51 protein-coding genes (1 of these 51 cut by a window edge) are annotated in these 57,139 nt (G+C 61.3%); 33 read left to right on the top strand and 18 right to left on the bottom strand.

Going from position 1 to position 57,139, the window contains the following annotated elements; genetic code table 11:
* Both ACILSE_RS14050 and tnpA read left to right on the top strand, forming a co-directional pair.
* Positions 1–940, top strand: the 3' portion of a protein-coding gene (locus tag ACILSE_RS14050) for a glycine--tRNA ligase (RefSeq protein WP_395718036.1). Its footprint begins 842 nt before the window's first position; 940 of the gene's 1,782 nt are visible here — the last part of the coding sequence; its start codon lies off the left edge, out of view; its stop codon occupies positions 938–940.
* 314 nt (positions 941–1,254) lie between these two features.
* On the top strand, positions 1,255–1,707 hold the full coding sequence (tnpA, locus tag ACILSE_RS14045; protein ID WP_395718035.1) for an IS200/IS605 family transposase: 453 nt from the start codon (positions 1,255–1,257) through the stop codon (positions 1,705–1,707).
* A gap of 1,410 nt (positions 1,708–3,117) precedes the next feature.
* On the opposite strand, the gene ACILSE_RS14040 is transcribed toward tnpA, so the two are convergent.
* The 3 genes from ACILSE_RS14040 to ACILSE_RS14030 form a co-directional block, all read right to left on the bottom strand.
* Complete coding sequence (locus ACILSE_RS14040) at positions 3,118–3,462, bottom strand: ArsR/SmtB family transcription factor (RefSeq protein WP_395718034.1); 345 nt, start codon at positions 3,460–3,462, stop codon at positions 3,118–3,120.
* Between the two features lie 401 nt (positions 3,463–3,863).
* Entirely contained in the window at positions 3,864–4,424 is a 561-nt protein-coding gene (locus ACILSE_RS14035; RefSeq protein WP_395718033.1) for a hypothetical protein, read from the bottom strand.
* Positions 4,425–4,435: 11 nt separating this feature from the next.
* The gene (locus ACILSE_RS14030; protein WP_395718032.1) at positions 4,436–4,804 is read right to left on the bottom strand and encodes a HesB/IscA family protein; all 369 of its coding nucleotides are present in this window, start codon (positions 4,802–4,804) and stop codon (positions 4,436–4,438) included.
* 142 nt (positions 4,805–4,946) lie between these two features.
* On the opposite strand from ACILSE_RS14030, the gene ACILSE_RS14025 reads away from it, so the two are divergent.
* The 3 genes from ACILSE_RS14025 to ACILSE_RS14015 all read left to right on the top strand — a co-directional run bounded on the left by ACILSE_RS14025 (position 4,947) and on the right by ACILSE_RS14015 (position 7,245).
* Positions 4,947–5,267 (top strand): hypothetical protein, encoded by a 321-nt coding sequence (locus ACILSE_RS14025; RefSeq protein ID WP_395718031.1) that lies wholly within the window; start codon positions 4,947–4,949, stop codon positions 5,265–5,267.
* Between the two features lie 4 nt (positions 5,268–5,271).
* On the top strand, positions 5,272–5,757 hold the full coding sequence (locus ACILSE_RS14020; RefSeq protein WP_395718030.1) for a hypothetical protein: 486 nt from the start codon (positions 5,272–5,274) through the stop codon (positions 5,755–5,757).
* Between the two features lie 87 nt (positions 5,758–5,844).
* The gene (locus ACILSE_RS14015; RefSeq protein ID WP_395718029.1) at positions 5,845–7,245 is read left to right on the top strand and encodes a Gfo/Idh/MocA family protein; all 1,401 of its coding nucleotides are present in this window, start codon (positions 5,845–5,847) and stop codon (positions 7,243–7,245) included.
* 1 nt (position 7,246) lies between these two features.
* Here ACILSE_RS14015 and ACILSE_RS14010 read toward each other — a convergent pair whose 3' ends face one another.
* Complete coding sequence (locus ACILSE_RS14010) at positions 7,247–9,883, bottom strand: cation-translocating P-type ATPase (RefSeq protein ID WP_395718028.1); 2,637 nt, start codon at positions 9,881–9,883, stop codon at positions 7,247–7,249.
* A gap of 188 nt (positions 9,884–10,071) precedes the next feature.
* Here ACILSE_RS14010 and ACILSE_RS14005 point away from each other — a divergent pair, with 188 nt between their 5' ends.
* From ACILSE_RS14005 to ACILSE_RS13950, 12 genes are all read left to right on the top strand, one after another.
* Complete coding sequence (locus ACILSE_RS14005; RefSeq protein ID WP_395718027.1) at positions 10,072–11,199, top strand: MlaE family ABC transporter permease; 1,128 nt, start codon at positions 10,072–10,074, stop codon at positions 11,197–11,199.
* A gap of 2 nt (positions 11,200–11,201) precedes the next feature.
* On the top strand, positions 11,202–11,963 hold the full coding sequence (locus ACILSE_RS14000; protein ID WP_395718026.1) for an ABC transporter ATP-binding protein: 762 nt from the start codon (positions 11,202–11,204) through the stop codon (positions 11,961–11,963).
* Positions 11,960–12,970, top strand: coding sequence for an MlaD family protein (locus tag ACILSE_RS13995; RefSeq protein ID WP_395718025.1), 1,011 nt, complete (start codon positions 11,960–11,962; stop codon positions 12,968–12,970). Before ACILSE_RS14000 ends, ACILSE_RS13995 begins: the two co-directional genes overlap by 4 nt.
* Positions 12,967–13,536, top strand: coding sequence for a membrane integrity-associated transporter subunit PqiC (locus ACILSE_RS13990; RefSeq protein WP_395718024.1), 570 nt, complete (start codon positions 12,967–12,969; stop codon positions 13,534–13,536). The genes ACILSE_RS13995 and ACILSE_RS13990 overlap by 4 nt, the downstream gene beginning before the upstream one ends.
* A gap of 100 nt (positions 13,537–13,636) precedes the next feature.
* Positions 13,637–15,388 carry an acetate--CoA ligase gene (acsA, locus tag ACILSE_RS13985; RefSeq protein ID WP_395718023.1) on the top strand — a complete coding sequence of 584 codons (1,752 nt, stop codon included), beginning with the start codon at positions 13,637–13,639 and terminating at the stop codon, positions 15,386–15,388.
* 1 nt (position 15,389) lies between these two features.
* Positions 15,390–16,370, top strand: coding sequence for a pyruvate dehydrogenase (acetyl-transferring) E1 component subunit alpha (pdhA, locus tag ACILSE_RS13980; RefSeq protein ID WP_395718022.1), 981 nt, complete (start codon positions 15,390–15,392; stop codon positions 16,368–16,370).
* Positions 16,367–17,368, top strand: coding sequence for an alpha-ketoacid dehydrogenase subunit beta (locus ACILSE_RS13975; protein WP_395718021.1), 1,002 nt, complete (start codon positions 16,367–16,369; stop codon positions 17,366–17,368). Before pdhA ends, ACILSE_RS13975 begins: the two co-directional genes overlap by 4 nt.
* Entirely contained in the window at positions 17,361–18,617 is a 1,257-nt protein-coding gene (locus ACILSE_RS13970) for a dihydrolipoamide acetyltransferase family protein (RefSeq protein ID WP_395718020.1), read from the top strand. Before ACILSE_RS13975 ends, ACILSE_RS13970 begins: the two co-directional genes overlap by 8 nt.
* Positions 18,614–18,856, top strand: coding sequence for an acyl carrier protein (locus ACILSE_RS13965; protein ID WP_395718019.1), 243 nt, complete (start codon positions 18,614–18,616; stop codon positions 18,854–18,856). The genes ACILSE_RS13970 and ACILSE_RS13965 overlap by 4 nt, the downstream gene beginning before the upstream one ends.
* A gap of 15 nt (positions 18,857–18,871) precedes the next feature.
* Complete coding sequence (locus ACILSE_RS13960; protein ID WP_395718018.1) at positions 18,872–19,594, top strand: hypothetical protein; 723 nt, start codon at positions 18,872–18,874, stop codon at positions 19,592–19,594.
* A 34-nt stretch (positions 19,595–19,628) separates the two neighbouring features.
* Positions 19,629–19,883: a hypothetical protein gene (locus ACILSE_RS13955; RefSeq protein WP_395718017.1), complete on the top strand. Its 255-nt coding sequence runs from the start codon at positions 19,629–19,631 to the stop codon at positions 19,881–19,883.
* A 14-nt stretch (positions 19,884–19,897) separates the two neighbouring features.
* Positions 19,898–20,644 (top strand): protein-L-isoaspartate(D-aspartate) O-methyltransferase, encoded by a 747-nt coding sequence (locus ACILSE_RS13950; RefSeq protein WP_395718016.1) that lies wholly within the window; start codon positions 19,898–19,900, stop codon positions 20,642–20,644.
* Between the two features lie 3 nt (positions 20,645–20,647).
* Here ACILSE_RS13950 and ACILSE_RS13945 read toward each other — a convergent pair whose 3' ends face one another.
* From ACILSE_RS13945 to ACILSE_RS13925, 5 genes are all read right to left on the bottom strand, one after another.
* On the bottom strand, positions 20,648–21,583 hold the full coding sequence (locus ACILSE_RS13945; RefSeq protein WP_395718015.1) for a manganese-dependent inorganic pyrophosphatase: 936 nt from the start codon (positions 21,581–21,583) through the stop codon (positions 20,648–20,650).
* Positions 21,584–21,627: 44 nt separating this feature from the next.
* Entirely contained in the window at positions 21,628–21,870 is a 243-nt protein-coding gene (locus tag ACILSE_RS13940) for a chaperone modulator CbpM (protein WP_395718014.1), read from the bottom strand.
* A gap of 3 nt (positions 21,871–21,873) precedes the next feature.
* Positions 21,874–22,812, bottom strand: coding sequence for a DnaJ C-terminal domain-containing protein (locus ACILSE_RS13935; protein WP_395718013.1), 939 nt, complete (start codon positions 22,810–22,812; stop codon positions 21,874–21,876).
* Between the two features lie 116 nt (positions 22,813–22,928).
* Entirely contained in the window at positions 22,929–24,194 is a 1,266-nt protein-coding gene (locus tag ACILSE_RS13930) for an MgtC/SapB family protein (protein WP_395718012.1), read from the bottom strand.
* A complete protein-coding gene (locus ACILSE_RS13925; protein ID WP_395718096.1) occupies positions 24,191–24,889 on the bottom strand; it encodes a DUF2238 domain-containing protein in 699 nt (232 codons plus the stop codon). The genes ACILSE_RS13930 and ACILSE_RS13925 overlap by 4 nt, the downstream gene beginning before the upstream one ends.
* An 88-nt stretch (positions 24,890–24,977) precedes the next feature.
* Between ACILSE_RS13925 and hisC the strand changes: the two genes are divergently transcribed.
* The gene (gene hisC, locus ACILSE_RS13920) at positions 24,978–26,072 is read left to right on the top strand and encodes a histidinol-phosphate transaminase (RefSeq protein ID WP_395718011.1); all 1,095 of its coding nucleotides are present in this window, start codon (positions 24,978–24,980) and stop codon (positions 26,070–26,072) included.
* 6 nt (positions 26,073–26,078) lie between these two features.
* On the opposite strand, the gene ACILSE_RS13915 is transcribed toward hisC, so the two are convergent.
* Positions 26,079–26,822 (bottom strand): glycosyltransferase, encoded by a 744-nt coding sequence (locus tag ACILSE_RS13915; protein WP_395718010.1) that lies wholly within the window; start codon positions 26,820–26,822, stop codon positions 26,079–26,081.
* 80 nt (positions 26,823–26,902) lie between these two features.
* On the opposite strand from ACILSE_RS13915, the gene ACILSE_RS13910 reads away from it, so the two are divergent.
* The 3 genes from ACILSE_RS13910 to ACILSE_RS13900 all read left to right on the top strand — a co-directional run bounded on the left by ACILSE_RS13910 (position 26,903) and on the right by ACILSE_RS13900 (position 30,596).
* On the top strand, positions 26,903–27,664 hold the full coding sequence (locus ACILSE_RS13910; RefSeq protein ID WP_395718009.1) for a DUF3313 family protein: 762 nt from the start codon (positions 26,903–26,905) through the stop codon (positions 27,662–27,664).
* Positions 27,665–27,724: 60 nt separating this feature from the next.
* Positions 27,725–28,330 (top strand): L,D-transpeptidase, encoded by a 606-nt coding sequence (locus ACILSE_RS13905; protein ID WP_395718008.1) that lies wholly within the window; start codon positions 27,725–27,727, stop codon positions 28,328–28,330.
* A gap of 67 nt (positions 28,331–28,397) precedes the next feature.
* Positions 28,398–30,596: a sulfatase-like hydrolase/transferase gene (locus ACILSE_RS13900; RefSeq protein ID WP_395718007.1), complete on the top strand. Its 2,199-nt coding sequence runs from the start codon at positions 28,398–28,400 to the stop codon at positions 30,594–30,596.
* A gap of 46 nt (positions 30,597–30,642) precedes the next feature.
* On the opposite strand, the gene ACILSE_RS13895 is transcribed toward ACILSE_RS13900, so the two are convergent.
* The 3 genes from ACILSE_RS13895 to ACILSE_RS13885 form a co-directional block, all read right to left on the bottom strand.
* Positions 30,643–30,864 carry a zinc ribbon domain-containing protein gene (locus ACILSE_RS13895; protein ID WP_395718006.1) on the bottom strand — a complete coding sequence of 74 codons (222 nt, stop codon included), beginning with the start codon at positions 30,862–30,864 and terminating at the stop codon, positions 30,643–30,645.
* A gap of 190 nt (positions 30,865–31,054) precedes the next feature.
* On the bottom strand, positions 31,055–32,599 hold the full coding sequence (locus ACILSE_RS13890; protein WP_395718005.1) for an MFS transporter: 1,545 nt from the start codon (positions 32,597–32,599) through the stop codon (positions 31,055–31,057).
* A gap of 113 nt (positions 32,600–32,712) precedes the next feature.
* Positions 32,713–34,239: an MFS transporter gene (locus ACILSE_RS13885; protein WP_395718004.1), complete on the bottom strand. Its 1,527-nt coding sequence runs from the start codon at positions 34,237–34,239 to the stop codon at positions 32,713–32,715.
* Positions 34,240–34,435: 196 nt separating this feature from the next.
* Here ACILSE_RS13885 and ACILSE_RS13880 point away from each other — a divergent pair, with 196 nt between their 5' ends.
* Genes ACILSE_RS13880 through ACILSE_RS13870 form a run of 3 tightly spaced genes read left to right on the top strand, consistent with a single transcriptional unit; the run spans position 34,436 to position 37,449 of the window.
* Positions 34,436–36,490, top strand: coding sequence for a penicillin-binding transpeptidase domain-containing protein (locus tag ACILSE_RS13880; RefSeq protein WP_395718003.1), 2,055 nt, complete (start codon positions 34,436–34,438; stop codon positions 36,488–36,490).
* Between the two features lie 44 nt (positions 36,491–36,534).
* Positions 36,535–36,963: a DUF6941 family protein gene (locus ACILSE_RS13875; protein ID WP_395718002.1), complete on the top strand. Its 429-nt coding sequence runs from the start codon at positions 36,535–36,537 to the stop codon at positions 36,961–36,963.
* Between the two features lie 6 nt (positions 36,964–36,969).
* On the top strand, positions 36,970–37,449 hold the full coding sequence (locus ACILSE_RS13870) for a hypothetical protein (protein ID WP_395718001.1): 480 nt from the start codon (positions 36,970–36,972) through the stop codon (positions 37,447–37,449).
* Here the strand turns inward: ACILSE_RS13870 and ACILSE_RS13865 are convergent.
* Positions 37,415–39,202 (bottom strand): exosortase/archaeosortase family protein, encoded by a 1,788-nt coding sequence (locus ACILSE_RS13865; protein WP_395718000.1) that lies wholly within the window; start codon positions 39,200–39,202, stop codon positions 37,415–37,417. The two genes, ACILSE_RS13870 and ACILSE_RS13865, sit on opposite strands and share 35 nt — an antisense overlap.
* 82 nt (positions 39,203–39,284) lie before the next feature.
* Between ACILSE_RS13865 and ACILSE_RS13860 the strand changes: the two genes are divergently transcribed.
* On the top strand, positions 39,285–40,337 hold the full coding sequence (locus ACILSE_RS13860; RefSeq protein ID WP_395717999.1) for a hypothetical protein: 1,053 nt from the start codon (positions 39,285–39,287) through the stop codon (positions 40,335–40,337).
* Between the two features lie 36 nt (positions 40,338–40,373).
* On the top strand, positions 40,374–41,576 hold the full coding sequence (gene glgA, locus ACILSE_RS13855) for a glycogen synthase (protein ID WP_395717998.1): 1,203 nt from the start codon (positions 40,374–40,376) through the stop codon (positions 41,574–41,576).
* A gap of 4 nt (positions 41,577–41,580) precedes the next feature.
* Here glgA and ACILSE_RS13850 read toward each other — a convergent pair whose 3' ends face one another.
* Positions 41,581–43,029, bottom strand: coding sequence for a Gfo/Idh/MocA family protein (locus tag ACILSE_RS13850; RefSeq protein ID WP_395717997.1), 1,449 nt, complete (start codon positions 43,027–43,029; stop codon positions 41,581–41,583).
* Between the two features lie 117 nt (positions 43,030–43,146).
* A complete protein-coding gene (locus ACILSE_RS13845) occupies positions 43,147–44,577 on the bottom strand; it encodes a sulfatase (RefSeq protein ID WP_395717996.1) in 1,431 nt (476 codons plus the stop codon).
* Positions 44,578–44,838: 261 nt separating this feature from the next.
* Between ACILSE_RS13845 and ACILSE_RS13840 the strand changes: the two genes are divergently transcribed.
* Positions 44,839–45,528, top strand: a complete 690-nt coding sequence (locus ACILSE_RS13840) for a hypothetical protein (RefSeq protein WP_395717995.1) — start codon at positions 44,839–44,841, stop codon at positions 45,526–45,528.
* A gap of 67 nt (positions 45,529–45,595) precedes the next feature.
* Positions 45,596–46,276: a response regulator transcription factor gene (locus ACILSE_RS13835; protein ID WP_395717994.1), complete on the top strand. Its 681-nt coding sequence runs from the start codon at positions 45,596–45,598 to the stop codon at positions 46,274–46,276.
* Here the strand turns inward: ACILSE_RS13835 and ACILSE_RS13830 are convergent.
* Together ACILSE_RS13830 and ACILSE_RS13825 are read right to left on the bottom strand one after the other, a co-directional pair.
* Positions 46,273–50,832: a PAS domain-containing protein gene (locus ACILSE_RS13830; RefSeq protein WP_395717993.1), complete on the bottom strand. Its 4,560-nt coding sequence runs from the start codon at positions 50,830–50,832 to the stop codon at positions 46,273–46,275. The genes ACILSE_RS13835 and ACILSE_RS13830 overlap by 4 nt on opposite strands.
* Entirely contained in the window at positions 50,829–51,377 is a 549-nt protein-coding gene (locus tag ACILSE_RS13825; RefSeq protein ID WP_395717992.1) for a heme NO-binding domain-containing protein, read from the bottom strand. The genes ACILSE_RS13830 and ACILSE_RS13825 overlap by 4 nt, the downstream gene beginning before the upstream one ends.
* A 1,154-nt stretch (positions 51,378–52,531) precedes the next feature.
* On the opposite strand from ACILSE_RS13825, the gene ACILSE_RS13820 reads away from it, so the two are divergent.
* The 5 genes from ACILSE_RS13820 (at position 52,532) to ACILSE_RS13800 (ending at position 57,048) form a co-directional block, all read left to right on the top strand.
* Complete coding sequence (locus ACILSE_RS13820) at positions 52,532–52,729, top strand: hypothetical protein (protein ID WP_395717991.1); 198 nt, start codon at positions 52,532–52,534, stop codon at positions 52,727–52,729.
* 294 nt (positions 52,730–53,023) lie between these two features.
* Positions 53,024–55,021 (top strand): cytochrome-c peroxidase, encoded by a 1,998-nt coding sequence (locus tag ACILSE_RS13815; RefSeq protein WP_395717990.1) that lies wholly within the window; start codon positions 53,024–53,026, stop codon positions 55,019–55,021.
* Positions 55,018–55,269: a hypothetical protein gene (locus ACILSE_RS13810; RefSeq protein ID WP_395717989.1), complete on the top strand. Its 252-nt coding sequence runs from the start codon at positions 55,018–55,020 to the stop codon at positions 55,267–55,269. The genes ACILSE_RS13815 and ACILSE_RS13810 overlap by 4 nt, the downstream gene beginning before the upstream one ends.
* A gap of 25 nt (positions 55,270–55,294) precedes the next feature.
* Positions 55,295–55,627 carry a hypothetical protein gene (locus ACILSE_RS13805; RefSeq protein ID WP_395717988.1) on the top strand — a complete coding sequence of 111 codons (333 nt, stop codon included), beginning with the start codon at positions 55,295–55,297 and terminating at the stop codon, positions 55,625–55,627.
* Entirely contained in the window at positions 55,624–57,048 is a 1,425-nt protein-coding gene (locus ACILSE_RS13800; RefSeq protein ID WP_395717987.1) for a hypothetical protein, read from the top strand. Before ACILSE_RS13805 ends, ACILSE_RS13800 begins: the two co-directional genes overlap by 4 nt.
* The last annotated feature ends 91 nt before the right edge of the window (positions 57,049–57,139 follow it).

The following is a 57,139-nucleotide window of genomic DNA, read 5'->3' as shown; positions in this document are numbered from 1 at the left end:
CGACGAAGCCGTCGAGATCATCAGCGGCGAGGTCGCGAAGTGGCATGAAGGCGCTGATTTGAGCGAACCGCAGCCGAATTGGGGCTGGGAGCTGTGGCACCGTTACTGGGTCGATCAGCGCACGAAGTTCTACCAAGGCATCGGCCTCGGCGACGTGCTCGAATATTACTGGCAGACGCCTGCCGACCTCGCCCACTACGCCCGCGCCTGCGTGGACATCCTGTGCGAATTCCCCTTCGGCACCGAGGAGCTGGAAGGCATCGCCGCGCGTGGCGACTTCGATTTGTCCGCGCACCAGACCGCCAGCACCAAGTCCCAGGAGATCTTCGACGAAGAACTCAAAACCGCCGCCGCCAAGCTCACCGACGAGCAGAAGGAAGCCCTCATCCAGAAACGCCTCGCCGCCGAAGCCGCGAAGACCAAGGGCGAGCCGATGTCCGAAGCCGCCGTGCGTGCGTGGTTCGAGCGCCTCTTCAAAGGCAGCTACGTCCCGCACGTCATCGAACCCTCCGCCGGTCTCGACCGCATGGCGCTGGCCGTCATCGCCAAGGCCTTCAGCGAGACCGAAAAAGTCGATGAGAAGGGCAAGAAGGAGGTCATCACCGTTCTGCGCCTGCATCCGCGTGTTGCCCCGATCAAAGTCGGCGTCTTCCCACTGCTCAAGAACAAGCCCGAGCTCGTCGCCAAGGCCCGCGAAGTCTATGCGCTGCTCAAGAAGCACCTGAATTGCTTCTACGACGAAACCGCGTCCATCGGCCGCCGCTACGCCCGCCAGGACGAAGTCGGCACGCCCTTCGGCGTCACCATCGACTTCGAAACCTGCGGCGAAAAAGGCCCCGAGCTCCAAGACACCGTCACCCTCCGCCACCGCGATAGCGGCGAGCAGGAACGCGTGAAGATCAGCGAGTTGCTCGGGAAGCTGCTGCCGTTGGTGAGTTGAGGGTTTCCCGTTTCAGCGCCATTGGGTTCATTCAGTCGAGTCTCTGGGTGCGATAGCTGTACGGTGAGCATGGGTCGGGCCTTCAGCCCTCAACTTAGGGGGCGTGCGGGCTCTCGATCCCTGGGCCGTTGGCCCAGGCTGGGATAAACCGCGCCGTTGGCGCTGAAGACATCCAGAGACCCTCATTCTTCACCGCGGCGATCTTATCTCTTCAGCGCCAAAGGCGCGCCCCATACCAGCCTGGGCCAACGGCCCAGGACATGCCGCAAAAAACAAGGTGAAGGGCTGAAAGCCCGCCCCATGCTCCGGCCGCCATGCCGCAGTCCCTCAGCCTCGTCATCGTCCATCTGGTGTTCAGCACCAAGGATCGTCTGCCGCGTTTCGACGCCCCGCTGCGACCTCACCTCCACGCCTATCTGGCTGAGGTCGCACGGAACGCCGGTTGTGAAGCCTACCGCGTCGGCGGCGTGGCCGATCATGTGCATCTCGCCATCCGACTCTCTCGCACCCTGACCATCGCGGATCTGGTCGAGACCTTAAAGACCTCGTCTTCCAAATGGCTCAAAACCCAATCCGCCGCCTTGAGCGACTTCTCCTGGCAACGCGGCTACGGCTGCTTCTCCGTGGCTCCGGCGGACCTGATGGCCGTCACCACCTACATCGACAACCAGGAGGAGCATCATCGCACCCGCACCTTTCAGGAGGAGTATCGGGCGTGCCTGAACAAATACGGCGTGACGTATGACGAGGCCTATGTGTGGGATTGAGGCGTGGCGAGCATGGGCCGGGCTTTCAGCGCCCGACAAACACAGGGGGATCGAACCACGACACGCATCATTAGGATCTTGAGCGCCAACGGCGCGGCCCATCCCAGCCTGGGCCATCGGCCCAGGGTGTCGGCAAGGCCGCCAAGATCAGGGGAAGGGCTGAAAGCCCGTGCGATGCGCGCAACCCGGCGAACATGGGTCGGGCTTTTAGCCCTCGACTGGGGGTGTTCGTGGTTTTTGCCACGCATTCCTGGGCCGTTGGCCCAGGCTGGGATGGAACGCGCCTTTGGCGCTCATGACACAGACAACCTCCGCCATCGCGACAGCGGCGAGCACGAACGCGTGCAGATCAGCGAGTTGCTCGGGAAACTGCTGCCGCTGGTGAGCTAAGCTTGGGAGCTAACGTCAAAGTCCTTCTACACCGGCCCGAGGGCGCGGCTTCGACTGTGGGTTGAAGGTTGAGCGATCATGACGGATTGAACTCAAGGTGGGGCAGGTGTTAGGAGCGACGACTTGTTATGCATTTCCTGTTTCGGATATGGCGAGGACAATGAGGCAACATGACTCCGTCTTCGGCAAGAATGCGATGCATGCGCCAGCGTATTGGCGTTGCTATGGCTACGATGAGCAAATAGGCCAGTACCAGGGCCAACAAGCTGATCCCGACTGACTTGTTGAACAGCGCTACGGGGGATAGTGCCAGAGCGAGAACCAGAAAATCGATGGAGAAACGCACTCTGTATCCAGCGTGGAGCCCAAGCACGGTTCGTCGAAACATCCGACGTATTCCCGGCCAGTTGAATCCGCATCCGATCTGCTCTCGGCAAAATTCAACCATTCCCAGGCGTTGCTCGTCTGTCACTTCATCGGTGAAGGTCTTAACCATGAGGTAGCTCCTGCCATCGAGAGGTAGTCGTCCAGTGGATGCTCGAACACGCCTCCCGTCGTGGCATCGACGATATTGCCGTCTGTGGTTACGGTCGCTGTGTGACTCCAAACAGATGAAGTATAGTACATTACGGTCCAACTGAGGAACGAATCCGCCGTATGGAGAAACACAATGTCTCCAGGCCGAAAACGCTCGGGGTGGGGATAATTCTCCTTGGTAGCCAGGCTTCCTCCCTCGGCTTGGATTCGCTCATCGGAGTATGCACCTCGTCTGAAGCGATAGCTGATGTAGTCGAGGACGGCGAAGATCATCCGCTTATTTGCATAACATTGAGGATCATTCACTGATCGTGAGGTTTGTCAGCAGCTTTATAGCCTACACCTTGACGGGAATATCACGGGCTGTGGTGCTCATGGGTGTCAATTTACACTTCTATGCCGTACTCGGGCAACAATATCGTCGGTTTACCCGCTGTGGGCGGATACTGGAAGCTGAAAAATATCACGGGAGGTCGCCTTCATTCACCCCCGCACCAAACAATACCCAAAGTCCATCTCCCAGCCGGTGGCGGTCTTCGTCGCGGGGATGGCGGGGGCGAGGTGGTAGAGGAAACGGCGGCCGTCCTGCGGGTTCTCGGCGGTAATGACGAGGCCCGCGCCGCGCAGGGCGACGAGGTGCTTCAGCGTGGCGTCGAGACGCTTGCCGACGTTTCCGGCCAAAACGGTCGCGGTGCGACCCTGGCCATCGGCGAGGATTTGAAGAAGGCGACGGCGGGTGGGATCGCCCAGCGCGGCATAGACGGTATCCGCCGGAATGACCTGCGGCGGCGGCGCGGGGATCGTGGGAGGCGCGGCGGGCGTGCTCATGCCTCATTTTGCCAAACTCGTCGTCTCCTGACAAGCGTGCAGACTCCGTGATCGAGGTTCGGGCGACTCCCAACCAGCGGGAAGACTCCGCAATCGGCGTGCCTGAGGCTCTCGACAAGCCGGACGGCTCCGGGATCGGCGTGTCGGAGGCTCCCAACAAGCGTGCGAACTCCGGGATCGGGGTGCGGCAGACTGCCGACAAGCAGGACGACTCCGCAACCGGCGTGCTGGAGACTCCCGACAAGCGGGATGACTCCGTGATCGGCGTGCCCGAGACTCCCAACAAGCAGGACGGCTCCGGAATCGGCTTGCCGGAGGCTCCTGACAAGCGGGACGGCTCCGCGATCAGCCTCCAGGAGGTTCTTCAGGTTCAATCTGGGAACCGCCGGTGGGCGTCGTGTTCACATCAGGCTCAGCAGCGCTTCGCGCATCTGGGCCTGCCATTTGCCGAGGTAGGCGAGGCGGGCTTGCAGGATTTGCAAATCGCCGGGGGCGGTGGCGTCGCCATCCGCGAGGCGGGTGTCGAGGGCCGGGAGGCTGGCGAGCAAAGCGGCGCGCTGATCCTCCAGCGTGGCCGCGATTTCCTCGAGTTGCTCCCGCAGGCGCATTTCCTCGGGGGCGAGGAGGGCTTTGGCGAGCGCGGAGGCGGCAGATTCGCGGCGTTTGAGGAAAGTGGTGACGTTTTGCAACGCGGAACCGAGCCGGCTGAAAAGGGACATCATCGCGTCGTCGATGGGCACGGCACGCCAGGGCACCTCGTGGAGCTCGAGGAGGTGCTTGAGGCGTTTTTCCGGCGCTTGCAGCGTTTCGTAGGCGGCGTTGATCTCGGCGGCGCGTGCGGCATCGCCGCCGGGCTGGTCGGGATGCGCGGCGCGGCTGGCGGCGAGCCAGGCCTGCTGCAAGGCGTCCGCGTCGAGGGCGGCGGCACGCGGCAGGCCGAGGAGGGCGAAGGCGTTCGACATCGGGCAAAAAATCAGGCGGAGAAGCTTTCGCCGCAGGAGCAGGTGACGACGGCGTTGGGATTTTTCACCTTGAAGCCACCGCTTTGCAGGTCGTCGCTGTAATCGAGCTCGGAGCCGGACACGAAGAGGGCGCTCTTCGGGTCGATGACGACGCGCACGTCGCTGGAGGTGACCATGATGTCGCGGTTCGCGGGGCCATCGACGAGGTCCATCTTGTATTGCAGGCCGGAGCAGCCGCCGCCGACGACGGCGACGCGCAGGGCGCCGTTTTCCGCGCGGCCCTGCTTTTTGAGGAGGCCGAGGAGCCGGTTCGCGGCGTTGGGCAGCACTTTGATGAGCTTTTCATTGCCGATCTTGAAACTGGGGGCGGTGGCGGTCATGGCGGGAGAAGTAGCACGAAGAAAGCGGTTTGGACAACGAACAGCGAGCAGGGAAGGGCGGGGCTTTTTTGCGCCGATGGTGCTTTGTGCTTGCCTCGATGGCTGATTTTTGAGACGAACAGGGCGCAATCCGATTTTTCCCATGAGCGAAACCGCGCCACCGCCGCTGCCTCTGCAACTATTCACGCTCAAAGACGGCCTCGTGGCCAGCGACAGCGGCCAGGAGGCGGTGAACAACTACGCGGCGGACTTCCAGGGGCTGCGTCACTTCGGCCTGAAGATCGGCGAGTGCCTGGAGCTCGGCGCGCCGTGGATGGGCACGCTGCAGGAGGATGACTTCACCCTGAACTTCGCCTACTTCGACTCCGGCACCGACCCGCAGGATCCCGGCGCTGGCGCGCACATCGGCGAGCGGATGCCGCTGTTTGAACTGCTCACCCGCGTGAACTCGATGGAGGCATAACACCATGGCTGCGTCGATCACTCCCTCCCTTCGTTCCGCCCTCGAGCGCCTGAAACACGCCGGCTCGGTGAACGGGCTGCTGCTGTGCTGGCGGCGGCAGATTCTCATCAACCTGCTGCCGTTCGAGGAATTCCGCGCCGAGCGCATCCTCCAGGCCGTGCATGATGCCCGCGCGCACTTTGCCAGCGGCGGTGACCGCGATGTGACGACCTTCTGGTTTGGCTACGAGGGTGTGTTTGTGCTGGCGCTGTTTCATGGCGAGTGTCTGCTCATCACGCTGCACACGCATGCCTCCGAGGTGGATTTCCTGCGCCGCGCCGGGCTGACTTTTCTGGATGACACCCAGCTGCTCGTCCAGGCGCTCCTGCAGCCCTCGCCGGATGACGAGATCAGCCGGGAGGAAACCCAGCCGCTGACCGAGCCCGGGGTGGACGGACTGCCTCCAGTGCAGACCGGACCGACCAATGTCATCCCGCGCAGCAAGGCCTGAACGCCTCGAATCCGCAGGTTGGTGAAAGGTTTGCCGCCGCCGCGGCGAAATCTTGGCCCGCAAGTTCTCCCCACCCCAATCGCTCTCATGTCCGACCAAGCTGTCTCCATTTTCTCCCGTCGTCGTTTCATCAATGCCAGCGGCGGAGCCATCTTCGCTCCCGCCATCCTGACCTCCGCAGGCTCCCTGCGCGCCCAGCAGAAGGCCGACTCGAATGAAACGCTGCGCATCGGCCTCATCGGCTGCGGCGGACGCGGCACGGGCGCGGCGGCACAGGCTCTCGGCGCGGACTACAATGCGAAGATCGTCGCCATGGCGGATGCCTTCGACACGCAGATCGAGAACAGCATCAAAAACCTGTCCACGCAGTTCCCGGACCGCGTTGATGTGAAGCCGGACAAGAAATTCACCGGACTCGACGCCTACCAGAAGCTCATTGATTGCGGCGTGGATGTCGTGCTGCTCGCTTCGCCCCCCGGATTCCGCCCTCAGCACCTCACCGCCGCCGTGGAGGCCGGGAAACACATCTTCTGCGAGAAACCGATGGCCGTGGATGCCGCCGGTTATCGCATGGCGCAGGCCGCGGTTGAAAAAGCGAAGCAGAAGAAGCTCAATCTCGTGGCCGGCTTCTGCTGGCGCTACTCCACCAGCCGCATCGAGTGCTACAAACGCCTCCACGACGGCCAGATCGGCGACATCACAGGCATCCTGGCCACTTACTACGCCGGTCCGGTCAAACCGATGCCGCCCGCCGCAGGCCGCCCCGCCGGTATGGGCGATGTCGAGTGGCAGGTGCGCAACTGGTACAATTTCTCCTGGCTCAGCGGCGACAGCATCGTCGAGCAGGCCGTGCACAGCCTCGACAAGATCTGCTGGGCCATGAAGGACACGCCGCCCGTCAGCGCGATCGCCACCGGCGGCCGCCAGAGACCGGCCGAGGACGGCAACATCTTCGACCACTTCCATGTCGCCTACGAATGGGAGGGCGGCATTCTTTGCCACCTCACGAACCGCCAGATCACCGGATGCCACAACGAGGTCTTTGACAACATCCAGGGCACCAAGGGCCGTCTCGTCATCGGCAAAGGTCCCGCTCCCTTCATCGACGGCGAGAAGCGCTGGCGCTGGCGTGGCGAGGAGAAAAACATGTACGACCTTGAGCACCAGGCGCTTTTCAACGCCATCCGCAAAGGCGAGGTCATCAACGACGGCGACCGCATGATGAGCAGCACGCTCATCGCCATCATGGGGCGCGAGGCCGCCTACACCGGCCAGAAAATCATCTGGAAGGACGACGCACCTCCCGCTCCGCCGCCCGCGGACAATGACAAAGGCAAGGACAAGGCCGCGAAGAAGGAGAAGGCCCCCGAGCGTGCCTCGCTGGCGATGATGTCCTCCAAACAAGACCTCGCGCCTGACAACCTCAAGTTCGGCGACAAGTTCGATCCCGGCCCTCTGCCGCGTCCCGGCGTGACGAAGTTCGTTTGAGTCAACGCTGCCTGCGCGCCAGCCACTTCCTCAACTCCTCCGCCCACAGCACGCTGCTGCCGATCAATCCGAGCAGGAAGAAGTCGTGCAGCGGAATCGGCACGGTGTGGAAGATGTGGTTCAGCGTGTCGGTGTAAATGACGAGGACGTGGAGCAAATTGCCGAGCACGAGGCCGCCGATGAGCCACGGGTTCTTCAGCACGTCGAGGCTGAGGCTGGATTTCGTGGCGCTGCGGCAGTTCAGCACGTTGAACCATTGGGTGACAGCCAGGAGAGTGAAGGTCTCCGTTTGCACGAGCTTGAAATCGATACCGCTTTGCAGCCGCCAAATGAAGAAACCGAGGATCACGGCCACGCTGGTGCCAACCATGAGTGCGATGCGCTGCCACATCGCGGAGGTGATGAGCGGCTCGCCCATGGGCGTGGGTTTGCGGCGCATTTCATCGCCCTCCAGACCTTCCATGATCAGATTCACCGTCACCGTTCCTTCAGACACGATGTTGATCCAAAGGATCTGCACGGCGGCGAGCGGCAGCGGATAGCCGCAGAGCAGCGCCAGCAGCAGCACCACGACCTCGTCAATGCTCGTGGCGAAGAGGTAGAGCACCACCTTCTTGAGGTTCTGATACACGAGGCGGCCTTCCTCCACGGCTTTGACGATGGTGGCGAAGTTGTCGTCGGTGATGACGATCTTCGCCGTGCCTTTCGCCACCTCGGTGCCGGTGATGCCCATGGCGACGCCGACATCCGCAGTGGCGAGCGCCGGGGCATCGTTCACGCCATCGCCGGTCATCGCGACGACGTGTTTTTGCGACTGGAAGGCCTCGACGATGCGTAGCTTCTGCGCCGGATGCACGCGGGCAAAGACAGAGATGCGGTCGAGATTCGCACGCAGGTCTTGTTCAGGCATCAATTCGAGTTCGTTGCCATCCACCGCGATGTCGCCGGGCTTTGCGATGCCCAAAGTGGTCGCGATGGCAAGTCCGGTCGCTTTGTGATCGCCCGTGACCATCACGGGGCGGATTCCAGCATCGAGGCACTCGGCGACGGCGCTCTTCACTTCATCGCGCGGCGGGTCCATTTGGCCTAACAGCCCTAAAAATCGCAGTCGGCCGCGAAATGGTTCAAAGCCGCTTTTTTCGTCGATTTGCCCATTTTCGACTTCGGCGACGGCGAGCACGCGAAGTGCCTGCGCGGCCATTTCATTCGCCAAATCGACGGGTTGAGCATCACAAAACCGCAGCAAGCACTCCGGAGCACCTTTGACGATGATGCGGCTGCCATGCTGCGTCGCCATCATCTTCGTGGCGGAGTCGAAAGGCAGCTCGGCATGGCGGGGATGCGCCTTGCGCAGCGTTTCCGGCTCCACGCAGCCTTTGAGCGCCACGGTGAGCAGCGCGGCCTCGGTGGGATCGCCGAGCGCACGCCAGCGGGTGTCCTCGGCATCGGGAGGCACGAGTTGTGCGTCATTGCAAAGCACGCAGGCCTCCAAAAGACGGCGCAGCGCGGGATCGTCGATCTCTTTGCCATGATGAAGCAGGCGTCCCTCCGGCGAGTAACCGGCTCCGGTGGCCTCGATGCGTCTGCCATCCGGCAGCACGAGCGTGGTGACGGTCATCTCGTTCTTCGTGAGCGTGCCCGTTTTGTCGCTGCATATGATGCTCGTCGATCCGAGCGTCTCCACCGCCGCGAGACGGCGCACGATGGCTCCGCGCCGCGCCATGCGCTGCATGCCGACCGCGAGCGCGATGGTCATCGCCACCGGCAGGCCCTCCGGCACCATGGAGACCATCTGGCTGATGGCGACCATGAAGATATTCACAAATTCGATGCCGCGCATGAGCCCGAAGGCCAGCACGAGCGCGAAAAGCACGATGCTGGCCGCCACCAGCCATTGTCCGAACTGCGCGAGACGCGTTTCGAGCGGCGTCTTCGGCTCCTCCGCCGTCGCGGTCATGCGGGCGATCTTCCCGACTTCCGTTTGCATGCCCGTGGCGACGACGACGGCCTTTCCGCGGCCTGCGGTGAGGTGCGTGCCGGAATAGATCATGTTCTTCCGATCCCCAAGCCCCGCCTCCTCCGGCAAAACCTCCGTATGCTTCAAAACAGGCAGCGATTCGCCCGTGAGCGCCGCCTCGGTGGCCTCCAGCGCCGCCGCTTCGAGCAGCCGGGCATCCGCGCCGACTTGATCGCCCGCCGCGAGCAGCAGGATGTCACCGGGCACGAGATCACGCGCTTCGATGCTGTTGTCTCGTCCATCGCGCACCACGCGCACTTTGAGTGAGGACAATTTCCTCAGCGCCGCCATGGAATGCTCCGCGCGGCCCTCCTGCACGGCGCCGATGACCGCATTGATCAACACGACAACGAGAATGACTATCGCGTCGCTCGCATGCCCCATCGAGAAGGAAATGATGGCCGCGACGAACAGGATGTAGATCAGCGGGCTGGCGAACTGAGCCACAAAGACCTTCCACATCGGCTTGTGCGCCTCCTCGGGCAGTTCGTTATGGCCGTGCAGCGCGAGACGTGATGCGGCCTCGGCCGAGCTCAGGCCGTTTGTGGCATCAGAGGCGAGATCTTTGAGGATTTCACCGGACGGCTGCGAATGCCAGCGAGCGATGGGATTTGCAGGCATGCTTTCACCCTAAGCCGGTTCGACGGGATTGCCACAGGCAGCCAATGCGGTGGAAATCACCATAAGCATCCGACCGGCGAGCACTCTGAAAACGTGGCCCGTGCTTCGTTGGCGTTTGAACGGCTTTTTTTGCGCTGCCGCCGCCTCAGCTTTCTTTTTGCGTGCGATGCTGCAAGCTTGATCAACCCATGACGATCACCACCGACGCACGACCACCCCGCGCCCGCTGGCGTGAGGAGGGCGGCGCGACGATTCTCGAACTGGCCGGGGACTGGCGCCGCGGCGGACCCGAGGTCGAGGTGAATGGCGCGATGCCGGAAAAGCCCGTGGATCGTTACGAGGCGGGTGAACTCGGGGCCTTCGATTCCACGCTGCCCGCGTTTTTGCTGGCGCACTTGCGCGCCTATCCACGTCCAGACGGTGGCGCGAACTCGTTTGAAGGACTGCCCCCGAACCTGCGCGGGCTGCTCGAACTGGCGCTGGCCGTGCCGGAGGAGATTGTGGACAATGGTGCCGCTAAATTGGCGCCTTTCACCGTCAGGTTGGGAAAGCTCTCGCTCAAGGCATGGCGGAGCACGGTCGATGTGGTGGAGTTCGTGGGGCAATGCTCGCTTTCGGTCGGCAGGTTTCTCAGAGGACGAGCGCGTTTTCGCACGGCCGACCTGTGGCTCTCGGTGCAGGAGTGCGGCATCGAGGCGCTGCCGATTGTCACGCTCATCAGCTTCCTCATCGGCATGATCCTGGCCTTTGTCGGCAACGCGCAGCTCACGAATTTCGGCGCGAACCTGCTCGTCGCGGACCTTGTTTCGATCGCGATGGTGCGGGAGATGGGCGTGGTGATGACCGCGATCATCATGAGCGGCCGCACCGGCGCGGCGTTTGCGGCGCACATCGGCAGCATGAAGTCGAACGAGGAGATCGACGCGCTGCGCACCTCCGGCTTCGACCCGTTCGACTTTCTCGTGCTGCCGCGGCTGCTGGCGCTGGTGATCATGATGCCGGTGCTCACGGTGTATTCAAACATCGTCGGCATCCTGGGCGGCATGATGGTGGGCTCGTTTGTGGGCATTCCTGCGGTGCTTTTTTGGAATGAGACACTGCTTTCCATCACCATCACGACCTCATCTCTCGGCATCATCAAAAGCGTCTTCTTTGGCGCGGCGATCGCCATCAGCGGCTGCATGCAGGGCATGCGGGCGGGCAGGTCCTCCGCCGCGGTGGGCGAGGCCACCACGCATGCGATCGTCGCCGCGATCACCTGGGTCGTGGTTCTCGACTCCGCCTTTGCCGCCGTGTTCACCCTTCTCAACATCTGACCATGCCCGCCAAAATCAGCGTTCACGACCTCACCATGGCCTACGGGCCCACGGTGATCATGCGTGGCCTTGAGTTCGAGGTGAAGGACAAGGAGATCTTCGTCATCATGGGTGGCAGCGGCTGCGGGAAGAGCACGTTGCTGCGGCATCTCGTCGGCCTCATGGAGCCCGCGCAGGGACGCATCCTCTATGACGGCGAGGACTTCACCGCGGCGCCCGCCGAGGAGCGGGGGAGGTTCATCCATCGCTTCGGCGTGATGTATCAGTGGGGCGCGCTGTGGTCGTCGCTCACCCTCGGGGAGAACATCGCGATGCTGATCGAGGAGGCGGGCAAGCTGCCGCCGAAGACCGTGCGCGACCTCGTCGCCTACAAGCTCGCGCTCGTCGGCCTCGCCGGTTACGAGGACTACTATCCCGCGCAGTTGAGCGGCGGCATGAAGAAGCGCGCGGGCATCGCCCGTGCGATGGCGCTCGATCCTGACATTCTCTTTCTCGACGAGCCCAGCGGCGGTCTCGACCCGCTAAGTTCGAAGCGGCTCGACGATCTCATCCTCCGCCTGCGGGAAACGCAGGGCTGCACCATCGTCATCGTCACGCACGAGCTGGCGAGCATCTTTGGCGTTGCGGACACGGCGTTGTTCCTTGATCCTGCCACGCACATGCAGGGTGCCCTTGGCAATCCGAAGCACCTGCGTGAGCATTCCGACAACCCGGCGGTGCGCCTCTTCCTAAACCGCGGCCTGTCCCCCAACCAACCGTCATGAGCAAAAAAGCCAGCCCAACCCTCATCGGCCTTTTCACGCTCGGCGGCCTGCTGATCGCCGGCACGGCGCTGGTGCTGCTCGGCGCGGGCAAGTTCTTTGAAAAGACTGCGCACATCATGCTCTACTTCGACAAAAGCGCCGACGGGCTCCTCGTCGGCTCTGAGGTGCGCTTCGGCGGCGTCCGCATCGGGCGTGTCAGTTCGATCAGCGTCCTGGTGGATCCAAAGGAGAACCGCAAGATCATTCCCATCGTCGTTGAGATCTCCTCACGCCAGCTCGCCGCTGCCGGGGCGACGACCGGGGGCGGCATCGATTTCACCACGGAGGCCGGCGTGCAGTCCGCCGTGGCCAGCGGCCTGCGGGCGCGCATGAAGCAGATCAGCTTCGTCACCGGCCAGATGAACATCGAGTTCGACATCGTGCCGGGTGATCCCGGCCTCGTCTTTGAGCCTCCGGTGAAGCCGCCCTATCCCGTGGTGCCCACCGTCGGCACGGAACTCGACGAGCTCATGCAGAGCATCAGCGACGGCTTGAAAAAGCTCAACAGCATCGACTTCACCGGCCTGATCAGCGATTTGCGCGGCACGCTGGCCAGCGCGAAGACACAGATCGAGGCCATGCGCATGAAGGAGATCAATGACAACCTCGCGACCATCACCGCCGATGTGAAAAAGCTCACGAGCGGCGAAAAACTCGGCAAGGCCATCGACAATCTCGACGTCGCGCTCGCGAATCTGAACGCCTTCACTGCCAAGGCCAGCAAAGGCATCGATCCCGTGCTCGCCGATCTCGAAAAGGCGGCGCAGCAGGCCTCCACGGCCTTCACCCAGCTTGAGACCGCCTCCGCCGACATCTCGAAGGCCGCGAATCCGCGCGCGCCGGTGCTCATGCGGCTGCAGCAGGTGCTTGAGGAGGCCGAGCACGCCGCCCGTGCCGTCAAGGAGCTGGCCAACGACCTCAAGCGCAACCCGAACTCCATCCTCAGCGGGAAGGAGAAGCGGCCATGAGATACGCTTCCAGCCTCCTCGCGCTGCTGCTCTGCGGCTGCGGCTTGGTTTTCCCTGTCAGGGACAAGGCTGTGCATCATCTGCTCGAGGCGGCGGCTCCGGAACGGCGCCTCACGGCCTCCACGCCTGCGATCGCCGTCAGCCGTGCCGCGCTGCCCGACTATCTCGACTGCGAACAACTCGTCACCCGCCGCGACGGTGTGCTTGTGACCAGCGATCTCGACCTGTGGGCCGAGCCCTTTGATGTCGCCATCTCGCGAGTGGTGGCGGGCAATCTGAGCCGCCTCACCGGCTCGACAAACATCCTGCCTGTCGAGCGCTTCACCACGCTCGAATACGCGCATCTGCTGGAGCTGCGCATCACCCAGTTTGAGCCTGACACCGACAGCACGATGGTGCTGCAAGGGACTTGGAAACTGCAGCCCGTGACGGGCGGGGATGCCGCCAGCCGCTACTTTCGCATCGCCATGCCGCTGCCGGCGAGTTCATCAACAGCCAGGGACCGCGTCAACGCCATGAACCAAGCCCTGCTGCGGCTGGCGCGTGAGATTGCGGCGGCAAAGTAGATTTTAGCACAACATCCGCCCCATGTGGCGCAAGGTCGGGCAAGCAGGGCGGGCCGATACCGGGTTTAATGAATAAAGGAGAACAGGAGGTCACCCAGCCATGTCTTTTGCTTCCATTCCCAAGAATCCCCACGCGTTGCGAGTCACGCCGCACCTCTTGGACTATGAGCAAGCGCGCGCCGGGCATTCGTGGGAGGCGCTGCGGGCGGACTTGCAGGGCCTTCCAGGCGGTGGGCTGAATCTCGCGCATGAGGCTGTGGACCGCCATGCAGGCGGTGCGCGGGCGAATCATCTGGCGCTGCGCTGGCTGGGCAAGGACGGCAGTGTGCGCGACCTGACCTACGCGGACATGGCACGCGCCTCGGCGCGTTTCGCGAATGTGCTGCGCAGCCTCGGCGTGGCGAAGGGCGAGCGAGTGTTTGCGCTCATGGGCCGCGTGCCTGAGTTGTATTTCGCAGCGCTGGGCACGCTGAAGAATGTGAGCGTGTTCTGCCCGTTGTTCTCGCAGTTCGGACCGGAGCCGGTGTGGCAGCGGCTGAGCCGTGGCGATGCGAAGGTGCTGGTGACCACGCAGGCGCTCTACGAGAAGAAAGTGGCCGCGTTGCGCGAGCGGCTGCCCGCGCTGCAATTCATTCTGCTGGCGGACGCGGCGGAGGATCTCGATGCCAGTGTGCTCTCGCTACCGAAGTTGATGGCTGCCGCCAGCGATGTGTTTGTCATTCCACCGACCAGTCCGGAGGAGATGGCGCTGCTGCATTTCACCAGCGGCACCACCGGGATGCCCAAAGGCGCGGTGCATGTGCATCAGGCGGCGCTGACTCATTTTGCCACGGGAAGGTACGTGCTCGATCTGCATCCCGAGGACATCTTTTGGTGCACCGCAGATCCCGGCTGGGTTACCGGCACGTCGTATGGGATCTTCGCGCCATTTTTGCATGGGGTGACGAATCTGGTCGATGAGGCGGACTTCGACGCGGAGCGATGGTATCGCATCCTGCAGGAGCAAAAGGTCACCGTGTGGTACACCGCGCCCACCGCTATCCGCCGCCTGATGCGGATTCCGGGCGAGCCGCGCGCACAGCATGATCTCGGCGCTCTGCGTCTCATTCACAGCGTGGGCGAGCCTTTGAATCCCGAGGCGGTGGTTTGGGGCCAGCGAGCGCTCGGTCTGCCGATTCATGACAACTGGTGGCAGACTGAGACTGGCGGGATCATGATCGCGAACTACGCCGCGATGGACATCCGTCCCGGCTCGATGGGAAAACCGCTGCCAGGCATCGACGCTGCCATCGTGAAGCGTGGGGAGCAGGGCATCCAAGTCATCACTGAAGCCGATCACGAAGGCGAGCTCGCGCTCCGGCCCGGCTGGCCTTCCATGTTCCGCGCCTACCTGCACGACGACGCACGCTACGCGAAGTGCTTTGTCGATGGCTGGTATCTCAGTGGCGATCTGGCGAAGCGGGATGCCGATGGCTACTTCTGGTTTGTGGGGCGCGCGGATGACATCATCAAAACTTCCGGACACATGGTGGGGCCGTTTGAAGTCGAAAGCGCGCTCATGGAGCATCCGTCCGTCGCGGAGGCGGGTGTGATCGGCAAACCGGACCCGCTGATCGGTGAACTGGTGAAGGCTTTCGTCGTGCTCAAACCCGGACACGCGGCGACCGATGAACTGAGGCTGGAGTTGACCGGCTTTGCCCGCAAACGCCTCGGTCCGGCCGTGGCACCAAAGGAGATCGCCTTTATCGAGAGTCTGCCGAAAACACGCAGCGGCAAAATCATGCGCCGCCTGCTCAAAGCCCGCGAGCTGGGCCTGCCGGAAGGTGATTTGTCCACCCTGGAGAACGACTGACATGAGCGCCCCACTGCCCAATCACGACGAAGCCCGCCGCCTGCTGTGGCAGATGGTGCGCATCCGGCGCTTCGAGGAAAAATGCGTCGAGATGTACAGCGCGCAAAAGATTCGCGGCTTCATGCACCTCTACATCGGCGAGGAGGCGGTGGCGACGGGCATCATCGGTCAGATGCGACCCGAGGATGCCATCGTGGCGACGTATCGCGAGCATGGCCAGGCGCTGGTGCGCGGCATGAGCGCGGGGGCGATCATGGCAGAGATGTTTGGCAAGCAGGAGGGTTGCGCGCGTGGTCGCGGCGGCTCGATGCACCTGTTTGACGCGAAGACACGCTTCTGCGGCGGCAATGCGATCGTTGGTGGCGGTCTGCCGCTGGCCGTCGGCCTGGCGCTGGCGGACAAGATGCAGAACCGCAAGGCGGTGACCGCCTGTTTTTTCGGCGAGGGGGCGGTGGCCGAGGGCGAGTTTCACGAGTCGCTGAACCTTGCCGCGCTGTGGAAGCTGCCGGTGCTGTTTGTGTGCGAGAACAACCTTTACGCCATGGGCACGGCGCTGCGCTTCACGGAGTCGAAAATGGACATCGCCAGCAAGGGGGACGCTTATGGCGTCGCGAACGCCTTCGTGGATGGCATGGATGTGCTCGCCGTTCGGGAGGCAGCGAGTTTGGCGCTCGAAACGGCGCGCGAGGGCCGGCCCTTCCTGCTCGAATGCCGCACCTACCGCTTCCGCGCGCATTCGATGTTTGACGCGGAGCTTTATCGAACGAAGGACGAGGTCGCAGAATGGAAAAAGCGTGATCCGATCCCGCTGTTCTTTGAGGCCATGCAGGCCGCGAAACTTCTCAGTGAGGCCGATTTGACGGCCGTGGAGGCCGAAGTGGCGAAGGAAGTCGATGACTCGGTCGCCTTTGCCGAGGCCGGAACCTGGGAGCCGGTGGAGGACCTCACACGCTTTGTTTACTCGGAGGTGAAAGCGTCATGAGCGCGGTCGAACCAGCAAGGAAGATGACGTTTCGCGACGCGGTGCGCGAGGGCATTCGCACCGCGATGCAAAGCGATCCACGCGTGTTTTTGATGGGCGAGGACGTGGGGCATTACGGCGGCTGTTTCGCCGTGAGCCGTGGTTTGCTGGCCGAGTTCGGCGAGGAACGCATTCGCGACACCCCGCTGGCGGAGTCGGCGTTTGTCGGCGCGGGCATTGGCGCGGCGCTGGGTGGCATGCGGCCGATTGTCGAAATCATGACCTGCAACTTCAGCCTGCTGGCGCTGGACCAGATCATGAACACGGCGGCCACGCTGCTGCACATGTCCGGCGGACAGTTCAACGTGCCGATCGTCATCCGCATGGCCACCGGCGGCGGCAAGCAGCTCGCCGCGCAACACTCGCATAGCCTCGAGGGCTGGTATGCGCACATTCCCGGGCTGAAAGTGCTCACGCCCGCCACACTGGAGGACGGGTTCGGCATGCTGGCCGCCGCTTTGGCGGATCCCGATCCGGTGCTCATCTTTGAAAACCAGACGCTCTACATCATGGAGGGCGAACTCCCCGCAAACGCCGGTCCTGTGGACATTGCCAGCGCCAAAGTGCGACACGAAGGTAAGGACGTCTCAATTCTCACCTATGGAGCGAGCTTGCCGAAGTCGCTCGAAGCCGCAGCGAAGCTATCAGAGCAGGGCGTGAGTGTCGAAGTTGTTGATCTGCGGGTGCTGCGCCCGCTGGATGACGCCACCATCCTGCGCAGCGTGGCGAAGACGCATCGCGTGCTCATTGTGGATGAAGGCTGGCGCAGCGGCGGCATCTCCGCCGAGATCGCCGCGCGCATTCAGGAGCAGGCGTTTTATGAACTCGACCGGCCGGTGGCACGTCTTTGTGCCGCAGAGGTGCCGATCCCCTATGCGAAACACCTGGAGCAGGCGGCGCTGCCTCAGGTGGACACCATCATTGCCGCCGTGCAAAACCTGGTCCGTTCCCATGGCTGATTTTGTCATGCCCAGCCTTGGCGCGGACATGGAGTCCGCCACGCTCGTGAAATGGCACGTCAAAGCGGGCGATGCGGTGAAACGCGGCCAGATCATCGCCGAGGTCGATACCGACAAGGGCATCATCGACGTCGAATGTTTCCAAACAGGTGTCATCGAGCGCCTTGTTATCGAACCCGGCGCGAAGATTCCCGTGGGAGCCCTGCTGGCGGTCATCGCGGGAGAGGAAGGAGCGGCGGCTCCATCTGCTCCCGCGGTTGCGCCAGTCGCGGTGCCGGGAGTGATGCCGGAAGCACCACATGTGCATGCCTCGCCGCTTGCAAAGAAGATCGCGGCCGAACTCGGTGTGGACCTGAACCAACTCGTCGGCCACGGCACCGGGCCGGGCGGCCTCATTGACCGCGAGGATGTCGAAAACGCCGCGCAACACCAAGCCACGCCTCCGGCAACGCGTCCGCGCATCTCGCCTTTGGCCCGTCGGCGCGCGGAGGAGTTGCAGGTCGATATCACCACCGTGCAAGGCAGCGGTCCTGGCGGTGCCATCGAGGCCTTGGACATCGAACGCGCAGCGACTCCCGCCAAACCCGGCGATGCCATGCGCCGTGCCATCGCCGCCGCCATGGCAAAGTCGAAACGCGAGATCCCGCATTACTACCTGCAAACCCACATCGACATGAGCGCCACGCTGGCGTGGTTGCAGGCCGAAAACGCAAAACGCGGCATCAAGGACCGCCTATTGCCTGTCGTTCCGATTCTGAAGGCCATCGCGAAGGCGCTGCGCGACGTGCCGCAGCTCAACGGCTTCTGGGTGGACGGCCAGCATCGGGAATCCGAGGCCGTTCATCTCGGCTTTGCCATTTCCATGAAGGGCGGCGGCCTGGTGGCGCCCGCGATTCACGATGTGGACAAGAAGTCCTGCGACGAATTGATGGCCGATCTCCGCGACCTCATCCCACGCGCCCGCAGCGGCCGTCTGCGCAGCTCCGAGATGACTGATGCCACGATCACCATCACCAGCCTCGGTGATCTTGGCGTGGAGAGTGTCTTTGGTGTCATTTATCCGCCGCAGGTCGCCATTGTCGGGCTGGGCAAGATCCTCGAAAAGCCTTGGGCCAAGGACGGCATGCTGGGTGTGCATCCGGTGATGAACGCCACGCTCGCCGCCGATCACCGGGCCACGGATGGACATCTCGGTGCGCAGTTTTTGGAAGCCCTCAACCACCACCTGCAAACGCCTGAATCGCCATGAGTGAAGCCGAACTCAAAGCCCTTCTCCTCGACGGCTTGCGCCAAATCGCCCCCGAGGCCGATCCGGCCACGCTGCGCGGTGATCAGAACATCCGCGAGACCCTCGACATCGATTCCTTCGACTTTCTCAGTTTCCTCATCGCGGTGCATGACAAGCTCGGCGTGGAGATCCCTGAGGCGGATTACGGCAAGCTGAACACCCTCGATGCCATGCTGCGTTATCTAGGTGCGAAAGTGTGAAGCCAACATGGTCCCATGAATGACCGCTCGTTCACATCGCGACTGATCGACGCGGGCATCGTCACCTGCCTGCTCGTCGCCCTCGGGGCGTTGATCTACGGCCACTGCGACGCGGGCGGGAGCGGACTGAGCCTCACGGACAGCTACATCACCGAATACATGAAAAAAGCGCCCCACTGGCCGTGGCTGATCGTTTCGAGCTTTGCCTTCGCGCTGCTGCTGTTTCTGCTGGCCGTCAAGATCATGGGGGCTTTTGGCGCGAGGCTGCCTGTGGTCGTCGGCTGCCTGCTGCTGGCGGCGACCGCGATGGGTAATTTCTTCGTGGCCTATGCTCCGATGCGCCGTGTGGAGCAACCGCCGCCTCCCGCGCATGAATGGTGGACCCCGACGTGGTGGTTCACCTCGCAAACGTCACACACACCTTACGAGAACGGCATGGCGGACGCCTACTCTGATGTGCATTACCGCGCCATACGGCTCGTGGTTGGCTTTGGCATCGCAGCGATGTGCGCGCTCGCGGCCGGCTGCGTGCTGGACGCGTCACGGCGTGCTTTGGGGTGGTGGACGCTCGGGGCGGCCGCCCTCATGTCGTGCCTGTTTCTGATGGGTGATCACTGGGACTTGCACCGCGGTTTATGGCAGCGGCTTGGGTTCGCGGTGATGTATGTCTGGTTGTGGAGTGCTTGGGCGGCCTGTCGGGGGCGCAAATCCAGCACCGCGGAGGACAACCAGTGGTGAGCAACGTGGGGTCTAATTGCGTTATTAATGGCTCATGAAATCCAAACCCAGCTCTGTCTCGACCGCTAAAAAGAAAAAGGGTTCCACCACCGGTGTGACCGCCATTTTGAAAACACCGAAGAAGCCCGTGACGGAGGCCATTCATACGACCGAGGAGCCCGGTGCCCGTGGCACGCACGGCAGTCCGGGTCGCGGAGAGATCCGCAAGACCACGCACCGCGTCATGGGCTCCCGTCAGTCACAGCGTCCGCTCGAGCGCTCCGGCCAGCCACGCAAGAAGCGCGGTTGAATGCGCCCGCCGCCATGCGCCCGCAGCATCGAGCCTTTGGTGCGATCCTGATACTCACGCTTATGTTTGTCAGTTGTGGGCCCGGAGTAGAAATGTCTCGATCCACCATGGATGAGCACATGCAGCAGCGCCGTGACCTTGTGGAATCCTTCTCACGTGCTGCTGATGTTCGCATCACTGACAATCGGGTCCTGAATGCCATGCTGGCGATACCGCGTCATCGTTTTGTGCCGGAGGATCTTCAGGAGCATGCGTATGACGACCGCCCGCTGCCCATCGGGCATGACCAGACGATCTCGCAACCTTCGCTGGTCGCCTTCATGACGCAGGAGCTGAAACCGCAGCCCACGGACCGCGTGTTGGAGATTGGCACAGGCTCCGGTTATCAGGCGGCAGTGTTGTCCCGTTTGGTGGCGGATGTTTATAGCATCGAAATCGTGCAACCCCTGGCGGAACGCGCCGCGAAAACCCTCGAAGAGCTGGGTTGTAAAAACGTCCATATCCGCGCAGGCAATGGCTGGCTTGGCTGGCCAGAGGCCGCGCCCTTTGACGCCATCATGGTTACTTGCGCGCCCGATGCCGTCCCACCTGCGCTTGCCGATCAATTGCGCGAAGGAGGGCGCATGGTCATCCCGGTCGGTCCTGAGAACCAGGTGCAGGAACTTTATCTTCTCGAAAAACGCGGCGGGAAAATTGAGCGCCGCTCCATCCTGCCGGTGCGCTTTGTGCCGATGACAGGAAAGAAAAAAGCGGGCCTCTGATTTTCATGCCATCGCGGCGAAGGCCGCCTCCAACACCGGGACGATCTGCTTCTTTCGTGACATGCAGCCTTCGAGAAAAGCGCCCTCAGCGCTGAGCTGGCATTGAAACGCATGCTCGACGACATCGCGCCGGTCGCCGACCGCCCAGAGGTGGCTGCCTTTGCGGGCGATGTCCGTGCCGAGCAGGATGACAAGGCGAAGATTTTGCGCGGCGCGGATCTGCTCCATGACCGCCAGCAGCTCCTCATGCCGCGCCACGAGGTGACGCGTGTCAGGCACCTCGACCTGGGCGATGCCGACGCGGTTCCCGGAGAAAGTGAAGGCTTTGAAGTCCGACTCGACCAAGTCTCGCGCCGAGCGGGACGCGATGTCGCCGCGCGCGGCCATCAACTCCGCGCCAAACTCGGCGACGTCCACGCTTGCGAACGCGGCGAGTCGCGGCGCCATGCGGCGGTCTTTGTTCGAAGTCGTGGGCGAGGCCAGCACGAGCGTGTCGGATAAAATGGCCGCAAGCAGCGCCCCGGCGATGGCCGGCGGCGGCTCGATGTCGTGCAGGAAGAACTGCTCGGCGATGAGTGTGGCTGTGGCGCCGACCGGCTCGCAATGGAAGGTGATCGGGCTCGGGATTTGCAGGTCGCCGATGCGGTGATGCTCCCACACCTCCAGCACGGTGCCGTGACGGATGTCGTCGAGTGCTTGCGCGATCTCGTTGTGGTCCACGAGGATCAGCCGCCGGTCCGTGGCGTTGGTGAGGAGGTCCGGTTCCGGCAGTGAAAAGCGCTCCAACACATGACGCGTCTCAGGGTTCAGGCTGCCGGCGCGGGCCGGGCGCACCTCGGTGTCTCCCAGCGCGTTGCGGAGGAATGCGTAGCCGATGGCCGAGCACACCGAGTCGGTGTCCGGGTTCTTGTGGCCGATGACGTGGATGGGTTCGTTCATGAGGTGTGTGTGGAGGAGCCCGATCCTGCGCAGAATCATGCGGCTCAGCGCCGCCGGCGAAGTTCGTCGCGGAGGAACTCCACCTCATCGAGCAGGCGGGCCATGAGGCGGAGGCCTTCGAGGTTCATTTCGCAGCTCTCGCGCAGGTGCTCGATGCGGCGCAGGCGGCGCACGGTATCGTCATCGAAATTTGACTCGATGATGCCGTGTTCCTGATAGCTCACAAGCGTCTGCGCGGAGAGGCCGGTCATCTGCGCGAGCAATTCGAGGGTGTAGGTTTCACTCATGGTTCAGGCACGCGGGTTGAAGGTGGAGGTGGCGCGGAGCTTTTCCCACAGCTCACGCTCGGCATCGCTGACACGGTCCGGCAGCACGACATTGATGGTGACAAAGAAATCGCCGCGCCCGCCGCTCTTGTCGGTCGGCAGGCCTTTGCCGCGCACGCGGAGCTGCTGGCCGTCGCCCGTGCCGGCGGGGATGCGCAGCTTGATGGAGCCATCGAGTGTCGGCACGATGACCTCCGCGCCGAGAATGGCCTCCCACGGGGCCACATCAAGCGTGTGATGGACCTCCGCACCGCGTGTGGTGAAGTCGGGATGCGAGGCGTGGCGCACACGCAGATACAAATCGCCTGCCTCGCCGCCATTCCGCCCCGGCTCGCCCTGTCCGGGCACGCGGATGCGGCGGCCATCGGTGGCGCCGGGCGGGATGCGCACCTGAAACTCGTGCGTCTCCACAGCGCCGGTCTGACGGTTGACCGTTTGCATTGAAATGGGCCGCATGGTGCCGTGCATCGCTTCGTCGAGCGTGACGAGGATGTCGCCCTCGATGTCGTGACCGCGGCTCGCACGGCCTTTGCGCGGTGTTTTCGGCACGAACTCCTCACCGAAGCCGTAGCGCGCTCCGCCACCGAAATACTGCTCGAAGAAGTCGCTGAAGCCCGTGCCGCCAAAATGGAACTCCTGATCGGAACCGGCTCCGGGCGGTGGCGCGGCTTCCTGCTGCCAGTTCGCGCCGAGACGGTCGTATTTGGCCCGCTTTTCAGGATCGCCGAGCACCTCGTTGGCCTCGTTGATCTCTTTAAACTTCTCCTCCGCGGTCTTTTTGTCCTTTGCCGTGTCCGGATGGTATTGGCGGGCGAGTTTGCGAAAGGCCTTCTTGATGTCGTCAGGAGTCGCGTCTCGTGCGACGCCGAGTGTGGTGTAGTAATCCTTGAAGCTGGCTGGCATGCCTCACCATGAACGCACCCAACGGCACGTCATTGTCAAAGACTCGGCATTCCTTGGGCGGGCACGGTTCGGAAAAGGCGGATCAACTGCCACGTCGTGAACGAGTTCCGAGGCTGTCATGGCCACAGCAACATGATCGCGCCGCCGCCTGCCAGGGCGGCCGCGAAGCCTGCGAGCATGGGCTTGATGAACGAACGCACGCCGAGGATGGTCACCAAGGCCGCCTTGAAGACGATGTTGGCCATCCCGCCGAGCAGGATCATGCGCCACGCCGTCGAGCTTTCCAGATGACCGGTGCTCACCAAATGCGACGTGGAAAGCGTGATGGCGTCCATGTCGGTGAGGCCGGAGATGGCGGCGGCGACATACATGCCGGAGGTGCCAAAGTGCTGCCGCGCGGCCGCGACCACCAGAAGTACGACGGCGTAGAGGAGACCGAAGAGCACGGCGCTCTTCAACTCGGAGGGAGGAGCCTCCTCCTCCATGCTGTGACTGCCTTTTTTCAACGAAAGCCGATGGGCGATGGCGGCGACGAGGCCAAACCAGATCATCAGGGACAGCAAGGGCGGCAGCATCTGGCGAAGGTGGGCGGGCGCTGCGATCACGACCTCGACGATCACGCGCACGAAGACAATGGCCGAGGCGATCAGCGCAATGGCGGCGAGGCAGGCGGCGGAGGCGCCGCGATCGTGACTGCGGCGGGCGATGCTGGCCGTGGTGGCCGTGCTGGAGATGAGCCCGCCGAAAATGCCGGCGAGCACCGAACCGCGGGCGCCGCCGAGAAACTTTTGCGCCAGATAGGCGGCCAGGCTGATGCCGATGATCAGCACGACCATGAGCCAGATGGAAAAAGGATTCAGCACGCCGAGATAACCCATGTCGCGATTCGGCAGCACCGGCAGGATGACGAGCCCCGCCAGCACCAAGCGTGCGATCTCGCGCAGATCATCCTCGCCGATGCGGCGGACCATATTGTGCAGCGGTTTTTTGCTTTGCAGCATCACCATGACCGTCCCGGCGATCACCACGGCTATGAGACGATGCCCCAGCACGGTGATGATGCCGGTGGCGAACATGACGAGCATCGCCATCTCGGTGGTGAGACCGGAATCCGGCTGCTTGCTCTTCAATTCGGCCAGGTTTCCGAGGATGACGATGCTCGCGAGAGCAATGAGCGCCGCCGCGATGATCCAGCCTCCGAACACGATGCCAAGCACGCCACAAAGAGCGCCGAACAGCGAAAGAAGTGCGAAGGTGCGGATGCCTGCGACGTGGCTTTGCACCCATTCACGCTGCAAACCGACGAGCAGGCCGAGTCCCAGCGCGGTGGCGAGAGATTGGAGCAATTCCGGGGCTTCGGGCAGGGCGGCGGGCATGGTCATGGTTCAGGTTCTTTAGTGAACGTATCGCCTGCGGCCTTCACACGCCAGCTTTCCGACCATTCACGCGCAAAATCACGCTGGCAGCGCCAGTTCACCAAGGCGGTCACGAGCATGGCAAGTGCCGCGCCGCAGGTGGCGAGCGCCATGTCCTTATGCGCATCCCAGATGTCGCCTTGTGTGCCGAGATAGGCCTGTCCGAGGTCGCTACCAAGCAACTCGGCGGCAAGCCACTCGATGAGTTCGTAGAGCAATGACGAGGACATCGTGATGTCCAGCGGCAGAAAGTAGCCCCAGAAACCGCGCGCATTGGCGATGCGCAGGAAGATTTCACGAAATGGATACGCCAGCATCAGACCGTAGAGGAAATGCACCGCCCGGTCGAAGTGATTGCGCCGCCAGCCGAAAGTTTCGTTGAAGGAACGGCCGGTCAGATGCCGCCACCAATCGTCATAGGGAACCTCCGAGTAGGTGTAGTGCGCGCCGATCTCGTGCAGGCACATGAATAAGAAAATCAGCAGCCACGACAGGCGTGAAAACAAACGGCACCGGTAGCTTGCGATGAAAATGGGCAGCGCTAGGAGCACGAGCACGTTTTCCAGCACCCAGTCCTGAAAATGCCAGGGCCGCAACGCCAGCGCCGCCCAAAACAGGGCGAACAACACCGCCAGGCGCTTGACCAGCCGTTCGTACGTCATGCGGCTAAAACGCCGGCAGTATTCGCTTTCACACGCGCTTGCCATCCGCGCCATCCCAGTCCAAGAAAAGAATCCCAAGCCTCCCATCATGTCCATCTGGAACTACGCCAACCCGCAGCTCAAAGACCTCGTCGCCTACGAACCCGGAAAACCCATCGAGGACGTCGCCCGCGAGCGCGGCTTGAGGCCGGAGGACATCATCAAACTGGCCTCGAACGAGAATCCGCTCGGCCCCTCTCCCAAGGCCGTCGAGGCCATGAAAAAGGCCGTGGAGGAGGTTCACATCTATCCAGACGGCGCGTCCTGGAAGCTGCGCAACGCGCTGGCGGAGAAGTTTGGCCTCGAAATGGGCAACTTCATCATGGGCTGCGGCTCCAATGAAGTCATCGAATTCATCGGCCACGCCTTCCTGAAGCCGGGTGACAACATCATCACCGCCGAGCACGCCTTCCTCGTGTACAAGCTCATGGCGAAGGTTTTTGGCGCTGATACCATTGAGGTGCCAGACCCCGGCTACGTGCACGACCTTGATGCCATGGCCGCCGCGATCACGCCGCAGACGAAGGAGGTCTTCATCGCCAATCCGAATAATCCGACAGGCACGCTTGTCACGCAGGAGCAGATCGACCGATTTATGGCAAAAGTGCCGGATCACGTCGTAGTGGTGTTTGACGAGGCTTATTATGAGTTCCTCGACAATCCGCCGGACACCGTTAAATACGTCCGCGAAGGCCGCAACGTCGTCATCCTGCGCACCTTTTCGAAGATCCAAGGCCTCGCCGGCACTCGTGTTGGTTATGGCATTGCGAACAAGGAACTCATCGACGTGCTCCAGCGCACGCGGCAGCCTTTCAACCTCAATTCCATCGCCCAGGCGGGTGCTTTGGCCGGTTTGCTCGACGAGGAACACCAGGACAAGACCAAGCGCATCACCGACGAAGGCCGCGACTACTTGCAGAAGCAGTTTGGCGAGCTGGGCCTCGAATACATTCCGAGCTACGCGAACTTCGTGCTCGTCAAAGTCGGCGACGGCAACGCCGTCTTCAAAGCGATGATGGACAAGGGCGTCATCGTCCGCGCCATGGCCGCCTACAAGCTCCCCGAGTGGGTCCGCATCTCCATCGGCACCATGCCGCAAAACGAGCGCTGCATCGAGGTGCTGAAGCAGGTGCTGGGGAAGTAGCGCAGACTACTTCCGGGAGCGGTTGCGGTTTTGACGAATGCGCCACACGTCCCTGGCCATCCGCCATGAGTCGCGGATGAGATGGACGTGGCCGCCGGGGGTTTCGAACCATTCGATGGGCACCTCGTGAAATGGCACTCCGGTGTCATGCAAGGCAGCGAGGAGTTCGACATCGAAGGCGAAGCCATGGATGCGCAGGGAAGGGGCGATGCGCTCGTAGGCGCTGCGGGGGATGAGCTTGAGACCGCACTGGCTGTCGTGGATACGGATGCGCAGCAGCGCGGAGACGAGCGAGCCGAAGATGTGGCCGATCACACGACGTTTCCACTGGCGACGGACCCTGCTGCTAAACTGTCGCATGCGGGAGGCGAAGAGGGCGGTGGTTGGAACAGGTTGTTCGCGGGCGAGGCGGATCAGCCTCGCCACCTCGGCGGCGGAGCAGGAGCCGTCGGCATCGACGAAGCCCAGCCAATCGGCGTTCTTTTCGACGTTCCAGCCCGCATAGACGGCTCCGCCTTTGCCCAGATTGGCCGGGAGAAAAAGTGGATCGAGCAGATGGGCATGCTGTCGGCAGAAGGGGGCGAGGATTTCGCGCATGCGGGCGACTTCGGCGGCGTCCGAGCCGTCCTCGACGACGCGGATGGTCACGCCGCCGAGTTCATGCGTTACCTTGCACAATTCAGCGAGGAAGGGGGCGATTCGTCCACTCTCCTGGTAGCACGGAATGACGAGGTGGACGGCGGCGAGCATGTGGAGGGATGAAAAGGCTGAAATGAGAAAATGAAAATTGAAATCAGACGGTCCGTGCCTTTGTCATCACGCATCGAGCCATGCGTTTCCCGCATTTTTTCATCGTATTGCTGCTGACGACCATGTTCCCGTCGTGCGGTTCGACGAACCGTATCCTCAAGGCGGGGCTGGTGGAGCCATCGCCCTTTTTCGAGCGGCCATGGTTGGCGCAGAATGGCGGCGAGCATCTGCCTTTTCAAAAAGTGTGGACCACGCCGGACCGGCAGGTGCTGGCCGATGGCATGAAGATGCGAAAGCTCTTCATCGCACCGGTCACGCTGGCCTACTTGCGTCCGGTGAAGAAGGCGCTGGCCGGACAGGAAATGGCCTGGGGTGTGCGGCGGCAGGAGGTGGATGTGGCCCGGCGTTTGAGGGAGGAGTTTGTCGCCGCATTCCGCCGCTCGCCCAGCCCGTATTACCGGCTGGCGGACAAGCCGGGCAGGGACACGCTGACGCTGCAATTGGCGCTCATCGAACTTCAGCCGACGAGTCCGAAGGGCAACGCGGCAATGACGGTCCTGAAGTTTGTGGTCACGCCTTTCGCGGCGTTCGGGAGGTTTTTCACGAAAGGAAACATCGCCATCGAGGGCAAGGTGCTCGTCTCAAGGTCAGGGCGCGCCTATTTTCAGTTTGCGGACAACGAGGAGGACAAGCTCACTTTCATCAACACCCGGGATTTCCAGCCTTATGGCCACGCGGTGAACAGCATGCGGGACTGGGCGCTGCAGTTTGAACTGATGACGCGTTCGCCGCGCGGCTGGCGGGTGCGGGACTCGAGCGCGGTGACCTTGAGGCCGAATTGAGGAAAATGGCGCCCGGCCGCGAAAACTTGCCGATTTGACGAACACGGTATGATGGCCCGCATGAACGCGCCCGTCGTGCTGCTTTTCCGCCTGGCCCTGCCGTGGCTCGCCACGTGCCTCGTTGCCTGCGGTCATCGGACGTCGCCGGTGGTGGAGATTCGCCGGGCCCAGGTCCCGACGCACCAGCGCCTGGTGGTGAGCGTTGCGGAGCAGATGATGGTGACCTTTGACCATGACCAGCCGAAGCGGATGTATCGCGTGAGCACGTCACGCTTCGGGACAGGTGACAAACCGGGCACTTACAAAACGCCGCTGGGGCAGCTTCAGATCGTGGACATCATCGGTCAGGGGCTGCCCGCAGGTGCGAAACTGAAGGCACGGATACCGACGGGCGAGATTGTGCCGATGGACGCACCGGGGCGTGATCCCATCGTGACACGGGTTCTGCGGCTGCAAGGCATGGAGCGGCGCAATGCACGCACGTATGAGCGGTTGATTTATATTCATGGCACGCCTGAAGAATCAAAGCTGAAGACGCCTGCGTCCTACGGCTGCGTGCGGATGGGATCGGCGGACATCATTAACCTATGCCGATGGGTGAGGCCCGGAGCGCGTGTGGACATCGTTCCTGGCAAGCTGCCGGCACCGAATTCGCTGCCGGATTGAAACGGTAAGGTTGTAGAAGAGGGATTGAGCTTGTGCCTGAAGTGTTGTAGTGAGCATCCTGCTGCTCATGCCCGCCTCGCCCATGTCACGACGCCAGATGCTGATCACCGTCGCGCTGACGGTGCTGGGGACGCTGGTGGCGTGGTATCTGGGAGCGATTTTGAGTTTTGCCTCCACCAAGCATGGATTTAACAACCGCTTCAGCGAAGTCGCGATCCAGCATCATTGGTGGTATCTGGTCTGGAGCAATGTGGTGGTGCTCAAGGGCTATCTGCTGGTGGCGGCGGGGTATGTGGTGGTGATCTATCCACTGATCCGCCTTTGGTCGCGATTTCAGTTCTTCGGCCGATTCGGGACGATTTGGCGCTCACTGCTGCTGGCAGGGCTGCTTTACGGATTTTTCATCTTCCGGCTGATGCTGGAGAAGCCGTACTTCGGTGATTACAGCTACCTGCTGGGCTGGTATGACGCGGTAGGCACCCTTTGCGGTGTCTGGGCTCAGGATGTGCTTCATGCGTTGGTCTCGCAGGTCTTTCCGCTGCTGGCGCTTGGTGTGGCGGCTGGTTTTTATCTTTTCGAGCTGCGTTTGTGGTTTGCGCGGGCGGCGCGACCGCTGTTGTTCAGTTTCGCTGCGGTGGCGGGCATGTTGGGGCTGCTTGTGGTGAGCGGATATGGTGTGAACCGCGCACCGGATGTGATGGAACTGGCCGGAGGCCGCAAACGGCCGAAAAACATCGTGATCCTCGGTTCGGATTCGCTGCGGGCGGACCATCTCTCCTGCAACGGTTATCACCGGCCGACTTCGCCGAACATCGACCGCATCGCTGCCAATGGTGTGAATTTCGACCGCTGTCTGACACCGATCGCCTCCACGCTGGAGTCGCTGACATCGATGTTTTCGTCGCAGTATCCGCACACGCACGGCGTGCGGCACATGTTTCCGAACCGGGAGATGGTGAACCGTGCGAACCGTGAGGCGCCGTCGCTGGGGGCTGTGCTGCTGCAGCAGGGTTATGACACGGCGGTGATCGGCGATTGGTGCGCCTGCGGGTTCAATGAACTGCCGATGGGCTTCAAGGACATCATCGTCTCCGATTTCGACAACTTCCGCGTTTACATGAGTGAGGCGGTGTTTTTGCATCACCAGATCCTGCCGCTCTTTTTCGATAATCACGTCGGGCACATGCTTTTTCCGAAGCTGAAGTCTTTTGCGAGTTACATGACGCCGGAGGTCGTGACCGACCAGGTGATCGACCGGCTGAAGCAGCGGGCAGAGGACGGAAAGCCCTTTCTGCTCTTCGGCTACTACTCCTGCACGCATCTGCCCTACAAGACGCCCACGCATTACGCCAAGCTGTGGATGGACCCGAAGTACGACGGTCCGCACAAGCACGAGCTGGCGCTGAACGTGGACCAGTTCATCGGCGAGACGGACATCAACGAGAAGTGGAGCAGGCTGCCGCAAAAAGAGGTGGAGCAGATCACCGCGCTGTATGACGGCTGCGTGCGCATGTTTGACGACTCCGTGGGCCGTGTGGTGGCGGCGTTGGAAAAGCAGGGACTGATGGACGACACGATCATTCTGATCACCGGCGACCACGGTGATGATCTTTTCGAGCCAAACTGCACTTTTGGCCACGGCACGACATTCAACGGCGGCGACCAGGCGAATCATGTGCCTGCGATTTTTCACATTCCGGGCCTCGACAAGCCGCAGCGGCACTCCGGGCTGGCGCGCACGATTGATTTCGCGCCCACACTGCTCGATCTCGTCGGCGCGCCTGGGGAGCCGCGTTTCGAGGGCACGAGTCTCGCGCCTGTCATCCGCGGTGAGAAGGAGAAACTCGATCTCGCCTTCTTCGGGGAGACCAGTTACCTCTTTTTCCGGCGTAAAATTCCCGGCGAGGAGCCGCTGTTCATCCCGCCGATGGATGAGACCACCTTCATCGACCCGGACTTCGACTTTCATTTCGTGCTCAAGGACAAGTTCCAGGACGCCGTGCTGAAGACGAAGGAGCACTGCGTGCGGACGGAGCGTTTCAAGTATGTCCGCACGCCAGGAGTGAAGCACTCCATCGAGAGGCTCTTCGACCTGCGGGATGATCCGCACTGCGAGCGTGATGTGAAGCACGCTTATCCCGATGTGAAGGCGCGCCTCTCAGCGGCACTCGACAAATGGCTCACGACCCGGGTGCAAAGCACCACGCAGGAGATTTACGGAATCCTCGGCGAGGACACGCTGAAGCCTCTCGGGGCGGGGGAGTGATGGAGTATTGGATGATTGAAATGCTCCAATTACCCATCTGCGCTCCTCAATGACACCCACAACCGCTGCCGCAGGAGCCACCGCCTGATTTCGGCGCAGGACTGCCTCCGCCCATCAGACCCGTGCCGCCAATCGGCACACGGCGGATCGGCTGACCGCTGTCAGGATGCTGCGTGAGCGCGGCGTCCTTCATGCTCTGGCGGATTTCGAAGCGCTTCGGCTGTTCGCCTTCAAACTGGGGGAGGGTTTCGTAAACGTAGGTGGGCATGGTGGGGAGGAATGAAGAAGACTGAATGACGAATGACGAATGACGAATGACGAATGACGAATGACGAATGACGAATGACGAATGACGAATGACGAATGACGAATGACGAATGAGGGGCGATGCGCAAGGAGGGAAATGAAAACGGCGTCCCGGTGAGGGGACGCCGCGTGGGGAGTGTTCGTAATTTGGCTTACTTCTGCTCGTCGATGGTCAGCGGCTTGTAACCGCCGATGCTCTTGAAGTAGAGCAGCAGGAGCAGGTAGATCGCTGCCATGGTGGCGGGGATGTAAGCATCGAATTTCAGAGTCTTGCGGTCGCCCTGCTGGTCGGCGGCCACGACAAGCTGCTGATCAGGGGTCTTTTCCTTGGCTTCTTTGGCTTCGGAGAGTTTTTTGCCGTCGAGACCATAAGCGGCGGTGGATTCAAGGTTGAGGAACTTGCTGGGGGCGGCGGCCTTGTAGGTTTCGAAAAGGGCTGGATTTTTCGACTTGAGGTCTTCGCCAGCGAAACGGTCCTTCATGTAGCCAAGTCCCGGGCCGCCGATGATGCCGGCGGAGAGCATGCCAATGCCGCCCATGATGGAGATGGCGACAGCACCCGTGCGGGGGAAGCGGTCGGAGGCGACCGCAAGCATGGTGGGCCAGAAGAAGGTCTTGCCGAAGGCATAGATGCCGAGAGCGACGAGGGCGGTGGTGAAGCTGTTCATGCCGGAGGCCATGGTAAGGCCGCCCGCGGCGAGCGCCGCGCAGAGGAAAAGCAGGCCCACGGGGGAGAGCTTGAGCGTTTTTTCGATCCAGTGAGCGCAGAAACGCAGGCCGAACATGATGGCGGAGGTCCAGAGGAAGAGCGCCTTGCCCTGCTCAGGCGTGAAGAGGTTGCCGGTGATGTTCTGAATCCAGCCGTCCGTGCCGAGTTCGACGGCGCCGACGAGGGCATGGGTCACAAAGAGAACAAACAGGACGATGGAGCCGAGGGAGAACTTCGTGATCAGGCCCACCCCGATCAGGAGGACACCGCCGACCGCGTAGCCAAGGTTCTTGGCAAGAGCTGCATCGAGGCCGATCACGTCCTTGAAGAAGCCTTCGGAGAAGAGAGAGAGGAGATAGCAGGCCACGGCACCGCCTAGGATGCCCACGTCCTTGAGCATGTTGCCAAAGCTGACGCCCTTCGCGGCGGCCTCGGACTGCGGGAACTTCTGCCCCATGAACATGAGGCCGTAAATCACGGTCGGGATCAGATAGAGGGCGAGCTGGATGCGCCAGTTGATCTCCATCTTGTCATCAAGGAACCAGCCGAGCACGACGCCGACCACCATGCCGGCAGGCCAGGAGGCGTGCAGGATGTTGAGGTAATGCGTGCGGTTTTCCGGGAAGAGCGTCGCGACGAGCGGGTTCGCAACGGCTTCGAGGGTGCCGTTCGCGAAGGCGAAGATGAACATGCCAAGGGACAGCACCATGTAGGCATTGCCACCGCTGGCGGTGAAGGTGACCAGCGCGGAGACGACGTGCAGCAGGAAGGCCAGCACGACGAGCTTGCCGTAGCCGATCTTGTCCACAATGACCCCGCCGAGGATGATGCCGAAGCAGAAGCCGTTGAAGCCCATGCCGCCGATGGCACCAAGCTGGGCGCCGGTGAAGCCGAATTCCTTGGCCCAGTTGTCAAAGATGCCGCCACGGATGGCGAAGCCGACACCGGCCGCGAGGATGGCCATGAAGCCGGCCCAGAGAAGTCTCATTCGATTGTTTTCGCTCATAGAGGGGAGTGGAGTGTGGTTGGATGTGTTTGGTTGACGGGAAAGCGCGTGTTTTAGGTGTCTGTCCTCCAGACAACAAGGAAAAAATCATCTCATTAGTGAGAGGCGGCGAGATCCACCGGCTTGTAACCGCCTTTGCCACGGAAGTAGGCAAAGATGCCGAGGTAGCACAGCAACATGAAGCTCGGAAGGATGGCGATGGTGGTGAAGACGCTGCGCTTGCTGGCGGCCTGAACGCCTTCGAGCTCCTTCGCCTGGGCTTCCGGCAGGGCCTTGATCTTGCTTTGATCAAGCGTCGGGCTGGGGCCGAACATGCTTGGTTTCGGTTCGCCTTTCACGACGGCATACAAAGCAGCGTGCTCGGGGTTGTTGAGGCGTTTTTCGAGATCGCCATCCTGTTTGAAGCCGATGTAAGGGCTGCCCAGCACGCCGAGAAAGAGCACGCCGACGGCGGAAACGCCGTTGAGGGTCAGCGCACCGCCTTTGGGGAACTGTTCGGAGGTCAGGCCCAGCGTGGTGGACCAGAGGAAGGTCTTCCCAAAGGCATAGACCGTCGCCGCGGCCAGAATGGCCCAGCCTGTGGCGTTCGATAGAAACAGAAGTCCGATGATGGCGATGGCCGCGCTGATGACGAGCAGGCCGATGGGGGAAAACTTGTGAACGATCGGGCCGGCGTAAAAGCGCAGCACCGTCATGATGACGGACACATAAACAAAGATCCAGGTGGCGAAGTTCGGAAAGTCCGGCCCGCTGAGCTTGAGCAGTTCCGGCATCCAGCCGTCGGTGCCGAGCTCCGTGGTGGCGAGCGGTCCGATCGTGATGAGGACGACGAGAAAGAGCCAGTTGCCCGCCGAACGGGTGTAAATGCCCGCCAGCACGGCGACGACGGTCGCGATGATGAAGATCGTCGTCCAGGAGGCCTCCTGGTTCATCATCTGCGCCAGCGCGGGAGCGGTCAGGGCCGTGATGATGAAGAAGCCGACGCCGCCGACCTCCTTGAGCATGTCCCGGTAGCTGACACCTGCCGCGACGCGTTCATTGACCGGGAAACTGCGCGGAAGAATGAGCAGCGCATAGATCACGACCGGGATGAAGCACAACGCAAAGCGGAACTGCCATACGGCCCCGAAGAACAGCTTTGTGTCCGGCAGCAGGCCGCAAAACAGAGCCCCGAGCGCCAGCCCCGCTGGCCAGCCGGCGTGCAGGATGTTCAGCCACTTGGCTTTCTCCTTGTTGAAAACGGTCGCCACCACCGGGTTGATGAAGGATTCCACAGTGCCGTTCGCCACGGCGACGAGGAGCGTGCTCCAGTAGAAATCCTGGTAGCCCGAAGCCCGCAGTGTGAGAGCCAGCGAAACCGTATGGCAGGCGATGGCGAAGAAGGCGACCGTTTTGTAGCCAATGTAGTCGATCACAAGGCTGAAGAAGATGATCGAGATGGCGAAGGGCCACATGCCCGCGCCGTTGATGCTGCCCTTCTGCTGTTCGGAGAGATTGAAGCTGTCCTGCAACTCTCCGATCGTGTTGGCTCGCACGCCAAAGATGAAAGATGTGGCGACCAGGGCGATGAAACAGGCCCAAAAAAGTTTCATGTCGGCTTTGCCGGAAGTGGTTTGGCTCATGACTCGGGAGGAAGATGGTTGGGTTAGCGGGAAAGCGGCGCGATTCCAGCAAAGCACGGGCGGCCTGGCAATGTCTTTTTGCCATTTTAGACGAATCTGCTTCGGACCTGCGCCTTGACGCCACGCACGCTGGGCCGCATGTTCGCGGCGTTGCCGCGCTTCTGTTGGATGCGCGGCGGATTTTTCCCAGCCCTCCATGCTTTTGCCGTTTTCACTGTTGAAGTCGCGCCTGTGCCGGGCGGTGTTGTGTCTCCACGCCACCGCTTTGCCGCTCACGACCCAGGCCCAGGTGGTTTTGAAGGCCCAGCCCGTGGTGGACGAGCCAAAGACGGAGGCGAAGCCCGCCGAGCCGGTGAAACAGGATTTGAAGGCGTCCTGGCAGACGCAGAAGGAAGCCCGGGCGCTGACGCTCAGCGTGCCTGCCCCGCGCGGCCAGATCGTGGACCGCCATGGCGTGCCCTTTGCGCAAAACCGCGCGGCGAACTACCTGGCGCTGGTGATGCCCTACATGGAAGGGGCCAGCGAGGCGCAGATCACCTCGTTTGCGAGGTCCACCATCGACAATGTGAACCGGGTGCTGGGCAAATCGTGGTCCTTGAGCGATGAGAAGGTGCTCCTGCACTACAAGCACCGTCGCTGGTTGCCGCTGGTGTTTTCTGTGGAGGAGGGGCTGAACGTGGAGATCACGCCCGACATGGAGGAAAAACTCGGCCCGCTGCTCGGCAGGAGCGTGGTCATCCAGCCGGCCTACATGCGCCATTACCCGCAGGGCGGCACGGCCTGCCACATCATCGGCTACACTGGCAAGACACGTCCGCTGCCCACGGGCCCCATAGTGGATGGCGACCCGGTTTTCGAGGAGATGGAGGGCCGTGAAGGCATCGAAGCTGCCTTCGACAGCGATCTCAAAGGCCAGCCGGGCATCGTGAACGTGCTCTTCAGCCCGGACGGCAAACGTCTTGCCGAGGATGTGCGGCGGACGCCAAGCCCGGGTCGCAATGTCGTGCTTTCCATCGACTACAACTTCCAAAAATACGCCGAGAACGCGCTCAAGAAGCACACCACCGGCGGCGCGATGGTGATCATGGACGTGACGAACGGCGACATTCTCGCGATGGCCTCGAATCCGGGGTTTGACCTGAACGAGTTCGTTCCCGGCATCCGGGCGAAACGGTATGAAGAACTGATGAAGGATCCGCATCTGCCACTTTTCCCGCGTTCCTTCCGCGGGGAATATCCGCCGGCCTCCACGTTCAAGATCGTGACGGCGCTCGGGGCTCTCGACAGCGGCAAGGTGGACGCCAAGACTTACTATGACTGCGACACGGCGATGGAGATCGGCAACCGCGTCTTCCACAACTGGAACAAGGAAGGGGAGGGCAGCATGACGGTCGTCACCGCCATCAAGCGTTCCTGCAACACCTGGTTCTACCGCGCGGCGCTGGAATCCGGCGCGCCTTTCATCTCCAACATGGCCATGCGTCTCGGGTTTGGCGAGCGCACCGGAATTCCTCTGAAGGCCGAGGGGACGGGTTTCGTGCAGACGGATGCCTGGACGCTGCAAAACCTCGGCAGCAAGATGCAGTCCGGCGACTTGGCGAACATGGCCATCGGCCAGGGACGTGTGCTGGCCACGCCGCTCCAGGTCTGCCAGTGCATGGCGGGACTTGGCGATGGCGTGCGCATTCCGCAGCCGCGTCTCGTGCTGCAAATCCAGGACATGGCGGACCGCGTGGTCATGGCCTACGAGCCAAAGGATCGCAAGCGCATCGACCTGAACCCCGACCACCGCCAGACGGTGATCAATGGCATGGTCGCCGTGGTGAACGGCAGCGGCGGCACCGGCCACGCGGCCGGGATCAAGCACGCCGAGATCGCCGGCAAGACCGGCACCGCGCAGTGGAAGGTGGCCAAGGATCAGAATCTTGCGTGGTTCACCGGTTTCCTGCCCGCCGGGAAGCCGATGTTCGCCTTCGCCGTCGTTTATGAAGGCGAGCCGGGCGAGGATGTGAGCGGTGGCAAAAAAGCCGCGCCCATCGTGCGCGAAGTCTTCACAAACATCTTTGAAAAAGCCCCGGCGGACGATCCGATGCTCCTGGCCATGAAGGATGTGCCGAAGGCTTCCATCGTGGAGGAGGAAGTGATTGAGAAACCGGTGGAAGAAATCGGCGTCGCACGCCCCGTACCGCCTCCGCAGCAGCCGAAAAAAGGCATCGGCGGCTTTTTCCGCCGCCTTTTCGGACGCGACTAGCGTTTCTTTTGAACTTACCGCGAACTGCGAACCAAGAATCTTTGATGAACATCCAGATCGCTACTGTCTGTGACTACGCCGCCGATTATCAGGGCAAACTGTGCATCCAGGGCGCGTTCGACACGCTTTGCGCGCAGAATTTCCCTGTGGTGCATCCTCAGTGCTCCATCGCCATCCGTGTGATCTTCCAGCCGGACGACACCGGGGCGCACGAGTTTGTGATCCGCTGCGTCGATCCCGAGGGCAAGGAATGCCTGCCGGCGACGCCGCCCATCCAGATGGATGTGAAGTTTCCGTCCCAGTTCATCCCGTTCGTGTCGCGGAACATCGTCTATTCCCTCCAGCATGTGAAGTTTGAGCGCCAGGGGCTGCACCGCTGGCTGGTGCAGCACCACGGTGACACCGTGGCGAGCATTCCCCTGCGTGTGACGTTGTTTGACGACCGACGCGCCGCCACCGGCCCCGCAGGCTAGCCGATCATGACCACTTCCAAGCCCCAATCCCATTCACAGACCGGCACTCCCGCCGGCACGCCGGTGCGCCAGTTGTCCGTGTTTCTGCACAACCGCGTCGGCGCGCTCATGGCGTTGGTGAAGTTGCTCGCCGAGCATCGCATCGAAGTGCTCGGCCTTTCCTTGCAGGACACCACCGAACTGGCGCTGGTGCGCATGGTGCCGAGCGATCCCGAGACCGCGGAGATGCTCTTCATCGAAAAAGGCATCCCGCATGCCGTTTGTCCCGTCACCGTTGTCGAACTGCGCGAGACGGATCACACACTTGTGCATGCGCTCTCCGCTCTTTTGTCCGCGGAGATCAATATCGACTTCAGTTACGGCCTCTTTGTGCGGCCCACGGAGCACCCCTTGTTTGTGCTGCACCTTGATGCGCCTGAGCTCGGAGCCGAGGTGCTCTCCAGCGCGGGGTTCAAGGTGCTGACGCAGGAGGATTTGAGCCGCTAGCCGCATTTGAAGTGTTCAGCATGAATTGCGGCGCGAGTTGCGAGATGAAGTTGCGCGCATCCTCCACGGCCCCCAGTTCGATAAAGGGATCCTCCTGTCCGACACGCTGTTCTGGGAGCGGCACGAAGATGGAGGCCATCGCCCAGCGGTGCTGGATGTTGCGGAAGGTGGAGTCGAAATAGGACAGAAAAACGTGCTCGTAGTGATCCGCGCACGCGGTGCCGTCGGAGCCGATGTACCAGTAGAAATTCACCGCGCGCGTCCTGATGCGCACACCGGGCTGCGGCTCAGCGTCGCGGAAGATGCGCATCATCATCATCGTGACCTCACGTCCGTCCGCGAGGCGCAGGGTCAGGGGCGTGCGGTCGGTCACCGTCCAGCCCTGATTGGGCAGGCAGACCTCGGGACGATGCAGGCTGCGTTTCACGAAGCCGCTGAGAATCACCGTGGTCATGATCTGCCGGCCGGTGGATGAGGAATACAGGTTGCGCACCAGTTTCACGCCTTCATCGAGGAGGTTTTTCTCCTGCGCGGTCATGTCGTACTCGCGCCCTTGGTAATCGCCGAGGCTGAGCGGCAGTTGCAGCCTCACGCCCGGCTCGGCCACATGAAAGCTGATGTCCGTGCCCGCGCAGATGCCCAGCGCCGCCAGCGGCAGCAGGATCGCGGCCGCCAGTTGGGCCCATGTCCTGCGCGGGGCCTGGATGGCGGCGTTTTCGACTCTGGAGCTGCCTCCCGCGACACGGCGCTGCATGTTGCGCTTCATTTCGCGGCCTTCAAAGAGCCAGCACAGCGCGAACATGCCCGCCAGCGCCACGCCAAACACCGCGAAGCCGGCGAACATGTGGTAGGGCGACATCTCCTGATGTTCGCCCATTCGCCGTCCGACGGCGAACTCGCCGCCAAACATCAGCGTGCCTGCCACGAGAAGCAGCAGCCTCACCACGTTTCCCGCCACCGCCAAGGGCACCGCGCAGACAAACAAAATCAGCCGTGAGCGCGGCTGCCGCAGCGCCAGGTAGCCCAGCAGGGCCGAGATCATCATCAGCGCGAAGAGGGAATTGATGCCGCTGCACTTCGCGTCCACGTCCAGGCTGAACGCGGCGCCGATCTCGATGCCACGGGCCGCGTCGGGCGCGGATTGCAGCGCAGAGCCCTCGCTCACCGCATCCACGCCCACTAGGCGCAGCAGTGAGGCGGCCATCGCCGCCGTCTTGGGGCGCAGCGGGGAGGCCAGGGAGTCCTCCAACGGCTGCATCGGCCATGAGAAAAACAAAAACAGCCACGCAAAAAACAGCGCGCGCATCCACGCCATTCCGGCCACCAGCAGGACCATGCCGGCCAGCACAAACTGCACCGCCAGAAAGCCGGGGTAGCCCGTGTCCGCTTTGTAACCCAGCCAGAAGAAAAACAATCCGGCCGCGAGCGGCAGCAGCCCCAGCCAGTCGCCCCGTAATGGCAGGCCGCGCAGCAGATCCCGCCGCAACCACACCAGCCAGCCGACGAGGACAGGAACCACAAGGCAGAACTGCCAGTCGGAGTACTTGCTCACCCAGCGCGCCCATCCGGTCAGGATGCTCTGACGCCTGCCGAAGTCCCACTGCTGGTAAGGCCACGCCAGAAACAGCGCGATCACCACCGCGGCCAGGCCCCAGAAGACCGCCTGCTTCAGCATTCTGCCGCTTTTTTCCTCGGATGGCGATGCCGGGAGGTTGGCGGGCAGTTCAGAGGCATGAGTCGATTCGGTTGGCATGAGCAGGTTGACTGACAAAGGCTGGCTCTGTTTGTTGCATCTGGCAACTTTCATCACGTCACATCATCGTTCCAAACTCCACATGCCCGATTTATTTTCCCCCTACGACCCGAAGGACCAGGAAGAGGTCATGGAAAAGCCCGGGCCGGCGCACAATGCGGACAAGACGGCCGCCGCCCCAGCCAAGGATGACCTGCCGTTGCATCGTGACACCACCGTGCAGGCTCCGAACGTGAGACGTTCACAACTCACCCGCAGGCATGTGTTCATTTCGCTCGCCGCCTCCATCATCGCCGGCCTGGTTGCCCTGTATGCCGCAAAGAATTATGTGGATCAGAAGATCAGCCTCATGGCTTCAAATTCCGTGCCTGCGTCTGCTCCTGCCAGCATTGAGGGCGGGGCCGAAAAGGCCGCCGCCGAGCAGATCGCCGCGCTTCAGAAGCAGGTCGATGTCATGCGGCGCGAGCAGCTTCTTTTGCAGCAAAACACACGTGAGTCGTTGCAGGGCATCTCCGAGGCCTTGAAAAATCCCAAGCTCGTCCCCCAGGCTGCCCCGGCCACGGCCGAGCAGCCCGGCGTTCCCCGCATCGCCGACATGAAGCCGGACATCTCCCCCACGCAGGAGGAGTTCATCCTGCTCAAGGAGCGCAATCGTCTGGCGCAATACGCGGACGAGGCCATCGCCACCGGGATGCGCAAGCCGCTGGAGGTCCTCATCGAGTACATGCGCGATCCCGACGCCAGGCACCTGCACGAGGCGGCGAAGGCCGAATACATGCGCGCCGTGCGCTCCGTCCAGTTCATCCAGCGCGAGGATCCCGGCTACCGCCTGCCCGTGGCCGAGCTTTTCAAGAACCAAAACATCCGCGACGAGGCCGACGTGAAACCTGAAGCCCTGCTCAAGCTCCTCGCCGATCAGCAGCAGCCCTGGGAGGTGCGTCTGCGCGTCTGCTTCCTCCTGCTCGGCAGCGAGCTGCCGGAGACGAACGCCAAACTCATCCAGGCCATCAAGGAGGATCCGTCGCTCGACGTCGCGAAGCATGCCCAGCTTGCCCTCGAGCAGCGCATCAAGCGCCGCTTCCGCATCTTTGACATCCCCGCCATCGAAGCCTGGGCCGAGTCACAGAAAAAGTAACATCACAGCGAACGGAGCACCGCGAACCGCCAAAGCATGAAAACCCTTTTCCTCACCAACGAATACCCGCCTCACATCTACGGCGGCGCCGGCGTCCACGTCGAATACCTCTCCCGCGAGCTGGCGAAGCTCATGCAGGTCGATGTCCGTTGCTTCGGCGACCAGGACAGCCAGGACGGCAGCCTTCAGGTCAAAGGCTTCGGCCTCGACACCTCGAAATGGGACTGCCCGCTTAATTTGAAGTCCGTCTTCGGTGCCTTGCAGCGCTGCCTCGACTTCAACACCCACGGCATCGACGCCAACATCGTCCATCTGCACACCTGGTATGCGCACTTCGGCGGCATCCTCGCCAAGCTCAACTATGGCGTGCCCATGGTGCTCACCGTCCACTCGCTCGAGCCGCTGCGCCCCTGGAAGCGCGAGCAGCTCGGCCACGGCTATGACTTCACCGTCTGGCTCGAAAGCACCGCGCTCAAAATGGCCGACGCCGTCATCGCCGTCTCCGAGGAGACGAAAACCGACCTCCTGCGCCTCTTCGACCTCGATCCGCACAAGATCCACGTCATCCACAACGGCATCGACCTCGATGAATACCACCGCGTCGAGGCCCCCGACGTGCTGCGCAAGCACGGTGTCGATCCCGACAAGCCCTACGCTCTCTTCGTCGGCCGCATCACGCGTCAGAAGGGCATCATCCACCTCGTGCGCGCCATCCAGCACTTCGATCCCGGCTTCCAGGTCGTCCTATGCGCCGGAGCGCCTGACACCATCGAGATTAAGGAGGAGATGGAGGCCGCCGTCGCCGCCGCCAGCGCGAAACGACCCGGCATCGTCTGGATTCAGTCCATGCTGCCCGTGCCGGAGAAGATCGCCATGTACTCGCACGCGGACGTCTTCGTCTGCCCGTCCATCTACGAGCCCTTCGGCATCATCAACCTCGAGGCCATGGCCTGCGAGACCGCCGTCGTCGCCAGCGCCGTCGGCGGCATCAAGGAAGTCGTCGTTGAAGGCGAGACCGGCTATCTCATCCCGCTGGAGCAGCAGACCGAAAGCCCCTTCGAGGCCGTGCATCCCGAAAAATTCGCCCGCGACCTCGCCGCCGCCGTGAACAAGCTCATGGCCGATCCCGCTTTGCGTGACCGCATGGCCAAAGCAGGCCGCCAACGCGCCGTGGACCACTTCAGTTGGAAATCCATCGCCCGCAAGACGCTCGCGCTCTACAAGACGCTCGCGGGGTGAGTGCTCACCCCAGCTTCCACCCTGCACGCGGCTCGCGCTTCAGGAAGCGGTTCGCGGCCTCGTTGTTGGTGATTCGCATGGCTTTGGCATCCCAGACGATCTTCCCGCCGGCGCGATGGGCGACGTTGCCGAGGTGATTCGCCTCGGTGAGCGGGCCGGCGTAGCTGAAGGGGCTGCCGGTGGGCGTGCCGTTCTTGATGGCGGCCAGAAACTCGGCGTGGTGGCCGGGGGAGTCGGCGATGAAGGGTTTCGGACGCTGGAAGTCTTTGAAGTCAGCCTCCGGCAGCAGGACGTGCTTGCCGTAGTCGGAGAGCAGCATGCCTTTGTCGCCGACGAAGAGCACGCCGCTGCTCCACTTGCTGATGAGGGGATCGTTTTTCCACACGTCCGGTTTGGAAGCGCCCTGATGCCAGTGGACCTTGCACGCGGGCATGTCGCCGCGCGGGCCGTAGTCATACACAGCATGCATCGAGGCCGGGGCGATCTCGGGATGCGGCTCGGGGCCGAAGGCCTCGACGCTGAGCGGCGCGTCGAGCTTCAGCGCCCAGAAGGGCAGGTCGTTCCAATGACTGCCGAGGTCGGACATGGTGCCGTTGCCGAAATCCCACCAGCGATACCATTTCGGGCCGGGGAAATAGACGCTGCTGTAAGGCCGCATGGGCGCGGGGCCGATCCACAGGTCCCAATCGAGATACGGCGGCGGTGTTTCGGCCACGGTGGGCCGTTCGGTGACATAAACGATGTCGCCGTTTTTCTCCGCGTCCTCCTTGCTCTGCAAACCCCAGGCACGCGACACGCACACATGCGCCTCGGTCACTTTTCCAATCGCGCCGCTTTGGATTAGCTCGACGACACGGCGGTAATTCGGCATGCCGTGAATCTGCGTGCCCATCTGCGTGACGACACCGGCCTCGGCGGCGGCCTGGGTGATCAATCGCGCCTCGGCGACGTTGTGCGTGAGCGGTTTCTCGCAATAGACCGGCTTCTTCATCAGCAACGCGGGCAGCGTGGCGTACGCATGGGTGTGCTCGGTCGTGCTGATGACCACGGCGTCGATCTCGCCGGCGCTCAGCTCGTCGTAGAGCTTGCGGAAGTCGCGGAACTTCCGCGCCTTCGGGAAGGTCGCGCCCGCGCGGTCGAGGTTCTCGCCGTTCACATCGCACAGCGCAATGACATTCTCCCGCGGTTCAAGCGGCGGAGGCGGTTGCGCGCCCGCGTCGGTCTTCGGGGCGTCTTTCTTCGCGTTGTTCCCGCGTGGCGGCGTGTAGAGCGCCATGCCGGTCAGATCCTTGATGTTCCCCGCGCCGCGTCCACCGACACCGATGAAGACGAGGTTCAGCTTGTCGTTCGGTGAACGAGAACTGACGATGGCAGGAAAGCCAAACGCGGCGGCGGCAGTGGCGCTGCGGGTGAGAAACTGACGGCGGGAGGAAACGGGCTGGTTGGCGCTCATGATGCCATTACAACGCGTCTCGAAGGCAGAGTTTCATGTTTCAGGTTCAAAGTTCCAAGTTTCAGAATGGGCGTGCATCGCGGCCGAACTTGAAACCTGAAACTTTAAACTTGGAACTCAGCGTTCCTTTTTCTTCCCACCGCCTTTTCGCGGTCCGTTGAGCGGCTTGTCGGGATCGTATTTGGGATTCCGCTCGGGAATCTGCGCGCCGGTGTCCTTCAGCCAGGTGTTGAGCTTGTCGCGGAGCTGCATGGCGCGGACGGAGTCATGCGGGGCGCGGTTGTCCACCTCGCCGGCGTCGAGCTTGAGGTTGTAGAGCTCGACGTGGTTGTCCTCGTGGAACTGGATGAGCTTCCAGTCGCCTTCGCGGATCGCGCTGTAAGGCGTGGCGCTGCCGGGATGGTAGTGCGGGTAGTGCCAGTAGATCGCCTCACGCTTGAGCGTGCCAGTTTCGGTGAGCAACGGCATGAGCGATTCGCCATCGACCATCTGTTTGTCCTTGAGCGGTGTCTGCGTGGCTTCGAGCAGCGTGGGAACGTGGTCGTAGGTAATGACCGGCACGTCGCAGGTGCTGCCGGGCTTCACCTTGGCCGGCCAGGAGATGATGAGAGGGATGTGGACGCCGCCTTCGTAAGCGCTGCCTTTGCCCCAGCGCGCCGGGCTGTTGTCCGTGGGGCCGCGTGACCAACCGTTCGCATTCACGGTCCCGCTGAGGCCGCCGTTGTCGCTGGTGAAGATGAAGATCGTGTTCTGGTCGAGGCCCAGCTCCTTCAACTTCGCGCGCAGCGCGCCAACGCTGTCATCCACGCTTTCGACGAGCGCCGCATACACCGGATTGCTGTGGCCACCGGCGGCCTTTTTGGCCTGATACTTCGCGATGACCTCCTTCTTGCCCATGATCGGCGTGTGAACGGCGTAATGCGGCAGATAGATGAAGAAGGGCTTCGACTTGTTCTTCTCGATGAATTGCGCGGCTTCATTCGTCAGGCGGTCGGTGAGGAACTCATCCTGCGGCCCGTCCGGCAGCGTGGCGATCTTGTAGGGCGAAAAATAGCTCGGGGGTGAGCCGCCGTGCGTGCCGCCAATGTTCACATCGAAGCCATGCTTTGCCGGATAGAACTCCTCGTTGCCCAGGTGCCACTTCCCGATGCTCGCGGTCGCGTAACCGCGTGTCTTGAGGCGTTCGGCGATGGTTTCCTCCTCCAGCGGCAGTTGCATCGTCCAATTGGGGACGACGAGCCGGCCGTTGTCCGGTACATGACCGGCGATCCAGTCCGTGATGTGCAGCCGGGCAGGGGCTTTGCCCGTCATCATGGCCGCACGCGTCGGCGAGCAGACCGTGCAGGCCGAATACGCCTGCGTGAAGCGCATGCCGTCCTTCGCAAGCTGGTCGATGTGCGGCGTCTCGTAGTATTTCGAGCCGTAGCAGCCGAGGTCGGTCCAGCCCATGTCGTCGATGAGCATGACGATGATGTTGGGCGGCGTGTCGGCGGCCTGAGTGGTGACATGCCATACCAAACAGGCGGCAAGAAAAATGAAGCGGAACATGGTGGTAATTCATGCACTCCGCTCAGGCTCCAATCAATCGCGTTTTGCACAAGCGCGGCATGAGAAAAGACGGCAGCCCAACAGCAACCAGCTTATGAAAAACACCAGACCAAACTGACCAGTTTTGGTTATAAACATCCGGAGAAGGGCTATCGTTCTAGCTGTAGCCCCAGGACGTCTGAAAATAAGGGGATGTTCAATCGGGGTTAACCCAAAACTTGAATCGAAACGGGCTGGGCAGGCATGGTAAAGCTATCATTGATGCAACACCCCACATTTTATGCAGAAGGCAGTCCCAACCAATGTATAACGCACGGTCAGACTGCTGGTTTCAACGCGACTTCGTTAATGCATCCTCCATCGACATCAATGGCGGAAAATTCCAAACGATGGCTTGCCGCACCTGTTTTGGAGATGGCCTGCATGTCGTTTGGAGGTAGCGATGCCTGGGTGGTTAGGAATTCTGGCGAGTGCGTGGAATTGCTTATGAGTGCCAAGGGAAGGGCTCCTGGAGAATGGGAGCTTGGCCTGATGAAAAGCAGCCATGAACGCGGCTTGGGTGACAGGCAGTTCATGATTTACAGCAACTGCGGGAGAAACCTCCTCTGTGCTGATCTGATGCCTGTGGCAGAGAGTGATGGATCTTTATTCACTTTCGCCATCCTATTTGAAGGATTCATCAAAATCACGGAACGTTCCTCGGGTATGCTGGATGCGTTCCGGTGCAGCATTCAGGTGATGATGAGTTGTCAGATGGAGAAACGATCACTGGATCGACATCTCCAAAAGGAAGATGTGAATGCCGTGTGTGCAGGTTGTCGCCGTTTGAAAACTCGAACTCATGGCTGGCTGCACTGGGATGACCACTTTTTCATCACGCAGGGAAGGGCGCCCTCCCACATCATTTGTGAGTCTTGTGCGGCGAAGATAGACGGCCCAAGCCTCAATTAAATGTCATCCTGGCAATTTCTGAAGACATGCAGCGAAATCATGCCTTAATTGTGCCTAAGTAGAAGAAATGTCTGTCATTGAACCAAACCTCAAGAAGCTTGGCCTTGTCGAAGATGACAAGGTGATGAAATTATATTTGGAGAAACTCCTGCGGGCACAGCCAGGCGTAGGCGTCGTTAAGTCTTGGGAGAGTGCCGAGGCCTTTTGGGAAAGCCCTGAAAGAGACGAATTGGAAATCCTTCTCGTGGATCTGGAACTGCCAGGCCAGGGGGGTATTGAGCTGATCCGGAAAGTTCGAAGGCTGCATCCTGGCATGACAGCCATCGTACTCACTTCATCAAATGATCCCCGTGATGTTTTTTCTGCCATCCGTGGAGGTGCGTCGGGCTATTTGATCAAGCAGGCAGGTCCTGATGAGTTGCTGCGAAGTCTCGAGGCTGTGGTGAGGGACGGGCTTACCCTCAGTCCGGTCATTGCACGTCTTGTGGTGGATGAGTTTTTCAAAAACGACGATGTTCTGTCAGCAACTGCCAGCCGGGCCAAATCCTTCGAAAAACTGACCAGACGTGAGCAGGAGGTTCTCAATGCCCTGGCAAAATTTGGTACAGCAAAAGAGACGGCGAATGCTCTTGCCCTCAGCCATGAGACGGTTCGAGTTCATATGAAAAAAATCTACCAAAAACTCCATGTGAAGTCGAAGGCTGAGGCTGTGGCCGTTCTGGCGCGTAGCCGTAACGGATCGGATTAGCTTGCCGCTAGAATGTGTCGGAGTGTTATGGATGCCAGATGGAGCTGGCCTTTAATGCTGTCTTCAAGGCGGCGTGAAACTTTCTGACGGCTCTTCACGGCGGATTCCAAGGCCCTGCAGCCATCCACCAGGGCATCCATGCCAAAGACAGAACTCGCGCCACGCAGCGTGTGGGCTTCCTTTCTTGCGGATTCAAGGTCATCTTTCTTCAAGGCCTTGGTGATGCGCTGCATACGGGCTGATGATTCTTCCAGCCAGATTTGGGCAAGCTGCACTGCTTCTTCGCGTCCGATCTGGCGCACCAACTGGTCGAAGTGGCCGGCGGCTTTCGTGGCTGGCAATGAATTCGCTTTCGAGTCTGAGTGAGAATTGCGTGAGATGCCCGCCAGCATGTCGGCCAGGGTATCGGAGTCGAACGGTTTCGAAAGATGCTCGTCCATGCCGGAGTCGATGCAGCGCTGGCGTTCCTCCGGCAATGCGCTCGCAGTCATGGCGATGATTTCGCAGCGTGTCCCGCTGGTGCCTTGTCGTCGCTCCAATTGACGAATTTTTCGTGTGGCAGCATGCCCGTCCATGACCGGCATCTGGCAGTCCATGAGTATGGCGTCGAACTGGTGGCGCTGAAACGCTGCGACGGCATCCTTGCCATTCACAGCCACGGTGGATTCGCAGCCGAGGGTTTCAAGCAGCAGGCAGGCGAGCCTTGCATTCACACGGTTGTCTTCCGCCACAAGCACACGAAGTCCGAGTTGGGGGCGATTTGGGGCAGTTGCCTGGTGTTTTTTACTCTTGGAAACAGAGCAGACCGCTTGTCGCAAGGCCTTGCGGTGGGCGGGCAGCGTTATGACCTGCGCATCTTGCACCGGCGGTGGTCCGTTGTCATCGCTGGCGTTGAGGAGTATCAGGCGCACAGGTCTTCTGGCTACTCGTTTGCCTGACATTGACTTCATCCAAGCTGCGCTGACGATGAGCATATCATCTTCGCCGGAGAGTTGTGACAGTGTCTGGGCAAGACGGGCGCGTTTGATCTCATGCAATTCAACCTTCAGTCCGGAGAGCGAACTGCGGATGCATTCACGCAGGCGTGGGGATTCATGGCCAATCCAAACATGCTGTTGCTTCGCCGTCGGCCGGGGCCTGGCTGCGCGATGACGTGCTTTCGTCACAAGCGGTACACGGAACCAGAACTGTGATCCCTTGCCCGGCTTGCTGGAGAGGCCCATCTCGCCACCCATCGCAACCACGAGTCTTTTACAGATCGCGAGGCCTAGTCCCGTGCCTCCGAAGCGGCGTGAAAGAGAGCTGTCCAGCTGGCTGAAGGGTTTGAACAAGCGATCAGTCGCCGACAGTGAGATTCCGATGCCTGTGTCCACAACACGGAACTCAATTCCGTCTTCGAGGTTCATGGCTCGGACAGTGATGTGGCCCTTATCGGTGAACTTGACAGCGTTGCCAACGAGGTTGAGCAGAACCTGCCGCAGGCGACCTGCGTCACCCAAGATGACGTCAGGCAGAGCGGGATCGATGATCGTCACGAGTTCGATCCCTTTTGAAAACGCCTCCTGATAAAGAAGGTCGGCCACTCCCTCCACTAAGTCTTCGATGACCACATCCTGCTCCCGCAGTTCCAACTGGCCGGCCTCGATCTTGGCAAAGTCGAGGATGTCATCAATGATGGAGACGAGGGCGGCGCCGCTTTGCAGCACCATGTCCACCATCTCCTTCTGGCGGTTGTCCAGATGGGTGGATCGCAGCATGCCTGCCATGCCCAGCACCCCATTCATCGGCGTGCGGATTTCATGGCTCATCATGGCGAGGAAGTCACTCTTGGCGCGGCTGGCGGCCTCCGCGCGGTCGCGTGCCTGACGCAGTTCCTCCTCGATCTGGCGGCGGCGCTCCGCCTCACGCCGGGCGGTGATCATGCTGCTGCAGGCTGCCAGATACGGGTCGAGCTCGTTGACCAGGTCTTGAGAGTATCCATCCGAACGGTTGGCTAAGCCCACCAGGCCCACCATTTCCAGGCCGTTGAAAACCGGCAGGCCGAGGAAGCTTTCCAGCGGCGGATGCCCCGGCGGCAGGCCGCCCGCACGCGGGTCCTTGGAGGCTTCATTGGCGATCACCACCTCCCGACTGACCATCGCCGCGCCGAAAAGCGTCTTCAGATTCCGAAACTCCAGCCCGGCAGGTCCCAGGGTCTGCATGAGATTGCGTGAGGCATCATCCCACGAGATGTCGCTGATGGCATAGGATCGCAGGTAGGGATTTCCAGCATCATCGTGGAGCACTTCACCAACGAAGCCAAAACGGCTTCCCGTGTGGCTGACGGCGATCTCCAGCATCTCGGCAAATACCGGCGCCAGATCCGAGGAGCCGATGAAGTGCTCCTGGGCCTTGCGGATGCGGTTCAGCAGATCCGCACGGCGGTTGGCCGCCTGCTCGGCCTGCTTGCGGATGTGGATGTCCATCTGCGTGCCGATCACTCGCAGCGGCTTGCCGTCCTTCGAGTGGTTTACGATGCGCCCCACATCCTGCACCCATTTCCAACTGCCATCTTTACAGCGCAGGCGGTGCTCGCAGATGTAGTCCGGCGTCTCACCCGCGAGGCAGCGGTTCATCGCGTTCATCACCATCGGCAGGTCGTCCGGATGCACACGGTGCGCCCAGCCGTCCACGTGCTGCGGCCACTCGCCCGCCTCATAGCCCAGCATCTGCTGAAGGCGATCCGTGTAGAGCACAAAGCCGGTCTGCACGTTCCAGTCCCACACGCCCAGCCCGTTGTTATGAATGGCGAACTGCCAGCGCTCCTCGGTCTGCTGGAGGGTGAGCTGCGCATCGGCGAGCTCCGTGATGTCCAAAGCGACTCCGATGAGCCTAACGGGCGCACCGTGCTCGTCACGCTGGCATTCCCCATGGGAGCGCAGATGCCGCACCTCGCCATCGGGCCTGCGGATGCGGTAGGTGAACTGCACCGGCTCCGCATGGGTGATCGCGGCATCGAGGGCGGCCGTCGTCGCCTCCAGGTCCTCTGGCAGGATTGCCTGCCGGCAGAAATGCATGTCCACCGTCACGCTGTGCGGCTCGTAGCCATAGATGCGGTATTTTTCGTCGGACCATTCAATTCGGCCCGTCGCGATCTCCATGCTCCAGTTTCCCAGGCGGGCGATGCGCTGGCCGTCGCTGAGCGCCCGCTCGCTGCGGCGCAGCGCTTCCCCGGCTTCCAGCCGGCCCAGCAGCATGCCGATCTGGCCGCCGATGTTTTGCAGGCTCTCCAGCAGGTCCGGGTCCGGACTGTCGAGATCAAAGCTGAAGAACTCCACCACGCCGCGCAACTCACCGTCCACGTGCACCGGAAAGGCCAGCGCGGCATTCAGACCGCATTCTGCGGCGGCATTTGCACGCGGAAAGTTCGAATCCGTCCGCAGGTTCGTGATCCAGTGGCTGCCCCCGTCCCCCCATACGCGACCCGGAAGGCCCTCGCCTTTGGAAAAATGAATTGATCTGCCATGCTGCGCGAAGGACTCCACATTCACGCCTGGCTGCTGCCAGGTTTCCCGCAGCACCAGCCGCTGTTTTTCCCGCTCCACTTCCCAGTAGCCGCCGTGCGCCCAACCCAGCTCGCCAGCGAGGCCTTTGAGCAGCGCAGGAATCACCTGCGAAAGTTCCGGCGAGTGCGCCAGCACCGCCGCGGCGGAGGCCTCCAAACGACGGCGCAACTCCTGGCGCTTCTTGTCCGAAACGTCGGACTCCAACGCCATGAAATGGGTGAGCTTGCCACCGGCATCACGGATGGGCAGCACCTCAATCTGCAGCCAGTAAGGCGCGCCATCCTTGCGGTAGTTTAGGATCTCGGTGTGAAAGCCTTTTTCTTGCCGCAATTGGCGGCCGATTTCTGCCACCACCTGCATGTCCGTGCGCGGACCTTGCAGGAATGAGCCCGGCTTCCGGCCTTTGACCTCTTCAAGCGTCCATCCTGTCTGCCGCACAAAGCCCGCGTTCGTCCATTCGATCTCCCCGGCGGCGTTGCACAGGATGACGGCATTGTCCGTCCGCTCCGCCAGCAGGGCCAGCCTGCGTGCCTCCGCCTCTTTTTCCACGAGGAGCTGCCGCTGGGCCTTCAGACGCGCATTGAGCGTTTGGAGCTCCTCGTTGGCCACCCGGTGTGCCTGCACCACATGCAGCATGTCCTGGACTGAATCATGCGCGGCAAAGTCACTCAGCGTCAGCCCCAGCCGGTCGAGGTCATCCGGCGCGGACACCCACGGCGTCCCCAGAAACAAGCCGGCACCACCTGCCTCCATCATCACCTGGCCGCGCAGCATCATGCCGGAACGCACTTCGCGAACGAGCAGCAAATTGCCCTGATGCTGGGCCAGCCACGCAGGCTCAAAAGTCCCGCTGGGCCTGCGCAGTTCAAACAGACCCGTCACCATCATGCCGGGCTCGATCCAGGTACAGGCACGCGTCAGAGAGCGACCGGTAAAAGTGAGCTCCTGCGAGTCATTCCACCGAAAAGCAAACGGGAAGACTTCCTTCAGGTACTCCCACTCCAGGTTCATGCGGCTGGCTCCTCCCATTTCACAAGAAACACGTCATGCTGAGCGCCCGCATCGCGGCTCTGCTCATGATTCACCGTCACCGGCGTTCGAAACATCTCTCCCAGCCCCTCCAGCTGACCCGTCACAAAGGGAGCCAGCCCCCGCCTGTGGCTATGATAGTGCAGGCGCAGGCTGTCGGCCGTCACATCGGTGCATTCAAACTCCGGTGGCCGCAGATGCGGGAACATCAGCACGATGCGCGTGTGAAAATTCGGCAGGTTGATCAAAAACTCCGGAAGCGTGCGTCCACCCGCTTTCATCAGATGACCATAGCCCTCCATCGCCGTGTGCAGGATCCACCAGCGTCCAAAAGTCCTCAACACCTCCGCCGCCGGGACATTCAGCACCTCGGACGCCGCGCCCACAAGGCGGTAAGTCAATTCATCGGGGTAGGGTTCATTCGAGATGAAAATGTCCTCCTCCAAGCGGGCAAGTCCACGAATCCGCTGCCACACCTCCTCACCGTGCTGGCGGATGATGAGTTCTTGGACTGCTTTGTTGACCATTCCATACATGATTTGACGCGGGTAAAATTGAAAAACTCCTGTTGAGGGTTAACCCATACAGCGCCTTCTGGCGAACGACGTGACTTTGAATGTGTTAACCCATTTTAGTCAGGTGCAAAAGAAACTATCCGAGCAGTCTAACCTCCGGCCATGTTTCCGGTGTATTCGCGCTCTTTAGACTTTCATGGCACTTGGCTCATGTTTCGGGGAGCATTCCTTAGTTCAAAGCAATTTCCTCGACAACATCTTCACTGTGATTCCCTTCGCGGTCGGAGGATGAATGCATGACGTTAACTGAGAGCTTTGAAGCCGCAGGGGTCGGCCGTCGAGGCCGTAATTGATGCCAAACCAACATGGCGAAGGGATAACACGCCCCCTGTGCTACAAGGTCGTGAAGCGGGAATTCACTTTCGGAGCTGTCACTCATTTATTTTTCATAAATAAGTGCGCTTAATAGACTTCAACCAATCACGAAATGGGTTAGCCCAAAATCACATACCGCCTTGCTTGGAAACGTCTGGTGGAGGTGCTCGTGTCTTTCCTGCAGCCTCGTCAGCACCGCTGCTTTCGATTGATTCGGTTTACCTGAACTCGCTCCTCGAGAGGAGGCTGAAGCAACAAGTGATGATCTGGTTTGGCGAGACTGTTTTCTCAAGTGGCATTTGCATTCAGTACCAAACTGGGGTGTGGCATTCTTGCACTCGACTGCACGGAGGTGGGAGCCTTCATTCCTGCGACAGCTTCCTCGCTTGGCTGCGGGGATTGAGGGATGAATGACATTGGGTTTTCAAGGTGAGAAGTGCGGATTCCCTTAGCGGGGGAGGGCTAAAGACGGCGTCGTAGAAGCCCATGCCCGGCCTGGGCGGCCAACCAGCAAAAGCGTGCGAAAGTGCGCCTCCTCATGGCCTTGGATAAAACGAGCGAAGCAGAACAGGATAGCATCCTCGATTCGGAAGCGCTTGAAGCCGGGCGGTGCTTCAGTGCCGAAGAAAACATCAGCTTGTCACAGTGAGTAAACTGTGAAGCCAAGAATACGACGTGGGGTGAAATCGGGGCGTGGGTTCGGACGAAGAGACTCGCATTAGCGATGTAAAGCTGAAGTCAGGCGCAAGGGCGGCATGATCTAGAGAACGCAAATCTGGCGCAGCCAAGTGATGAATCTTGCCATCACTGCGAAGGGGGTGACTGCCGTGGGGGTGGAGGTCAAAAGCATGTGGTGCAAAATCATCGGTGCCGAGTTTTGCGGTGGGCAGAGTCTGGAACGTCATCTCAAAGTCGAATGGCACCCGACTCCGGTGCGCAAAACGACCTGCTTGATTCGCGGCGTTCGAGATAAAACAGCATGGCTGTAGGAGAAAATAAGAACATCACTGTGAGGCGTCGGATGGTTGAGGGCGACATGAGGAATTGGGCCAGCCGAAACAAAAGACTCTAGCTAGGCGGTGAGGATGGACTGGCTTCTCCAAAGGATATCAAAAATACAGAAAACCAACCAAACTGTAATCTGGATCAATTTGAGTTAACTAGAATGAAGAAGTCCAAATATAGGGAAGCGAAATACAATAAGTTTAAAATGAGGTAACCCTTATAAAGCCATGCCAGCTATAATTTCTATTTTATGGTTACTCATTCAAAGATTCAATTCTATGTCACCCAAGCACAGCACGCCGTTCTGGAGGAGCTCAATGAAGAGCTTCTTGTGGGCTGCCTTGGTTTTCACAGGTTCCTGGTCTCAGTGCCAAGAAATTGTTGATGGCGCCGAGGAGGTGCCCGCTTTGAAGAGTTTGAAGTTAGTGCCCGTTCAGAGGCCCTCAAACTTACAGGAGTTCATCACCGACGAACAGGCGGCGCTGGTGCTCGGCAAGGCGCTCTTCTGGGACATGCAGACCGGGAGCGATGGCGTGACGACATGTGCCACCTGCCATTACCACGCCGGCTCCGACACCCGGCATGTCAACAGCGTTTCTCCGGCGCAATTGCATGCAGGCCGCACAGACGGCTCCATGATTCTCAGACGCGGGGTGAACGCCAAGTTGAACCTGCGTGACTTTCCTTTTCACAGGCTGGCAGATGCGAATAACCGCCATTCCAGTGTCCTTTCCGACAGCGACAACATCGTCGGTTCCCAGGGGGTGCTGCTGGAGGCATTCAGGCATGTGCAACCACGTGGTGGTGATGAAGCACGGGTACTGATCCCCGACGCGGTTTTTTCCAAATCAGGCACGAACACACGCCGTGTGACACCGCGAAACAGCCCGTCCGTGATTAACGCGGTGTTCAACCTGCGGAATTTCTGGGACGGCAGAGCACAGGACGTTTTTAACGGCGTCAATGTGTTCGGCCAGCGCGATGCGGGGGCGAGGGTGATGCGCGCTGATAAACCTTCTGAGATGTCGCCGACCACAATCAGGCTTGAGCGCTCAAGTCTCGCATCACAGGCGGTGGGGCCGCCGCTGAGTGACCTCGAGATGTCGGCGGACGGACGTACGTTTCCAGACATTGGACGGAAAATTCTGGGGCTTCGTCCGCTCGCCAGGCAGCAGGTACACCGGCAGGACAGCGTGTTCAGCGGCCAGGTTCACTCCACGGGAAGAGGGTTGATGCATTCCAGCTACCTCCAGTTGGTGAGAAGGGCTTTCCATCCCCGCTGGTGGCAAGGCACGCAATGGGTGGAGCGGCATGGGGACGGTACCGTAAGGCTGATCAGCCCGCCGAAAGCTCCCAAAGCCAACCAATACAGCCATGCAAGTTGGAACTTCGCGCTGTTCTTCGGTCTGGCCATTCAGACTTACGAGGCCACTCTGGTCTCAGACGACGCGCCTTTCGACCGGTTCGCGGAGGGGGACCCGCAGGCTCTGACCTCCCAGCAGATAGAGGGCTGGCGGCTCTTCAACTCGAAGGGGCGCTGCGCGGCCTGCCACTCCGGTCCGGAATTTACCAACGCTTCGATCTCCCGCTCATCCACAGAGCGGATTGAGCGGATGATCTTTGCCTCGAGACCTCCTTCGTTGGATGCCTTCGGTTTTGTGAACACGACGGGACGTCATGTCGTGTATGACAACGGCTTCTACAACATCGGTGTCAGGCCCACGCATGAAGATCTCGGGCTGGGCGCAGTCGATCCATTTGGTTATCCGCTCTCCGAAGCCCGGGTGTTCTATCAGCACAAACTGGGGGAGCTGGGACTTCCCATGCCGTCTTTCCCGCCAGACTCGCTGAGGAGTCCCTCCGCGGACGGTTCCTTCAAGACACCCACGCTGCGCAATGTGGAGCTCACCGCGCCTTACTTTCATAATGGCGGCACGTTGACCTTGCGACAGGTGATCGATTTCTACAACCGCGGCGGTGACTTCAAGGATCAAAACATCGCCGATATTCCGCCGGACATTACGGAGCTGGGTCTCACCGCTGCCGAGAAGGATCAGCTCGTGGCCTTCATGCGGGCTCTCACCGACGAACGCGTGCGTCATCATAAAGCCCCCTTTGACCACCCCGAGTTGCTGGTGCCAAACGGTCACTTCACTGACTCGCAGGGCGGGATCGAGAGAGATTCCAACGGCCGGGCCCTGAGCCAATGGATCGTGATTCCAGCTTCAGGACGCCAGGGCTTCGGCGTGCTGCCCAATTTTCTTCACATCCCATGAGACGCTCCATATTCAACCTCAACACACGCAAACCCCATCCATTGTGCGGCCATGCGATCCACATGCTCCGGCAGAAGTCCGTGCTGCTGATGCAGCAGGCCTACGATGCCGAGTGCCGTGGACAAAGCAAAAGAAGCGCCCGCTACACATCCCAGGCAACCGCCCTGAACTTCGCCGCCGCATGTCTGGCCGAAAGTCCCCAGTGCCTCGCAGAAGCTGACACGGCGGCTGCTCCGCTGCCGGCATGACGTCCCTTTCCCCACCCCAACAGCCATGACCATGACCACCATAAACTCCCATAACCCGCACCCATTGTTCGCACCGAGCGCCAGCAAAAGGCCCTTCCGGCTCAAACTGGTGCCACGGCTTCCCCGCCAGCAGCGAAACGGCCTTTCGCAGACTTCGCAGTTCGCACTGGCCGCCGCCGCGCTCCGTCAGAAAACCCAGGACATGATCCTGCATGCCGTCAAAACCGGCGTGATCAATGACGCCGCTCTTTTCGAGCAGATCACCGCTCAAGCCGGGGCTTTTAACAGCGCCGCCGGCTGGCTCGCCTGCCATGGCTATCCCGCAGGCGTCCAGTCTGGCGAACCCATGGTCGCTTGACCCACCTGCGCAAAATCCCCCCCAAAAAAAAACACCAAAACATGAGAACACCAACAAACCGAGCTGGCCTGCGGGCACCATTCAACACGATGCGCGCTATCGCACTTGCCATGCTGTCGTGCTTCGCCTCCATCGTCACCGCACAGACAGCAGTGATGCTTGATGGGCGCATCCTGACGCAGAAGGTTCCCCTCTCGCTTTTTGCCACGGAAGGGCCTATCTGGAATCTCGATCTGGCCAATCAGGGCATCGTTGTCACTGGAAGGACGGTCACCATCCCCGCCACGGTGAATGGGCAACCACTATTGATCGACGGCTCTTCGGTACTTAGTGGAGATGGCCATGGAGTTGGCATTGGTGCCTCCAACTTCAACGCCCTCCTCGACAGCAATGCGATCGGCAGGGATCGTGATCTCAATGTGGTTTCCAGCGGTCTGGGACCTCGTCGTCTTGGTGCGGTGCGTTCCATCTTCGGGACTTCCGAGGCGCGGCGTCCGGCAAGCAGTGCTGGCATTGTGAGGGAGCCACAAGCGCAGACGCTGATTGAGCAGAATTACCTCCGCATCGTGGAGCAGTGTTATCAAGCTCACGCAGCGGCGCTACCTGCGGACTTTCTTGACCGCGCCGGGGTGCTTGGCCGCTCTCATCCGGTCAATGGAGCCACCACTTCCATGACGCCGGGACATGCCTTCCGCGCAGCACTGCGCACGACAGCCCGCTCCTATCCCATGACCACGGGGGGGACTCTGAAATCTGCGGGTCACATTTATGTCGATGCCGAAGGCAAGGAGTACTACGTGCCAGACATCGAGGTCGTGATCGAACTGGCGGAAAACGTCGCCACCGGCGTGATCCGCTCGGTCGCCCGTGGCGATTCCACCCGCCCGGATTCCTTCGTCATCGGGGATATGCTTGTGGTGTTCAACCAGGACCCGCGGTTTGGCGCAGATGTGCTCGGGCTCGCTGATGCGATCATTCCACGTGAGATATTCTTCAGCCAGATCATTCCTGGTCAGAGTTCGTGCGATGTCATTGGTCACATGGTCGGCGAGCACGTCATGTTCGTTCAGGAAGTGCTGACCGAGTTGGTAGATCCCGATGCCGGGATCCAGATCAGCGCCGACCGCTTTGTCATCCGTGTCGGGGCAGGGGAGGCACGGTGGCGTGGCATCATCGACAAGCCGCAAGGGGTTCTCTTGTTTGCGGTGCTCATCGACACCGCTCCAGACGGAGTTCAGACAAGCCGCGAATTCAACATCCCCTTCGTCATTGATCCACTGAACGGCGCAGGAACCTACGACGCACGGCTGCGCGGCATCGACGTGGCAAACACCACTCACATTGAGATGCAAGCACGCGACGCGACCACCAGCGAGGTCGTGGCGAGCCACACCTACGACGTCGTTGAGTTCCGTCAATGAGCGCTCCTGAAGGCCCACATCAAGTCCAAGCCTGAATCACTGTTTTTTTACCAGCCCCCACCCCCCCTAAGTCAAAGCATGAAGCCCAATA

Source organism: Prosthecobacter sp., assembly GCF_044236155.1.
GTDB lineage: Bacteria > Verrucomicrobiota > Verrucomicrobiia > Verrucomicrobiales > Verrucomicrobiaceae > Prosthecobacter.
This window is presented reverse-complemented; position numbering and strand designations above follow the sequence as displayed.

Coding starts and splice junctions, on each gene's coding strand:
- tnpA (WP_395718035.1), top strand. CDS start 1,255: ATGCCGCAGTCCCTCAGCCTCGTCATCGTCCATCTGGTGTTCAGCACC.
- ACILSE_RS14040 (WP_395718034.1), bottom strand. CDS start 3,462: ATGAGCACGCCCGCCGCGCCTCCCACGATCCCCGCGCCGCCGCCGCAG.
- ACILSE_RS14035 (WP_395718033.1), bottom strand. CDS start 4,424: ATGTCGAACGCCTTCGCCCTCCTCGGCCTGCCGCGTGCCGCCGCCCTC.
- ACILSE_RS14030 (WP_395718032.1), bottom strand. CDS start 4,804: ATGACCGCCACCGCCCCCAGTTTCAAGATCGGCAATGAAAAGCTCATC.
- ACILSE_RS14025 (WP_395718031.1), top strand. CDS start 4,947: ATGAGCGAAACCGCGCCACCGCCGCTGCCTCTGCAACTATTCACGCTC.
- ACILSE_RS14020 (WP_395718030.1), top strand. CDS start 5,272: ATGGCTGCGTCGATCACTCCCTCCCTTCGTTCCGCCCTCGAGCGCCTG.
- ACILSE_RS14015 (WP_395718029.1), top strand. CDS start 5,845: ATGTCCGACCAAGCTGTCTCCATTTTCTCCCGTCGTCGTTTCATCAAT.
- ACILSE_RS14010 (WP_395718028.1), bottom strand. CDS start 9,883: ATGCCTGCAAATCCCATCGCTCGCTGGCATTCGCAGCCGTCCGGTGAA.
- ACILSE_RS14005 (WP_395718027.1), top strand. CDS start 10,072: ATGACGATCACCACCGACGCACGACCACCCCGCGCCCGCTGGCGTGAG.
- ACILSE_RS14000 (WP_395718026.1), top strand. CDS start 11,202: ATGCCCGCCAAAATCAGCGTTCACGACCTCACCATGGCCTACGGGCCC.
- ACILSE_RS13995 (WP_395718025.1), top strand. CDS start 11,960: ATGAGCAAAAAAGCCAGCCCAACCCTCATCGGCCTTTTCACGCTCGGC.
- ACILSE_RS13990 (WP_395718024.1), top strand. CDS start 12,967: ATGAGATACGCTTCCAGCCTCCTCGCGCTGCTGCTCTGCGGCTGCGGC.
- acsA (WP_395718023.1), top strand. CDS start 13,637: ATGTCTTTTGCTTCCATTCCCAAGAATCCCCACGCGTTGCGAGTCACG.
- pdhA (WP_395718022.1), top strand. CDS start 15,390: ATGAGCGCCCCACTGCCCAATCACGACGAAGCCCGCCGCCTGCTGTGG.
- ACILSE_RS13975 (WP_395718021.1), top strand. CDS start 16,367: ATGAGCGCGGTCGAACCAGCAAGGAAGATGACGTTTCGCGACGCGGTG.
- ACILSE_RS13970 (WP_395718020.1), top strand. CDS start 17,361: ATGGCTGATTTTGTCATGCCCAGCCTTGGCGCGGACATGGAGTCCGCC.
- ACILSE_RS13965 (WP_395718019.1), top strand. CDS start 18,614: ATGAGTGAAGCCGAACTCAAAGCCCTTCTCCTCGACGGCTTGCGCCAA.
- ACILSE_RS13960 (WP_395718018.1), top strand. CDS start 18,872: ATGAATGACCGCTCGTTCACATCGCGACTGATCGACGCGGGCATCGTC.
- ACILSE_RS13955 (WP_395718017.1), top strand. CDS start 19,629: ATGAAATCCAAACCCAGCTCTGTCTCGACCGCTAAAAAGAAAAAGGGT.
- ACILSE_RS13950 (WP_395718016.1), top strand. CDS start 19,898: ATGCGCCCGCAGCATCGAGCCTTTGGTGCGATCCTGATACTCACGCTT.
- ACILSE_RS13945 (WP_395718015.1), bottom strand. CDS start 21,583: ATGAACGAACCCATCCACGTCATCGGCCACAAGAACCCGGACACCGAC.
- ACILSE_RS13940 (WP_395718014.1), bottom strand. CDS start 21,870: ATGAGTGAAACCTACACCCTCGAATTGCTCGCGCAGATGACCGGCCTC.
- ACILSE_RS13935 (WP_395718013.1), bottom strand. CDS start 22,812: ATGCCAGCCAGCTTCAAGGATTACTACACCACACTCGGCGTCGCACGA.
- ACILSE_RS13930 (WP_395718012.1), bottom strand. CDS start 24,194: ATGACCATGCCCGCCGCCCTGCCCGAAGCCCCGGAATTGCTCCAATCT.
- ACILSE_RS13925 (WP_395718096.1), bottom strand. CDS start 24,889: ATGACGTACGAACGGCTGGTCAAGCGCCTGGCGGTGTTGTTCGCCCTG.
- hisC (WP_395718011.1), top strand. CDS start 24,978: ATGTCCATCTGGAACTACGCCAACCCGCAGCTCAAAGACCTCGTCGCC.
- ACILSE_RS13915 (WP_395718010.1), bottom strand. CDS start 26,822: ATGCTCGCCGCCGTCCACCTCGTCATTCCGTGCTACCAGGAGAGTGGA.
- ACILSE_RS13910 (WP_395718009.1), top strand. CDS start 26,903: ATGCGTTTCCCGCATTTTTTCATCGTATTGCTGCTGACGACCATGTTC.
- ACILSE_RS13905 (WP_395718008.1), top strand. CDS start 27,725: ATGAACGCGCCCGTCGTGCTGCTTTTCCGCCTGGCCCTGCCGTGGCTC.
- ACILSE_RS13900 (WP_395718007.1), top strand. CDS start 28,398: ATGCCCGCCTCGCCCATGTCACGACGCCAGATGCTGATCACCGTCGCG.
- ACILSE_RS13895 (WP_395718006.1), bottom strand. CDS start 30,864: ATGCCCACCTACGTTTACGAAACCCTCCCCCAGTTTGAAGGCGAACAG.
- ACILSE_RS13890 (WP_395718005.1), bottom strand. CDS start 32,599: ATGAGACTTCTCTGGGCCGGCTTCATGGCCATCCTCGCGGCCGGTGTC.
- ACILSE_RS13885 (WP_395718004.1), bottom strand. CDS start 34,239: ATGAGCCAAACCACTTCCGGCAAAGCCGACATGAAACTTTTTTGGGCC.
- ACILSE_RS13880 (WP_395718003.1), top strand. CDS start 34,436: ATGCTTTTGCCGTTTTCACTGTTGAAGTCGCGCCTGTGCCGGGCGGTG.
- ACILSE_RS13875 (WP_395718002.1), top strand. CDS start 36,535: ATGAACATCCAGATCGCTACTGTCTGTGACTACGCCGCCGATTATCAG.
- ACILSE_RS13870 (WP_395718001.1), top strand. CDS start 36,970: ATGACCACTTCCAAGCCCCAATCCCATTCACAGACCGGCACTCCCGCC.
- ACILSE_RS13865 (WP_395718000.1), bottom strand. CDS start 39,202: ATGCCAACCGAATCGACTCATGCCTCTGAACTGCCCGCCAACCTCCCG.
- ACILSE_RS13860 (WP_395717999.1), top strand. CDS start 39,285: ATGCCCGATTTATTTTCCCCCTACGACCCGAAGGACCAGGAAGAGGTC.
- glgA (WP_395717998.1), top strand. CDS start 40,374: ATGAAAACCCTTTTCCTCACCAACGAATACCCGCCTCACATCTACGGC.
- ACILSE_RS13850 (WP_395717997.1), bottom strand. CDS start 43,029: ATGAGCGCCAACCAGCCCGTTTCCTCCCGCCGTCAGTTTCTCACCCGC.
- ACILSE_RS13845 (WP_395717996.1), bottom strand. CDS start 44,577: ATGTTCCGCTTCATTTTTCTTGCCGCCTGTTTGGTATGGCATGTCACC.
- ACILSE_RS13840 (WP_395717995.1), top strand. CDS start 44,839: ATGCAACACCCCACATTTTATGCAGAAGGCAGTCCCAACCAATGTATA.
- ACILSE_RS13835 (WP_395717994.1), top strand. CDS start 45,596: ATGTCTGTCATTGAACCAAACCTCAAGAAGCTTGGCCTTGTCGAAGAT.
- ACILSE_RS13830 (WP_395717993.1), bottom strand. CDS start 50,832: ATGAACCTGGAGTGGGAGTACCTGAAGGAAGTCTTCCCGTTTGCTTTT.
- ACILSE_RS13825 (WP_395717992.1), bottom strand. CDS start 51,377: ATGGTCAACAAAGCAGTCCAAGAACTCATCATCCGCCAGCACGGTGAG.
- ACILSE_RS13820 (WP_395717991.1), top strand. CDS start 52,532: ATGAATCTTGCCATCACTGCGAAGGGGGTGACTGCCGTGGGGGTGGAG.
- ACILSE_RS13815 (WP_395717990.1), top strand. CDS start 53,024: ATGTCACCCAAGCACAGCACGCCGTTCTGGAGGAGCTCAATGAAGAGC.
- ACILSE_RS13810 (WP_395717989.1), top strand. CDS start 55,018: ATGAGACGCTCCATATTCAACCTCAACACACGCAAACCCCATCCATTG.
- ACILSE_RS13805 (WP_395717988.1), top strand. CDS start 55,295: ATGACCATGACCACCATAAACTCCCATAACCCGCACCCATTGTTCGCA.